The organism is Streptomyces sp. NPDC002403 (assembly GCF_053593015.1).
In genome coordinates this window covers 1-56,055 of record NZ_JBSFBQ010000025.1, presented here as the reverse complement: position 1 = coordinate 56,055, position 56,055 = coordinate 1, and the positions used below count along the sequence as shown (strand labels likewise).

At 71.5% G+C, this 56,055-nt stretch carries 51 protein-coding genes (1 of these 51 only partly in view); 26 read left to right on the top strand and 25 right to left on the bottom strand.

Going from position 1 to position 56,055, the window contains the following annotated elements:
* Positions 1 to 582, top strand: the 3' portion of a protein-coding gene (locus ACWCPY_RS25130; RefSeq protein ID WP_451268552.1) for a helix-turn-helix domain-containing protein. It extends 57 nt beyond the left edge of the window; the window shows 582 of its 639 coding nt (coding positions 58-639); its start codon lies beyond the left edge, outside the window; its stop codon occupies positions 580 to 582.
* 25 nt (positions 583 to 607) lie between these two features.
* Here ACWCPY_RS25130 and ACWCPY_RS25125 read toward each other — a convergent pair whose 3' ends face one another.
* Complete coding sequence (locus tag ACWCPY_RS25125) at positions 608 to 1,615, bottom strand: helix-turn-helix domain-containing protein (RefSeq protein WP_451268455.1); 1,008 nt, start codon at positions 1,613 to 1,615, stop codon at positions 608 to 610.
* Between the two features lie 244 nt (positions 1,616 to 1,859).
* The gene (locus ACWCPY_RS25120; protein ID WP_451268453.1) at positions 1,860 to 2,885 is read right to left on the bottom strand and encodes an ATP-dependent 6-phosphofructokinase; all 1,026 of its coding nucleotides are present in this window, start codon (positions 2,883 to 2,885) and stop codon (positions 1,860 to 1,862) included.
* A 219-nt stretch (positions 2,886 to 3,104) separates the two neighbouring features.
* On the opposite strand from ACWCPY_RS25120, the gene pta reads away from it, so the two are divergent.
* The 3 genes from pta to pyk all read left to right on the top strand — a co-directional run bounded on the left by pta (position 3,105) and on the right by pyk (position 7,958).
* On the top strand, positions 3,105 to 5,177 hold the full coding sequence (gene pta, locus ACWCPY_RS25115) for a phosphate acetyltransferase (RefSeq protein WP_451268451.1): 2,073 nt from the start codon (positions 3,105 to 3,107) through the stop codon (positions 5,175 to 5,177).
* Positions 5,178 to 5,181: 4 nt separating this feature from the next.
* Positions 5,182 to 6,453, top strand: coding sequence for an acetate kinase (locus tag ACWCPY_RS25110; RefSeq protein ID WP_451268449.1), 1,272 nt, complete (start codon positions 5,182 to 5,184; stop codon positions 6,451 to 6,453).
* A 74-nt stretch (positions 6,454 to 6,527) separates the two neighbouring features.
* Positions 6,528 to 7,958, top strand: coding sequence for a pyruvate kinase (gene pyk / locus ACWCPY_RS25105; RefSeq protein WP_451268447.1), 1,431 nt, complete (start codon positions 6,528 to 6,530; stop codon positions 7,956 to 7,958).
* 83 nt (positions 7,959 to 8,041) lie between these two features.
* Here pyk and ACWCPY_RS25100 read toward each other — a convergent pair whose 3' ends face one another.
* The 4 genes from ACWCPY_RS25100 to ACWCPY_RS25085 all read right to left on the bottom strand — a co-directional run bounded on the left by ACWCPY_RS25100 (position 8,042) and on the right by ACWCPY_RS25085 (position 12,170).
* On the bottom strand, positions 8,042 to 9,295 hold the full coding sequence (locus ACWCPY_RS25100) for a hypothetical protein (protein WP_451268445.1): 1,254 nt from the start codon (positions 9,293 to 9,295) through the stop codon (positions 8,042 to 8,044).
* Entirely contained in the window at positions 9,285 to 9,860 is a 576-nt protein-coding gene (locus ACWCPY_RS25095) for a DUF6114 domain-containing protein (protein WP_451268443.1), read from the bottom strand. Before ACWCPY_RS25095 ends, ACWCPY_RS25100 begins: the two co-directional genes overlap by 11 nt.
* A gap of 94 nt (positions 9,861 to 9,954) precedes the next feature.
* A complete protein-coding gene (locus ACWCPY_RS25090; RefSeq protein ID WP_451268441.1) occupies positions 9,955 to 10,596 on the bottom strand; it encodes a DUF6230 family protein in 642 nt (213 codons plus the stop codon).
* A 599-nt stretch (positions 10,597 to 11,195) separates the two neighbouring features.
* A complete protein-coding gene (locus ACWCPY_RS25085; protein ID WP_451268439.1) occupies positions 11,196 to 12,170 on the bottom strand; it encodes a tetratricopeptide repeat protein in 975 nt (324 codons plus the stop codon).
* 317 nt (positions 12,171 to 12,487) lie between these two features.
* On the opposite strand from ACWCPY_RS25085, the gene ACWCPY_RS25080 reads away from it, so the two are divergent.
* Positions 12,488 to 13,117: a TetR/AcrR family transcriptional regulator gene (locus ACWCPY_RS25080; protein WP_451268437.1), complete on the top strand. Its 630-nt coding sequence runs from the start codon at positions 12,488 to 12,490 to the stop codon at positions 13,115 to 13,117.
* 9 nt (positions 13,118 to 13,126) lie between these two features.
* Here the strand turns inward: ACWCPY_RS25080 and ACWCPY_RS25075 are convergent, their stop codons facing one another.
* The 4 genes from ACWCPY_RS25075 to ACWCPY_RS25060 form a co-directional block, all read right to left on the bottom strand.
* On the bottom strand, positions 13,127 to 14,827 hold the full coding sequence (locus tag ACWCPY_RS25075) for an acyl-CoA mutase large subunit family protein (RefSeq protein ID WP_451268435.1): 1,701 nt from the start codon (positions 14,825 to 14,827) through the stop codon (positions 13,127 to 13,129).
* Positions 14,828 to 14,927: 100 nt separating this feature from the next.
* On the bottom strand, positions 14,928 to 15,260 hold the full coding sequence (locus ACWCPY_RS25070; RefSeq protein WP_397805634.1) for a DUF3817 domain-containing protein: 333 nt from the start codon (positions 15,258 to 15,260) through the stop codon (positions 14,928 to 14,930).
* An 85-nt stretch (positions 15,261 to 15,345) separates the two neighbouring features.
* Positions 15,346 to 15,855, bottom strand: coding sequence for a MarR family winged helix-turn-helix transcriptional regulator (locus ACWCPY_RS25065; protein ID WP_072486867.1), 510 nt, complete (start codon positions 15,853 to 15,855; stop codon positions 15,346 to 15,348).
* A 10-nt stretch (positions 15,856 to 15,865) separates the two neighbouring features.
* On the bottom strand, positions 15,866 to 17,194 hold the full coding sequence (locus ACWCPY_RS25060; RefSeq protein WP_451268432.1) for an MFS transporter: 1,329 nt from the start codon (positions 17,192 to 17,194) through the stop codon (positions 15,866 to 15,868).
* A 79-nt stretch (positions 17,195 to 17,273) separates the two neighbouring features.
* Between ACWCPY_RS25060 and ACWCPY_RS25055 the strand changes: the two genes are divergently transcribed.
* Entirely contained in the window at positions 17,274 to 18,272 is a 999-nt protein-coding gene (locus ACWCPY_RS25055) for a DUF5937 family protein (protein ID WP_451268430.1), read from the top strand.
* Positions 18,273 to 18,326: 54 nt separating this feature from the next.
* On the opposite strand, the gene ACWCPY_RS25050 is transcribed toward ACWCPY_RS25055, so the two are convergent.
* Complete coding sequence (locus ACWCPY_RS25050; protein ID WP_030971479.1) at positions 18,327 to 18,620, bottom strand: MTH1187 family thiamine-binding protein; 294 nt, start codon at positions 18,618 to 18,620, stop codon at positions 18,327 to 18,329.
* Positions 18,617 to 18,967, bottom strand: coding sequence for a DUF3817 domain-containing protein (locus ACWCPY_RS25045; RefSeq protein WP_403769131.1), 351 nt, complete (start codon positions 18,965 to 18,967; stop codon positions 18,617 to 18,619). The genes ACWCPY_RS25050 and ACWCPY_RS25045 overlap by 4 nt, the downstream gene beginning before the upstream one ends.
* Before the next feature lie 236 nt (positions 18,968 to 19,203).
* Between ACWCPY_RS25045 and ACWCPY_RS25040 the strand changes: the two genes are divergently transcribed.
* From ACWCPY_RS25040 to ACWCPY_RS25025, 4 genes are all read left to right on the top strand, one after another.
* Positions 19,204 to 19,836: an AIM24 family protein gene (locus ACWCPY_RS25040; protein ID WP_451268550.1), complete on the top strand. Its 633-nt coding sequence runs from the start codon at positions 19,204 to 19,206 to the stop codon at positions 19,834 to 19,836.
* Positions 19,836 to 20,486 (top strand): AIM24 family protein, encoded by a 651-nt coding sequence (locus ACWCPY_RS25035; RefSeq protein WP_451268428.1) that lies wholly within the window; start codon positions 19,836 to 19,838, stop codon positions 20,484 to 20,486. The genes ACWCPY_RS25040 and ACWCPY_RS25035 overlap by 1 nt, the downstream gene beginning before the upstream one ends.
* Complete coding sequence (locus tag ACWCPY_RS25030) at positions 20,483 to 21,247, top strand: AIM24 family protein (RefSeq protein WP_451268426.1); 765 nt, start codon at positions 20,483 to 20,485, stop codon at positions 21,245 to 21,247. The genes ACWCPY_RS25035 and ACWCPY_RS25030 overlap by 4 nt, the downstream gene beginning before the upstream one ends.
* A gap of 126 nt (positions 21,248 to 21,373) precedes the next feature.
* Positions 21,374 to 21,850, top strand: a complete 477-nt coding sequence (locus ACWCPY_RS25025) for a MarR family winged helix-turn-helix transcriptional regulator (RefSeq protein ID WP_451268424.1) — start codon at positions 21,374 to 21,376, stop codon at positions 21,848 to 21,850.
* A gap of 19 nt (positions 21,851 to 21,869) precedes the next feature.
* Here the strand turns inward: ACWCPY_RS25025 and ACWCPY_RS25020 are convergent, their stop codons facing one another.
* Both ACWCPY_RS25020 and ACWCPY_RS25015 read right to left on the bottom strand, forming a co-directional pair.
* On the bottom strand, positions 21,870 to 23,348 hold the full coding sequence (locus ACWCPY_RS25020) for an ATP-binding protein (protein WP_451268422.1): 1,479 nt from the start codon (positions 23,346 to 23,348) through the stop codon (positions 21,870 to 21,872).
* Positions 23,345 to 24,007, bottom strand: a complete 663-nt coding sequence (locus ACWCPY_RS25015) for a response regulator transcription factor (protein ID WP_072486748.1) — start codon at positions 24,005 to 24,007, stop codon at positions 23,345 to 23,347. The genes ACWCPY_RS25020 and ACWCPY_RS25015 overlap by 4 nt, the downstream gene beginning before the upstream one ends.
* A 119-nt stretch (positions 24,008 to 24,126) precedes the next feature.
* Between ACWCPY_RS25015 and ACWCPY_RS25010 the strand changes: the two genes are divergently transcribed.
* Positions 24,127 to 24,732, top strand: coding sequence for a PepSY domain-containing protein (locus ACWCPY_RS25010; RefSeq protein ID WP_451268420.1), 606 nt, complete (start codon positions 24,127 to 24,129; stop codon positions 24,730 to 24,732).
* A gap of 159 nt (positions 24,733 to 24,891) precedes the next feature.
* On the opposite strand, the gene ACWCPY_RS25005 is transcribed toward ACWCPY_RS25010, so the two are convergent.
* From ACWCPY_RS25005 to ACWCPY_RS24990, 4 genes are all read right to left on the bottom strand, one after another.
* Positions 24,892 to 27,177 carry a serine/threonine-protein kinase gene (locus tag ACWCPY_RS25005; RefSeq protein ID WP_451268418.1) on the bottom strand — a complete coding sequence of 762 codons (2,286 nt, stop codon included), beginning with the start codon at positions 27,175 to 27,177 and terminating at the stop codon, positions 24,892 to 24,894.
* A gap of 28 nt (positions 27,178 to 27,205) precedes the next feature.
* Positions 27,206 to 29,701 (bottom strand): protein kinase domain-containing protein, encoded by a 2,496-nt coding sequence (locus tag ACWCPY_RS25000; RefSeq protein ID WP_451268416.1) that lies wholly within the window; start codon positions 29,699 to 29,701, stop codon positions 27,206 to 27,208.
* 179 nt (positions 29,702 to 29,880) lie between these two features.
* On the bottom strand, positions 29,881 to 30,840 hold the full coding sequence (meaB, locus tag ACWCPY_RS24995) for a methylmalonyl Co-A mutase-associated GTPase MeaB (RefSeq protein WP_451268414.1): 960 nt from the start codon (positions 30,838 to 30,840) through the stop codon (positions 29,881 to 29,883).
* Between the two features lie 50 nt (positions 30,841 to 30,890).
* Entirely contained in the window at positions 30,891 to 32,093 is a 1,203-nt protein-coding gene (locus ACWCPY_RS24990) for an acetyl-CoA C-acetyltransferase (protein WP_451268412.1), read from the bottom strand.
* A 134-nt stretch (positions 32,094 to 32,227) separates the two neighbouring features.
* Between ACWCPY_RS24990 and mce the strand changes: the two genes are divergently transcribed.
* The 7 genes from mce (at position 32,228) to ACWCPY_RS24955 (ending at position 41,810) form a co-directional block, all read left to right on the top strand.
* A complete protein-coding gene (gene mce, locus ACWCPY_RS24985) occupies positions 32,228 to 32,656 on the top strand; it encodes a methylmalonyl-CoA epimerase (RefSeq protein ID WP_093544046.1) in 429 nt (142 codons plus the stop codon).
* 164 nt (positions 32,657 to 32,820) lie between these two features.
* A complete protein-coding gene (gene scy / locus ACWCPY_RS24980; protein ID WP_451268410.1) occupies positions 32,821 to 36,681 on the top strand; it encodes a polarized growth protein Scy in 3,861 nt (1,286 codons plus the stop codon).
* 184 nt (positions 36,682 to 36,865) lie between these two features.
* Positions 36,866 to 37,804, top strand: coding sequence for a coiled-coil domain-containing protein (locus tag ACWCPY_RS24975; protein WP_072486740.1), 939 nt, complete (start codon positions 36,866 to 36,868; stop codon positions 37,802 to 37,804).
* Between the two features lie 86 nt (positions 37,805 to 37,890).
* Positions 37,891 to 38,883 carry an ABC transporter ATP-binding protein gene (locus ACWCPY_RS24970; RefSeq protein WP_451268408.1) on the top strand — a complete coding sequence of 331 codons (993 nt, stop codon included), beginning with the start codon at positions 37,891 to 37,893 and terminating at the stop codon, positions 38,881 to 38,883.
* Between the two features lie 5 nt (positions 38,884 to 38,888).
* The gene (locus tag ACWCPY_RS24965) at positions 38,889 to 39,668 is read left to right on the top strand and encodes an ABC transporter permease (protein ID WP_451268406.1); all 780 of its coding nucleotides are present in this window, start codon (positions 38,889 to 38,891) and stop codon (positions 39,666 to 39,668) included.
* Between the two features lie 145 nt (positions 39,669 to 39,813).
* A complete protein-coding gene (locus ACWCPY_RS24960; protein ID WP_451268404.1) occupies positions 39,814 to 40,941 on the top strand; it encodes an ABC transporter ATP-binding protein in 1,128 nt (375 codons plus the stop codon).
* On the top strand, positions 40,938 to 41,810 hold the full coding sequence (locus ACWCPY_RS24955; protein WP_451268402.1) for an ABC transporter permease subunit: 873 nt from the start codon (positions 40,938 to 40,940) through the stop codon (positions 41,808 to 41,810). Before ACWCPY_RS24960 ends, ACWCPY_RS24955 begins: the two co-directional genes overlap by 4 nt.
* 36 nt (positions 41,811 to 41,846) lie before the next feature.
* Here ACWCPY_RS24955 and ACWCPY_RS24950 read toward each other — a convergent pair whose 3' ends face one another.
* Entirely contained in the window at positions 41,847 to 42,176 is a 330-nt protein-coding gene (locus ACWCPY_RS24950) for an ATP/GTP-binding protein (protein ID WP_329814956.1), read from the bottom strand.
* A gap of 210 nt (positions 42,177 to 42,386) precedes the next feature.
* On the opposite strand from ACWCPY_RS24950, the gene ACWCPY_RS24945 reads away from it, so the two are divergent.
* Positions 42,387 to 43,430: an LLM class flavin-dependent oxidoreductase gene (locus ACWCPY_RS24945; protein ID WP_451268400.1), complete on the top strand. Its 1,044-nt coding sequence runs from the start codon at positions 42,387 to 42,389 to the stop codon at positions 43,428 to 43,430.
* Positions 43,431 to 43,531: 101 nt separating this feature from the next.
* Here ACWCPY_RS24945 and ACWCPY_RS24940 read toward each other — a convergent pair whose 3' ends face one another.
* On the bottom strand, positions 43,532 to 43,924 hold the full coding sequence (locus tag ACWCPY_RS24940; protein WP_072486734.1) for an SCO5389 family protein: 393 nt from the start codon (positions 43,922 to 43,924) through the stop codon (positions 43,532 to 43,534).
* 270 nt (positions 43,925 to 44,194) lie between these two features.
* On the opposite strand from ACWCPY_RS24940, the gene nucS reads away from it, so the two are divergent.
* Entirely contained in the window at positions 44,195 to 44,866 is a 672-nt protein-coding gene (gene nucS, locus ACWCPY_RS24935) for an endonuclease NucS (RefSeq protein WP_451268398.1), read from the top strand.
* A gap of 71 nt (positions 44,867 to 44,937) precedes the next feature.
* Here nucS and ACWCPY_RS24930 read toward each other — a convergent pair whose 3' ends face one another.
* From ACWCPY_RS24930 to ACWCPY_RS24915, 4 genes are all read right to left on the bottom strand, one after another.
* Entirely contained in the window at positions 44,938 to 47,421 is a 2,484-nt protein-coding gene (locus tag ACWCPY_RS24930) for an ATP-binding protein (RefSeq protein WP_451268396.1), read from the bottom strand.
* Between the two features lie 214 nt (positions 47,422 to 47,635).
* Positions 47,636 to 47,959 carry an STAS domain-containing protein gene (locus tag ACWCPY_RS24925; RefSeq protein WP_072486732.1) on the bottom strand — a complete coding sequence of 108 codons (324 nt, stop codon included), beginning with the start codon at positions 47,957 to 47,959 and terminating at the stop codon, positions 47,636 to 47,638.
* 237 nt (positions 47,960 to 48,196) lie between these two features.
* Entirely contained in the window at positions 48,197 to 49,045 is an 849-nt protein-coding gene (locus tag ACWCPY_RS24920; protein WP_329814952.1) for a 3-hydroxyacyl-CoA dehydrogenase family protein, read from the bottom strand.
* A gap of 165 nt (positions 49,046 to 49,210) precedes the next feature.
* A complete protein-coding gene (locus ACWCPY_RS24915; RefSeq protein WP_329814951.1) occupies positions 49,211 to 49,852 on the bottom strand; it encodes a TetR/AcrR family transcriptional regulator in 642 nt (213 codons plus the stop codon).
* A gap of 82 nt (positions 49,853 to 49,934) precedes the next feature.
* On the opposite strand from ACWCPY_RS24915, the gene ACWCPY_RS24910 reads away from it, so the two are divergent.
* From ACWCPY_RS24910 to ACWCPY_RS24900, 3 genes are read left to right on the top strand one after another with little or no spacing between them, the layout of a single operon-like run.
* Positions 49,935 to 50,726, top strand: coding sequence for an ABC transporter ATP-binding protein (locus tag ACWCPY_RS24910; RefSeq protein ID WP_451268393.1), 792 nt, complete (start codon positions 49,935 to 49,937; stop codon positions 50,724 to 50,726).
* Complete coding sequence (locus ACWCPY_RS24905; protein ID WP_451268391.1) at positions 50,726 to 51,475, top strand: ABC transporter permease; 750 nt, start codon at positions 50,726 to 50,728, stop codon at positions 51,473 to 51,475. The genes ACWCPY_RS24910 and ACWCPY_RS24905 overlap by 1 nt, the downstream gene beginning before the upstream one ends.
* Positions 51,476 to 51,484: 9 nt before the next feature.
* On the top strand, positions 51,485 to 52,057 hold the full coding sequence (locus ACWCPY_RS24900; protein WP_451268389.1) for a cob(I)yrinic acid a,c-diamide adenosyltransferase: 573 nt from the start codon (positions 51,485 to 51,487) through the stop codon (positions 52,055 to 52,057).
* A gap of 56 nt (positions 52,058 to 52,113) precedes the next feature.
* On the opposite strand, the gene ACWCPY_RS24895 is transcribed toward ACWCPY_RS24900, so the two are convergent.
* A complete protein-coding gene (locus ACWCPY_RS24895; protein WP_451268387.1) occupies positions 52,114 to 52,656 on the bottom strand; it encodes a hypothetical protein in 543 nt (180 codons plus the stop codon).
* A gap of 151 nt (positions 52,657 to 52,807) precedes the next feature.
* Here ACWCPY_RS24895 and ACWCPY_RS24890 point away from each other — a divergent pair, with 151 nt between their 5' ends.
* The 3 genes from ACWCPY_RS24890 to ACWCPY_RS24880 all read left to right on the top strand — a co-directional run.
* Positions 52,808 to 54,004 (top strand): sensor histidine kinase, encoded by a 1,197-nt coding sequence (locus tag ACWCPY_RS24890; RefSeq protein ID WP_451268385.1) that lies wholly within the window; start codon positions 52,808 to 52,810, stop codon positions 54,002 to 54,004.
* Positions 54,001 to 54,651, top strand: a complete 651-nt coding sequence (locus tag ACWCPY_RS24885; protein WP_451268383.1) for a response regulator — start codon at positions 54,001 to 54,003, stop codon at positions 54,649 to 54,651. Before ACWCPY_RS24890 ends, ACWCPY_RS24885 begins: the two co-directional genes overlap by 4 nt.
* 169 nt (positions 54,652 to 54,820) lie before the next feature.
* Positions 54,821 to 56,055 (top strand): cellulose binding domain-containing protein (locus tag ACWCPY_RS24880; protein ID WP_451268381.1); only part of this gene is annotated, 1,235 nt, incomplete at its 3' end.

The following is a 56,055-nucleotide window of genomic DNA, read 5'->3' as shown; positions in this document are numbered from 1 at the left end:
ACCGAGACGGTGGTCGCCTGGGAGCGCGGGCTCGCCTGCCCGAGCGAGTACGAACTCACGGCGCTGGCCGGGGTGTTGTGGTGTTCGCCGGGCGAACTGCTCACCGCCGCGCGGACGCTCAGGGAGCACCGGGTGGCCAGGGAGCTGGCCGTGGAGGAGCTGGCGCGGCTGCTCGGGCTGAGCCCCTCCGCCTATCTGCGGATGGAGGAGTCGGGGCGCTGGCGCGGCAATGAGCGCCAGTCCGCGGCGCTCGCAGAGGTGCTGGGGCTGACGCCCGCCGGGTTCGTGACGGTCTCCGGCCGGGACGAGGAGCTGGCGGAGCTGCTGCGGAGTGCGGTGACGACGCGCTGGCAGGCCCAGCTGCGGGCGGTGGCGAAGCTGGTGCCGCTGGAGCGCGGGTTCCTCCAGGACGTACTGGAGCAGTTGCACGCCGACTACCAGTCGCTGATGGTGTCGACGCTGAGCTGGAGCAGCACGGGTACGGAGCGGGCCGGCTCGACGGGGGATGCGGGGCGGGTGTTCCTGGCGGAGGTCCTGGAGCGGTTCTGGCGGGCGGCGGGGGTGCCGGGGCCGGACGGCTGAGCCGCCCGGCCTCCCCCGTACGCGCTCAGCCGCCGGCCGATTTTGTGGCCACCGGGTCGAAGGAGAACAGGCTTCCCCGATCCGCCCCGTCGCAGCTCGTCTGCACCACCGTGGCGCCCTGCTCCTTGCTGTTCCCCTCGGCACCCGCACACAGACGGGTGTGGGAGGGGCGGATGCGGTACCCCTCGACGGGACGGCCCACCGGCTCGATCAAGAACTTCTCCGCGTCGCCACGCTTGCCGCATTCCTGGTCCTGCAACGGGGCTCCGGCATCCCGTATCCCGTCCCACACGCCGGTGCAGCCCTTCGAGTAGACCGGGTGATCGGTCACGATCCGCCAGGCGGAGCCGTCCAGCGGCTCCAGGGAGAAACTCGGGATCGTCTCCTGTTCGCACGGCACCTGGTACAGCCGCCCGGACTCGCTGCCCTGCTCCTCGGAGAGGCAGAACCCGGAGTGCACGGACCGGATCTGCACCGTCCGCCCCGCCACGGGGCCGGTCGCCGGGCGCGATGCGGGCCGGTCCTCATCGTCCCGTACGAGAAGGACGACGGTCACCGCGGCGGCGGCGAGCACCACCAGCGAAACGGCGGCCGCCAGAAGGATCCGGGACCGGCGGTGCCGAACGGCGGAGGGTTCGGAGAACGGAACGGTGGGCGGCTCGGCCGCGCTGCCCGGGGACTGCTCCGGGAGCCCGGCGCTCGCGTCCACCGCCGTACCGGACGCCCCCTCTCCCCCGGCCCGCCGCCCGTGCACGGCGAGCTCCTTGCGCACGGCGAGCCAGGCGTCCACCTCCGCGGGTCCGCAGCCGCAGGCCCGTACGAAGGCGGCGAGGAGCTCCTCGCGCGGGACCGACGTACGCGCCAGCATGTTGGCGATGGTGGAGCGCGGCAGCACGTCCCCCACCGCGTCGGCCCGCTGGGCCAGTTCCCGGAAGGTCAGACCCGACGCGTCCTTGAGCGCGCGCAACAGGGCGACGTACTCGGACGCACCGCGCGCCTCACGAGGATCCGGAGCCCTGTCCTCGACGACCATGCGCTGTGCCCCTCCCCTGGATTCCACGCCCGGACAAGGCTGGGACATGTCCCGGACAGGGGCAAGCCTTGTTGATCGGCCCGGCGGACTCAAGAGTGGTTTCCGGCACCGCGGCCCGTTCCGGATCCGACCATCCAAGACGGCCCCGGGCGCCGGGGGAACGGCAAGCGGCCCTGACCTTCCACGGGGGGACGGTCAGGGCCGCAAGGTCCCTCTTCCGCTGGGCAGCGCCGCGCGGGCCGGGTCAGAAGACCGACTCGGCCTCGTCCATCCGGTCCTTCGGCACCGTCTTGAGCTGTGTGATCGCGTCGGCGAGCGGAACCATCACGATGTCCGTGCCGCGCAGCGCCGTCATCCGGCCGAAGTCGCCCCGGTGCGCCGCCTCGACCGCGTGCCAGCCGAAGCGGGTGGCGAGCACCCGGTCGTACGCGGTCGGCGTGCCGCCCCGCTGCACATGGCCGAGAATGACCGGCCGCGCCTCCTTGCCGAGCCTGGTCTCCAGCTCGATGGCCAGCCGGTTGCCGATGCCCTGGAAGCGCTCGTGGCCGAACTGGTCGATCTCGCCCTTGGCGTACGGCATGGAGCCCTCGGCCGGGTGCGCGCCCTCGGCCACGCAGATGACCGCGAACTTCTTGCCGCGCGCGAAGCGTTCCTCGACCATCTTCACCAGGTCCTTGACCTGGAAACGGCGCTCGGGCAGGCAGATGCCGTGCGCGCCGCCCGCCATGCCGGACTCCAGCGCGATCCAGCCCGCGTGCCGGCCCATCACCTCCACGACCATGACCCGCTGGTGCGATTCGGCGGTGGTCTTGAGGCGGTCTATGGCATCGGTGGCGACGCCCACCGCGGTGTCGAAGCCGAAGGTCCGGTCGGTGGCGGAGATGTCGTTGTCGATGGTCTTGGGGACGCCGACGACCGGCATCCCGGCGTCCGCCAGCATCCGGGCCGCGGTGAGGGTGCCCTCGCCGCCGATCGGGATGAGGGCGTCCATGCCGTAACGGCGGCTCAGCTCGGCGCAGTTCTCGGCGGCCTCGCGCAGCCGGTCGCGCTCCAGCCGGGCCGAGCCGAGGATGGTGCCGCCCCGGGCGAGAATGCCGCTGACCGCGTTGAGGTCGAGGGGGCGGAAGTGGCCGTCGAGGAGTCCCTTGAACCCGTCCTCGAAGCCGATGACTTCATCGCCGTGCCCCACGACGGCGCGGTGCACGACCGACCGGATCACTGCGTTCAGGCCCGGACAGTCGCCGCCTGCGGTGAGAATTCCGATGCGCATCGTGCTGTGTCTCCTGCTCGCTAGTGCCGTGCATTTCGGGGGATGTCAACTGATTCCCCCTTACCGTGAGCCACCTCGATTGTGGCACGTCAGGTCTGGACCTCGCGCTCCCCTCCGTCCCGGTACGGAGGCCACGCCCGGCGGGCGGCGTCTCGACCCCCGCGGGTATCGTCAACATGGCAATACCATCCCAAACCGAAAGTGGACGGGAGAGCACGCGTGACGCGGAGCGTGTACGTGACCGGGATCGACCGGGGAGACGGCCGCCAGGTCGTCGATCTGGGAGTCATGGAGCTCCTGACGCGTCAGGTGGACCGGGTCGGGGTGTTCCGGCCGCTCGTCCACGACGGACCCGATCGTCTGTTCGAACTGCTGCGGGCCCGATACCGGCTCCCCCAGGATCCCGATTCGGCCTACGGGCTGGACTACCACGAGGCGTCCGCGCTCCAGGCGGAGCAGGGCACGGACGAGCTGGTCTCCCGGCTCGTCGACCGGTTCCACCAGGTGGCACAGAAGTACGAGGTGGTGCTGGTCCTCGGCACCGACTTCGCCGCCACCCAGCTGCCCGACGAGCTGGCGCTCAACGCCCGCCTGGCCAATGAGTTCGGCGCCTCGGTGATCGCGGTGGTCGGCGGGAAGGGCCAGACCGCGGAGTCGGTGCGGGCCGAGGCCCGCAACGCCTACCGCGCGTACGCCGGACTGGGCTGCGACGTCGTCTCGGTGATCGTGAACCGGGTGGCGTCCGAGGACCGCGACGTCATCGCGGAGCGGCTGACGGCCACGCTTCCCGTCCCCTGTTCGGTTCTGCCCGACGACGCGGCGCTCTCCGCGCCGACCGTCGCCCAGATCACCTCGGCGCTCGGCGGCACGGTCCTGCTCGGTGACGACTCCGGGCTGGCGCGGGACGCCCTGGACTTCGTCTTCGGCGGCGCGATGCTGCCGAACATGCTGAACGCGCTGACGCCGGGCTGCCTGGTGGTCACGCCCGGGGACCGGGCGGACCTGGTGGTCGGCTCGCTGGCCGCGCACAGTGCCGGCACCCCGCCCATCGCGGGGGTGCTGCTGACCCTGGACGAGCGCCCCGGCGAGGAGATACTCAGGCTGGCCGCGCGACTCGCACCGGGCACCCCGGTCGTGTCGGTGGCCGGCGGATCCTTCCCCACCGCGGCCCGGCTCTTCGCCCTGGAAGGCAAGTTGAACGCCGCGACCCCCCGCAAGGCGGAGACCGCGCTGGGCCTCTTCGAGCGCCATGTGGACACCGGCGCCCTGCTGGAGCGGATCTCGGTCGCCCGCAGCGGCCGGGTCACCCCGATGATGTTCGAGCACGAGCTGCTGGAGCAGGCCCGCGCCGACCGGCGCCGGGTCGTCCTGCCGGAGGGCACCGAGGAGCGGGTGCTGCGCGCAGCCGACGTACTGCTGCGCCGCGACGTCTGCGACCTCACCCTGCTCGGCGACCCCGACGTCATCCGCAAGAAGGCCGCCGACCTCGGCATCGATCTCGCCGGCACCCAGCTGATCGACCCGCAGAGCTCCGAACTGCGCCAGACCTTCGCCGAGCGGTACGCGCAGGTGCGGGCGCACCGCGGGGTCACGGTGGAGCTGGCCTACGACGTCGTCGCGGACGTCAACTACTTCGGCACACTGATGGTCCAGGAGGGCCTCGCGGACGGCATGGTCTCCGGAGCCGTGCACTCGACCGCGGCGACGATCCGCCCGGCGTTCGAGATCATCAAGACCAAGCCGGACGCCTCGATCGTCTCCTCCGTCTTCTTCATGTGCCTCGCCGACAAGGTGCTGGTGTACGGCGACTGCGCGGTCAATCCGGACCCGGACGCGGAGCAGCTCGCCGACATCGCGGTGCAGTCGGCCGCCACCGCCGCCCGTTTCGGGGTGGAGCCGCGGATCGCGATGCTGTCGTACTCGACGGGCACCTCCGGCTCGGGCGCGGACGTCGACAAGGTGCGCGAGGCGACGGACCGGGTCCGGGCGGGCCGGCCGGACCTCAGGATCGAGGGCCCGATCCAGTACGACGCCGCGGTGGAGCCGAGCGTCGCCGCGACGAAGCTGCCCGGCTCCGAGGTGGCGGGCCAGGCGACGGTGCTGGTCTTCCCGGACCTGAACACCGGCAACAACACCTACAAGGCCGTGCAGCGCTCGGCGGGCGCGGTGGCCGTCGGGCCGGTGCTCCAGGGGCTGCGGAAGCCCGTCAACGACCTGTCCCGCGGCGCGCTCGTCCAGGACATCGTCAATACCGTGGCCATCACGGCGATCCAGGCCCAGGGCAAGGAGTGAACGGATGAGCGACCCGACCACCGAGGGCTCCGCCGGGACGGGCGCGCACCGCGTGCTGGTCCTCAACTCCGGTTCCTCGTCGGTGAAGTACCAGCTGCTGGACATGAGCGACCGCACCCGGCTCGCGGTGGGACTGGTCGAGCGGATCGGCGAGGAGACCTCCCGGCTGGTGCACACCCCGCTGGTCGGCGGGGGCGCCGAGCGGCGCGAGCGCACCGGCCCGATCGCCGACCACGAGGCGGCGCTGAAGGCGGCGGCGGAGGAACTGGCGGCCGACGGGCTCGGCCTGGACTCCCCGCAGCTCGCGGCGATCGGCCACCGGGTGGTGCACGGCGGGCTGCGGTTCACCGAGCCCGTGGTGATCGACGACGAGGTGCTGAAGGAGATCGAGCGCCTGGTCCCGGTCGCCCCGCTGCACAATCCGGCGAACATCACCGGCATCCGTACCGCCCGGGCCCTGCGGCCGGACCTTCCGCAGGTGGCGGTCTTCGACACGGCCTTCCACACGACGATGCCGGAGTACGCGGCGCGGTACGCGATCGACACGGAGACCGCCGACGCGCACCGCATCCGGCGCTACGGATTCCACGGCACCTCGCACGCGTACGTCTCCCGCAAGGCCGCCGAGCTCCTCGGGCGCACCCCCGAGGAGGTCAATGTCATCGTGCTGCACCTGGGCAACGGCGCCTCGGCCTCGGCGGTGGCCGGCGGCCGGTGCGTGGAGACCTCGATGGGCCTGACGCCCCTGGAGGGGCTGGTGATGGGCACCCGCTCCGGGGACATCGACCCGGCCGTCACCTTCCACCTCATGCGGGTCGCGGGGATGTCGGCGGACGAGGTCGACGCGCTGCTCAACAAGAAGTCCGGTCTGGTCGGCCTCTGCGGCGACAACGACATGCGGGAGATCCGGCGCCGGATCGACGAGGGCGACGAGCGCGCGGCGCTGGCCTTCGACATCTACGTGCACCGGCTGAAGAAGTACATCGGCGCCTATTCGGCGGTCCTCGGCCGGGTGGACGCCGTGGTGTTCACGGCGGGGGTCGGGGAGAACTCGGCACCGGTGCGGGAGGCTGCCGTCGCCGGTCTCGAAGAGCTCGGCCTGGCGGTGGACGCGGACCTGAACGGTGTGCGGTCCCACGAGCCCCGGCTGATCTCGCCCGACTACGCGCGGGTCGCGGTCGCCGTGGTGCCGACGGACGAGGAGCTGGAGATCGCCGTCCAGACCTTCGCGCTCGTCGGGCAGGCCCGCGGCACCCTGGGACAAGACCACAACTGAGCACCCCCGCGCCCCTTTGTACCTTCCACCAGACGGAATATTCCGTAGCGAAACAAACCGATAGGATCCGCCTCATGCGCCGTTCCAAAATCGTCTGCACACTCGGTCCCGCCGTCGACTCCCACGAGCAGCTCGTCGCTCTGATCGAGGCCGGCATGAGCGTGGCCCGCTTCAACTTCAGTCATGGCAGCCACGAGGAGCACCAGGGTCGTTACGACCGGGTCCGCAAGGCCGCCGCCGAGACCGGCCGTGCGATCGGTGTGCTCGCCGACCTCCAGGGCCCGAAGATCCGCCTGGCCAAGTTCGCCGAGGGCCCGGTCGAGCTGGTCCGCGGGGACGAGTTCACGATCACCGCGGAGGACGTCCCCGGTGACAAGTCGATCTGCGGCACGACCTACAAGGGCCTGCCCGGCGACGTCACCAAGGGCGACCCGATCCTGATCAACGACGGCAACGTCGAGCTGAAGGTCGTCGCGGTCGAGGGCCCCCGGGTGAAGACCATCGTCATCGAGGGCGGTGTCATCTCCGACCACAAGGGCATCAACCTGCCCGGCGCGGCGGTCAACGTCCCGGCCCTGTCCGAGAAGGACGTCGACGACCTGCGGTTCGCCCTGCGGATGGGCTGCGACCTGGTGGCGCTCTCCTTCGTGCGGGACGCCGACGACGTCAAGGACGTCCACAGGGTGATGGACGAGGAGGGCCGCCGGGTCCCCGTCATCGCCAAGGTCGAGAAGCCGCAGGCCGTCGAGCACATGGAGGGCGTCGTCATGGCGTTCGACGGTGTGATGGTCGCCCGTGGCGACCTGGCCGTCGAGTATCCCCTGGAGAAGGTCCCGATGGTGCAGAAGCGCCTGGTGGAGCTCTGCCGGCGGAACGCCAAGCCGGTGATCGTCGCGACCCAGATGATGGAGTCGATGATCACCAACTCGCGCCCGACGCGCGCCGAGGCGTCCGACGTCGCCAACGCGATCCTGGACGGCGCGGACGCGGTCATGCTGTCGGCCGAGTCCAGCGTGGGTGCGTACCCGATCGAGACGGTCAAGACGATGTCGAAGATCGTCGTGGCCGCCGAGGAGGAGCTGCTCTCCAAGGGCCTGCAGCCGCTGGTGCCGGGCAAGAAGCCGCGCACCCAGGGCGGTTCGGTGGCCCGCGCGGCCTGCGAGATCGCGGACTTCCTGAACGGCAGGGCGCTGGTCGCCTTCACCAAGTCCGGTGACACGGCCCGCCGGCTCTCGCGCTACCGCGCGGCGCAGCCCATCCTCGCCTTCACCACGGACGAGTCCACCCGCAACCAGCTCGCGCTGAGCTGGGGCGTCGAGGCCCATGTCGTGCCGCACGTGGACAACACGGACGCCATGGTCGACCTGGTCGACGGCGAGCTGCTGAAGCTGGGCCGCTACAACGAGGGCGACACCATGGTCATCACGGCCGGCTCGCCCCCCGGCATCCCCGGCACGACCAACATGGTCCGGGTGCACCACGTCGGCGGCGGCGCGCGCGACTGACGCCTCCCGCACCCGCGAGCACGACTGTGGGCCGCACTCCCGAGGAGTGCGGCCCACAGTCCTGTGCGGCTCCCGGACCGGCTCTAGCTGTTGCCGCCGGTGAAGTAGTTGTGCAGCCCGGGGACCTTGAGCGAGCCGCCGAACTGGCCGGCCTGGGTCACCTTGACCTTGGTGAAGAAGGCGAAGGGCACGTTCAGCGGAGGCGGTGTCTCCGGGCTGAACGTCACCGGGATGAGGCCGAAGAGGTTGCCCTTCAGCTCCTCCGTGTACATCGTCACCGTGCCGTTGCGGATGGTGGACTTGGAGCCCTTCCGCGCCTCGACATGGGCCGTCGTACCGGCCGGGCCGACGGTCTTCTGGTGGAGGTTGTCGATGTCGATGGAGCTCGCGGTGAACTTCAGCGCCTTCTTGACGGTGCCGTCGTACGTCTTCACCTCGACGATGCCCTTGTAGTCGAGCCCGTTGAGGGTGAGCATCGAGCTCTCCAGGATCCACGGGTCGTCCGGGAGCAGCGGGACACCCGTCTCCAGATCGGCCGCGGCCAGCGCCTCCGGGTCGGCGGTCGGACACGGGAAGCGCTCCTTGGCGCCGTCCGGGATGTCCTCGTCCTTCTTGGCGTCGAGTCCCTTGACGCTGTCGTCGAGTTCCTCGACCGACTTGCCGGCCCTGCCCGCGGCCTCGCGGATCGCGGAGGCGGTCTTGTCGGCCGTCTCCTTCGCCGCGTCCGTGGTCTTCTCCGCGGGCTTCTCGGCCGCGTCGGTCGCCGAAGGCTTCGGGGCCGCGGTGCTCGCGCCCGGGGACGGGCTCGCCGTCTCCTTGTCCGGTCCGTCGAAGAGGTCCCTGAGCGCGTCGCCCACACCCAGCGGGTCGAGCGGGTTCCTGGTCTTCGTGGGAGTGGGCGAGGCACTCGGCGTGGCGGCGGGGGCCTCGTCGGCAGCGGCGGCCTTCGTCTCCGGCTCGGCCGTGTCGCTCGCGGACGGGGTCGCCGAGGGCTTCGGGGTCGCCGTGTCGCCCTTGTCACCGGAGTCGGTGGCGGACGGGGACGGGCTCGGCGACTTCGACGCGGACGGCGAGGGCTCCTCGCTCGGCTCGTCGGAGCGGGTCACGCAGGGGCCGGGCGCGAAGGGGATGTCCGAACTGTCGTCGGCCAGCGCGAGCTTGGGGGTGAGTCCCATGCCCACGAAGACGGCCGTCGGCATCGCGGCGAGCGCGAACGCCTTGCCCGCGGGAATGTGCAGCTTCGTCAGCAACGACTTCCTGGGAGCCGCGTGGCGCGGCCCGCTTCTCGTACCGAGGCCCTCCCCGGCCGAGTTCCGCTCCGTCTCGTCACCCCGCACGATGCCTCCCGCCGTCGACCTCAACTGTCGTGTCGTACTGCTCCGGCTGCTGTTGAGGCACGGCTGCCGTGCTGTGGAACTCGGGTCCGGGCTCCTGCGTCCCGGGGCCGGTCTGCGCGAACTTCTCCCCCGCCGCGCCGGACGGCACGGGCTCGGACCCGGACGCCGGCTCGCCCGGGGCCCAGGAGACGGAGAGCGCTCCGCCCAGCAGGGCGAACAGGAAGCCGACCAGGAATCCGCCGATGTTGGCGACCGGTATCGAGATCAGCGCCAGCAGGATCGCGGCGACTCCGGCGAACACTCTCACGATGTGGTGGAACCACATGGTGAGGCCCAGCGTGACGAGCAGGATCCCGATGATCAGGGAACCGGCACCGGCGGTCGTGGACATCGCCAGCGTGACGTTGCCGAGGTGCATGTTGGCGTACGGAAAATACGCGATGGGTAGACCACCCACCATGGTGAACAGGCCCGCCCAGAACGGCCGGTTACCCCGCCAGGTGCGGAATCTCCGCCGGAAGACGCGGAGGTAGTGCTCGTTCTGCCCTGTGGACTCGGGGCTCATGGAAAACAGCTCCCTGGAACCGGTACTGCTGTGAGAAGAGAAAAGGTGGGCGGCCGGAGTCCCCTCGGGAGCGCTCCGGCCACCCGGCGGGTGCTTAGTAGCACTCCTTGACGCCACTGTGCAGCCGCAGGCTCAGGTTGCTGAGCTTGAAGGTGCCGGCGGTGGTCGCCCATGCCGTCTGCTTCACGTTGGTCAGCGTCGCCGTCTGGGCGCGCTGCGCGAAGCCGTTGGGGTTGACGGCCTTCTCGGTACCGGCCTGGATACCGGGCTTGCCGATGGCTCCTGCGGCAACACCGATGTCGATGTGCTCGAAGTACGCGTCGGCGTCGAGCTCGGCGACATCGAGGTACAGGTTGGTCGCCTCGACCGGCTTGTCCGGGTCCGTACCCGCCTTCAGCTGCAGCGTGACGTTGCCCAGACCGAACGGAAGGTTCGGAGTGACCACCGACTGGCACATGTTGGTGATCGTGGCATCGCTGAAGCCGGACACGGCAACGGCGTGAGCCCCGTTCTTGCCCTCGGGGTCCATACCGGTGGCGACGGAGCCGTACTGGACGAAGTCATGGCCGACGAGCTTGTCCGCACGCACCTTGAAGCTCTGGCCGGACACGCTGAAGGACGCCGCGAGGGCACCCTGCGCGAGACCGACACCCACCGCCGCGGTCGCGACGACGCTCGGCACCATGACCAGAGCGAAACGCTTCCATCTGGTGCCACCACGAACCTGGGAACTCATATTTTTCCTCCTTCTCGGACGTACATCTCCGGTCCGGGCCTGGGCCCGTCCTGGGATGGGAGAAGTGCTACGTCCTCGGCAAGGAGAGCGCCTGTGGATGGAGGCATGTACCGCGTCCGAATCACCGGCGATCACCCCCGAGCGACAACCACTGGCCCCGCGTGCGCGCGGCCTGTTCGGACAGGCCCTGCCGGACGGCAGGAACCCCCCTGTCCGGAACCGGCGCCACTGCCGCCGGCCCACTCGGTGGGGACCCAACGGGGCCGCCGCACCGACTGGCGGCCGGGCTGGCGTTATTGGACCGAGCGTGGCCGATCGTGGTGCATTCCCGCCCGTGGCACAAGGGGGTTCGTTACTCGCTAGTAACGGCCCGATAACCGATGCGCGACCGGCTGGTACCGCCCGGCCACACAGGGTGGTGCCGAGTCGAAGGACGAATGGGCGGATCAGGTTGTCAATACGGACAGATCCCAGTGCGTGATTTACTGCGAGTAACAGGCCTCTGCTTTATCAAGATTTGGTAAAGCAGAGGCGTCTCTTATCGTCTGATCGCGAAAACGGCCGCGTTCCCCCGAAGGACACCGCGGCCGCTTGTCATATCAGAACAAGACTCGCGCCAGGGCCGTACGCGCGGCGCCGACCCGCGGATCGTCGGGGCCGATCACCTCGAACAGCTCCAGCAGCCGCATCCGCGCGGTGTCCCGGTCGTCGCCGAAGTTGCGCCGCACCGTCTCGACGAGCCGGCCGAAGGCGTCCTCGGCATGACCGCCCACCAGATCCAGATCGGCGGCGGCGAGCTGCGCGGTGACATCGGCCGGGTTCGCGGCGGCGTCCTCGCGGACCCGCTGCGCGTCCATCTCCTTGACGCGGGAGAGGAGTTCGGCCTGGGCGAGGCCGAGCTTGGCCTCCGTGTTGGCCGGGTCGTCGGACAGGACGTTCTTGTAGGCCTGGACGGCACCGGCGAAGTCGTCGGCGTCCAGCGCCCGGACGGCCGATTCGAGCAGGGCGTCGTACGGCCCCGCGGGCGCCTCGGCCGGAGCCCGGTCGGCCTCCTCTGCCGCATCCTGGTCGACCACGATCCCGGTGAGCCCGAACCGCTCCTCGCCGACCTGGATCAGCTGGTCCAGCGTCTGACGGATCTGGGCCTCGGGGGCCGCGCCCTGGAAGAGCGGGAGGGCCTGCCCGGCGACGACGGCGAAGACCGCCGGGATGCCCTGGATGCCGAACTGCTGCATCAGCATCTGGTTGGCGTCGACATCGACCTTGGCCAGCACGAAGCGGCCCTTGTACTCCAGGGCCAGACGCTCCAGGAGCGGGCCCAGCTGCTTGCACGGCTCGCACCACTCGGCCCAGAAGTCGATGACGACCGGGACCTCGGCGGAGCGCTGGAGGACCTCGTTCTCGAAGCCCGCCTCATCGACATCGATCACCAGGGCGGAGGGCGGTACGGCACCGCCGCCACCCTGCCGGGCGGCCTCGGCACGGGCCTGCTCCGCCTTCACCTTGGCCTCGCCGGCCGCCTTCACCGCGGCGAGGTCGACGACGCCGCTCATGGACATGTTCCTAGGCTGCATACGTACATCCTCCCCCCTCGGTGCGCCGATCCGGAAAGCGATACGGGAACCGCGCCCGTCCGCCGCCCCCGCCGGAGTGCGAGGTGCACGGACAGACACGGTCCGAGGGCCCCTGAAAGACCCGTTTCGGCGCCGGGTCCCCACCCGGTGCCTGTGGCTGTCAATCGGTTGCGGCGTCACGACGGCACGGCCGTCGTCCTTACGCTACGACCCGTAGCGTAACTGCCCGGCACCCCTTGCGCACAGGTGCGTTCGGTGATCTGTCTCACGGCGATCGGGACCGGTCCGTTCTACTTACTGACCGGTATGGTCACGGCATGCTGAGCCGCAGCCACCCCAAACCCCTTCGAACGGGACGCCCGCGCAGTGCCGCGGCCGATGAAGCGATCCTGGAGGCGACCAGGGCCTCCCTGGTCGACCTCGGCTGGTCGAAGCTGACGATGGGCGATGTGGCGACACGGGCCGGGGTGGCCAAGACGACCCTGTACCGGCGGTGGGCGGGCAAGAACGAGCTGGTCGTGGACGCCGTCGCGGTTCTCTTCGACGAGCTGGAGATGCCCGATCTGGGCAGCCTGTCGGCCGATGTGCAGGCGGTGGTGCTGCAGTTCGCCGCGCTGCTGGAACGGCCGGAGACCCGGACGGCGCTGATGGCGGTGGTCGCGGAGTCGACGCGCGACGAGGCGCTGCGGGCCCGGATCCGCGACTCGATCGTGGACCGGCAGAAGCGGCTGGTGCTCCAGGGCCGCCGACGGGCCCAGGAGCGCGGGGAGTTGCCCGTCGAGGAGGACGAGGAGGCGGCGTCGGCGACCGCCGATCTGATCTTCGACGTGATCGCCGGCGCGGTCGTGCACCGGGTGCTGGTGAGCGCCGAGCCCGTCGATGCCGACTGGGCCCGGCGCTTCACCGCCCTGCTGCTCGCGGGGCTGGAGGCGGCGGCCTGCGCGTAGGAGCTTCCGTCAGAAGCCGGGCGGCTCCGTGTAGGTGCCCCACTCCTCGCGCAGAACGCCGCAGATCTCACCGAGGGTCGCCTCGGCCCGCACCGCGTCGAGCATCGGCGCGATCATGTTGGAGCCGTCGCGGGCGGCGGCCAGCATCGCGTCCAGCGACGACTTCACCCGGGCGTCGTCCCGGGCGTCCTTGCGGCCGCCGAGCACCCGGACCTGCTCGCGCTCGACCTCGTGGCTGACCCGCAGGATCTCCAGGTCGCCGGTGACCGAGCCGTGGTGGACGTTGACGCCGACGACCCGCTTGTCGCCCTTCTCCAGCGACTGCTGGTACCGGAACGCGGACTCGGCGATCTCGCCGGTGAACCAGCCGTCCTCGATGCCGCGCAGGATGCCGGAGGTGATGGGCCCGATGGGGTGCTTCCCGTCCGGGTGGGCCCGGGTGCCGCGCTCCTTGATCTGCTCGAAGATCTTCTCGGCGTCGGCCTCGATCCGGTCGGTGAGCTGCTCGACGTACCAGGAACCGCCCAGCGGGTCGGCCACGTTGGCGACGCCGGTCTCCTCCATCAGCACCTGCTGGGTGCGCAGCGCGATCTCGGCGGCCTGCTCGGAGGGGAGCGCGAGGGTCTCGTCGAGGGCGTTGGTGTGCAGCGAGTTGGTGCCGCCGAGGACCGCGGAGAGTGCCTCGACCGCGGTGCGTACGACGTTGTTGTACGGCTGCTGGGCGGTGAGCGAGACACCGGCGGTCTGGGTGTGGAAGCGGAGCCACTGCGCCTTGTCGGTCTTCGCGCCGTAGGTCTCCTTCATCCAGCGGGCCCAGATCCGGCGGGCCGCGCGGAACTTGGCGATCTCCTCGAAGAAGTCGAGGTGCGCGTCGAAGAAGAAGGAGAGGCCGGGCGCGAAGGTGTCGACGTCCAGACCGCGGGAGAGGCCGAGCTCCACGTAGCCGAAGCCGTCGGCGAGGGTGTACGCGAGCTCCTGCGCGGCCGTCGCCCCGGCTTCGCGGATGTGGTAGCCGGAGACGGAGAGCGGCTTGTAGGCGGGGATGTCGCGGGCGCAGTGCTCCATCAGGTCGCCGATGAGGCGCAGATGGGGCTCGGGCTGGAAGAGCCACTCCTTCTGCGCGATGTACTCCTTGAAGATGTCGGTCTGGAGCGTGCCGTTGAGCACGCCCGGGTCGACGCCCTGGCGCTCGGCGGCGACCAGGTACATGCAGAAGACCGGGACGGCGGGACCGCTGATCGTCATGGACGTCGTGACGTCGCCGAGCGGGATGTCCTTGAAGAGGACCTCCATGTCGGCGGCGGAGTCGATGGCCACGCCGCAGTGCCCGACCTCGCCGAGCGAACGGGGGTCGTCGGAGTCGCGGCCCATCAGCGTCGGCATGTCGAAGGCGACACTGAGCCCGCCGCCGCCCGCGGCGAGGATCATCTTGTAGCGCTCGTTGGTCTGCTCGGCGTTGCCGAAGCCGGCGAACTGGCGGATGGTCCAGGTCCGGCCGCGGTAGCCGGTGGGGTGCAGCCCCCGGGTGAAGGGGTACTCGCCGGGCCAGCCGATCCGCTCGAATCCCTCGTACGTGTCCCCGGGGCGGGGGCCGTACACGGGCTCCACCGGATCCCCGGAGAGTGTGGTGAAGTCCGCGTCACGCTTGCGGGCCTTGTCGTAACGGGCCTGCCAGCGGCGGCGGCCTTCCTCGATCGCGTCAGCGTCCATACCATCGAATTTACTAGGACGTCCTAGTAAATGTCGATGGGAAACCGCCCGGTGCTTCGCACGGGGCGGTTCGGGCGGCGCGGACCGGGGTCCGGCCGGGTCAGGCCTCGGCGGTCGCGGGGGCGCCGTCGGCGATCAGCGGCTCGACCTCGCGGACGACCTTGCGCTCGACGAAGAACGCGGCCGTCGGGATGGTGCCGGAGACCAGCACCCAGAGCAGCTTGCCCATCGGCCACTTCGCCTTGGAGCCGAGGTCGAAGGCGAAGATCAGGTAGATGATGTAGAGCACACCGTGGATCTGGGAGACGACGAGCGTCAGGCCCTCGCCCTTGTCGAAGCCGTACTTGAAGACCATGCAGGTGCAGAGCACCAGCAACATGACGGCGGTGACGTAGGCCATCACCCGGTACCGGGTCAGCACACTGCGTTTCATGGCATCGAGCGTAACCGGACGGCCGGGGCGATCTTGCAGCGGGCCGGACTCTCGAAACGCCGTTCTACGCCCCGTGCGCCCTCCGTCACGCCTCTTCGAAATCCTGGGCGGCGATCCGCAGCGGGCGCAGCATGGCGAAGATCTCCGCACACTCCTCGGCGTCGTACACACCGAGCCCGAACTCCATGTCGACCAGGTCCTTGGTCGCCGCCTCGACGACCTCGCGGCCCTTCTCGGTGATGGAGGCGAGGGTGCCGCGGCCGTCGTTGGGGTTGGGGCGCTTGGCGACCAGGCCGGAGCGCACCAGCCGGTCCACGGTGTTGGTGACGGAGGTGGGGTGGACCATGAGCCGCTCGCCGATCTTGGACATCGGCAGCTCACCGGCCTTGGAGAAGGTGAGCAGCACCAGCGCCTCGTACCGCGCGAAGGTCAGTCCGTACGGTTTGACGACCGCGTCGACCTCGGCGAGCAGGATCTGCTGGGCGCGCATGATCGAGGTGATCGCCCCCATCGAGGGCACGGGGCCCCAGCGCTGCTGCCAGAGTTCGTCGGCGCGGGCGATGGGATCGAAGGGGAGACTGAGCGGCTTCGGCACGGCACCGACCTTACCCACTGGTCATATGCTGGTCAGCCCCGTCTCGAACTTCGGTCCGAATACGGTGGGCGGGGGCGGTCCTCCTGACCTCCAGGACGAGCGGCAGCAGGCAGAGGGCGCCGACCGCACCGGCTCCGGCGACCACCTGGTGCACGGGGAGGAACTCGGCGGCGAGCCCGGCGAGGGCCATGCCGACCCCTTGGAGCGTCATCAGTCCGGCGGTGAGCAGGGTCATGGCCCTGCCGCGCAGTTCCTCCGGGACGGCTTCGACGAACCACTGGTCGAGGCCGATGACGTACGCCCCGCCCGCCCCGGCGAGCACCAGCGCGAGCGCGGTGGCGACCGCGCCGGGGCGCAGGCCGTACACCAGCAGGGGCAGCGGTCCCGCGACGGCGGCCGGCAGCACGACCAGGGCGCGCAGCCGGGAACCGAGCGCCGTGCCGACGTAGAGCTCGGCGACGATCTGGCCGACGGGCATCGCGCACATCAGCAGTCCGAGCACGACGGGGCCGGCCCCGATCTCGTCCGCGTACGGGGCGGCCAGCGCCTCCGGTGCGACGACGAACAACGGGGGCACCCAGAAGAGCAGCATCAGCGCGCGGATCCTGCGGTTCCCGAGCAGGTCGCGGGCTCCGGCGAGCGATTCCCCGAGCAGGGCGCCACGACGGTCCCCGCCGGACCTGGCGGGCCGGTCCCGGGTGCCGAAGCGGAGCAGGGCCGCCGAGCAGAGGAAGGTCACCGCGGTGACCGTGATCGCACCCCGGGGCGAGAACACGGCGAGCAGCACCCCGCCCGCCCCGAAGCCCGCGAGCAGCGCGCTCTGCGAGACGATCCGCAGCAGCGAACGGCCGAGGATGTAGCGCTCGCCCTCGCCCAGGATGTCGGTGAGGGCCGCCATCCGCGTCCCGGTGAAGACCGGCGAGACGGCGGCGATCAGGCAGCGCAGCGCGAGCAGTCCGCCGACCGGGGTGCCCGGCAGCACCATCACGGTGACGCAGCCGGCACAGATCAGATCGCAGGTGACGAGGACCCGGCGGGCGGGGTACCGGTCGGCGACCCCGGCGAAGAGGGTGCCTCCCACCAGGTACGGGAGAAGGCCGAGCGCGAAGGTGAGCGCGCTGAGCAGGGGCGAGCCGGTGAGCCCGTACACCAGGACGGTGAGGGCGAGCTCGCTGACGACGACGCCGAGGAGGGAGAGCAGATGCGCGGCGAAGACCGCCCGGAACTCCCGGACGGCGAAGACGGCGCGGTAGCCGCCGGAGGTACCGGTGCCGGTCGTGTCGGTGGCGGTCGTCTCGATGGCAGGAGGGAGCGCTGGGTTTTCGGTGTCTGACGGCATGGTCGCAGCCTGGGGGCCTGCGGCGGCTCTCCGTAGACTTTCGGCCCACACCGAAAGTTACAGCGGGGGAGGTCCGCACGTGTCGTTCCGGCTGCACCTCGACGAGAGCGATCTGCTGCGCTGCCGGTTCGCGCTGTCACCGCTCGGCGAGACCCAGGCAGCCGTGCGTGTCCTGGCCCAGCCCGAGCGGCACGGGTACCACCTGCCATGGCTCCGGCTGATCCGCGACGCGGCCGACGGCCTCGAACTCGGTCCGCTGTGGCAGCTGATGGCACGGCGCGGGCACAACCCGGACTTCTTCAGCCCGCCGCCGCCCGGTCCGGTCACCACTTTCGAGGAGGAGATCGCCGGGGTGCGGTCCGTCGATCCGGAGGTCGCCCGCCGGGACATCGCGCTGTCGCTGGCCAATCGGCCAGAACTGCTGCGCTCCCCCACCGGACAGGCGATGCTCGCCGATCCGGTCGGGACCGCCCGGTACCTGGCCGACCTGCTGGAACAGGCCTGGCGGGTGCTGATCGAGCCGCACTGGCCACGGCTGCGCGCACTCCTGGAGGCGGACATCGCCTACCACTCGCGGCGGCTCGCCGCGGTCGGCTTCGAGCGGCTGCTGGGTGAGCTGAGTCCCCAGCTGAGGTGGTCGGATTCGACGCTCACCATCATCGGGACGCGCGGCAGGCACACCCGGGTGCTGGGCGGGCAGGGGCTGGTCCTGATCCCCAGCGTCTTCTGCTGGCCGGACGCGGTCAGCGGCTTCGAACCGCCGTGGCAGCCCGCGATCGTCTACCCGGCGCGCGGCATCGGCGGGCTGTGGACGGAACCCGCCGACCGCACCCCGCAGGCGCTCGCCCGGCTGCTGGGGCGCGGCCGGGCCGATGTCCTGTGCGCGCTCGACGAACCGGCCGGCCCGAGCGCGCTCGCGCACCGTCTGGGCCTCGCGGTGTCCTCCGTGTCGGAGCATCTGTCGGTGCTGCGTGCGGCGGGGCTGCTCACGTCGCGCCGGTACGGGCATCAGGTGCTGTACGAGCGGACTCCGCTCGGGATCGCCCTGGCCGTGCCGGAGCGCGGCCGGGGGGAATGAGGCGAGCCCCCGGCCGGGGCCGGGGGCTCGCCATCGGGAATCGCGGGCGGGGCGTCAGTCCGCGAGGTACCGCTCGACCGTCTCGACCTTGGAGGTCAGTCCGTCGGTGACACCGGGGCGGATGTCGGCCTTCAGTACGAGGGAGACGCGTCCGGCGCGGGCCTCGACGGCGGCGACGGCCCGCTTGACGACGTCCATGACCTCGTCCCATTCACCTTCGATGGAGGTGAACATGGCGTCCGTGCGGTTGGGCAGGCCGGACTCGCGGACGACCCGGACGGCGTCGGCGACGTACTCGCCGACGTCCTCGCCGACTCCCAGCGGACTGACCGAGAACGCGACGATCATGCGCTCACCACGCCCTCGCGGCGGGCGCGGGCGGCGATGACGCCGTCGGCCTCGTAGCGCTTGAGCAGCTTGTCGCCGTACAGACCGCCGAAGGGCAGCAGCGCGAGCAGGAAGAAGAACGCCACGCGCTTCAGCGGCCACTTGGTCTTGGACCAGACATCGAGCAGCAGGACGGCGTAGATCACGAAGAGCACGCCGTGCAGGATGCCGAGCGGCATCATCAGGAAGTCGATGTCGGAGACCCGGCTGAGGACCGAGCCGAAGATGATCAGCGCGGGGAAGGAGAGCGCCTCGGGAATCGAGATGAGGCGCAGCCGGTGCAGGGCGGTAGCGGTCTTGATGTCCACGGGGGCACCTTCGGTGGGAGGACGGTGACAGCTTGTGAATACAGGCACAAGCTCGCCCCATTGTGGCATCGGTGCGTGCGGCTCCCGGCGCCGGGGGCCGGATGGACCGCCGGGGATACGTCCCGGTTGCGTACGCATCCGGTACCGGATGCGTATCAGGGGCGGTTCAGGGGGCCGGATCCTCCCTCGGGCCCTGTCCCGGCCGGGGGGCCTGCCGTTAACGTCGCTCCGTGGCAATGTTCCGACTCCAAGGCAGCAGGACGCTCGCCGTCGATCTGGCCGGCGACGCCGTCAGGGCGAAGAACGGCTCGATGGTCGCCTACGACGGCCGGATGACGTTCAAGAAGATGACCGGCGGCGGTGACGGGCTGCGCGGCATGGTGACCCGGCGCCTGACCGGCGAGCACATGTCCGTGATGGAGGTGACCGGCCAGGGCACCTGCTATTTCGCGGACCGCGCGAGCGAGATCAACCTCGTCCCGCTGCACGGCGACAAGCTCTACGTCGAGGCGAGCAACCTGCTGTGCACCGACGCCGGGCTGCGCACCGGCACCACCTTCACCGGCCTGCGCGGCGGGGCGAGCGGCAACGGGCTGTTCACCACCACCGTCGAGGGAACCGGCCAGGTGGCGATCATGTCGGACGGCTCGGCGGTGGCGCTGCGGGTCTCGCCCCAGTACCCGCTGTTCGTCGACCCCGGCGCCTACATCGCCCACCAGGGCAAGCTCCAGCAGCACCTCCAGTCCGGGGTGAACTTCCGGACGCTGATCGGCGAAGGTTCCGGGGAGTCCTTCCAGATCCGGTTCGAGGGCGAGGGCATCGTCTACGTCCAGCCGAGCGAGCGGAACACCATCGGGGGTGATGTCTGATGCCGTTCCGCGAGATCAACTCGAAGATGGTCGAGGCGACGGTGGTTCCCGGCCAGAAGATGTACAGCCAGCGGGGCGCGATGCTCGCCTACCGCGGCGAGGTGTCGTTCACGCCGAACATCCAGGGCGGCCAGGGCGGCGTGATGTCGATGATCGGCCGGCGGGTGGCGAACGAGGCGACCCCGCTGATGACGGTCGAGGGCAGCGGAACGGTGATGTTCGGCCACGGTGGCCATCACATCCAGGTGATCGAGCTGAGCGGCGACACCCTGTACGTGGAGGCCGACCGGCTGCTCGCCTTCGACGGGACGCTCCAGCAGGGCACGATGTTCATGGGCTCGCAGGGCGGCGTGATGGGCATGGTGCGCGGCCAGGTGACCGGGCAGGGTCTGTTCACCACCACGCTCAAGGGCCACGGCGCGGTCGCGGTGATGGCCCACGGCGGGGTGATCGAGCTGCCGATCACCCCGGGCCGCGACGTGCATGTGGACCCGCAGGCGTACGTCGCGCACCACGGCGACGTACGGAACAAGCTCTCGACCGCGCTCGGCTGGCGCGACATGGTGGGGCGCGGCTCCGGCGAGGCGTTCCAGCTGGAGCTGAGCGGAAACGGCGCGGTGTACGTCCAGGCCTCGGAGGAGAAGCTGTGAGCACGCCCGTGGTCTTCGACCCGATGACGCTGCCGTCGGACGACAACGTCAACGCGTACACCTTCTGCGTGGAGCTCAAGGGGAGCCAGTGGTTCCTGCAGAAGGGCAAGATGATCGCCTACTACGGGCGGATCGATTTCAACGGCGTCGGTCACGGCCGCTTCGAGCGGCTGATCCGCACGAGCTTCCACTCACCGCTGCACGCCGGCGACTGGGTGGTGGCCGAGGGCAGCGGCAAGATGCTGCTCGCGGACCGGGCCTTCGATGTGAACTCCTACGACCTGGACGACGGGAATCTGACGATCCGGTCGGGCAACCTCCTCGCGTACCAGCCGTCGCTGGCACTCAAGCAGTCGATCGTGCCGGGTTTTCTGACTCTGATCGGTACGGGGAAGTTCGTGGCCGCCTCCAACGGGCCGGTGGTCTTCATGGAGCCGCCGCTGCGGGTCGACCCGCAGGCCCTGGTGGGCTGGGCGGACTGCCCCTCGCCGTGCCACCACTACGACCACGGCTACATGACGGGCGTACTGGGCGGGCTGCGGTCACTGACGGGGATCGGGGGCACCTCGGGCGAGGAGCACCAGTTCGAGTTCGTCGGCGCGGGCACGGTGCTGCTCCAGTCGACGGAGATCCTGATGGCCGAACAGCCGACGGGTGCGGTGCCGGGCCAGGCCGGGGTCCCGGGCGGCGGGAGTCAACCTGGCGCCACACCCCGTATGCCCGGTCAGCTCGGGGACCTCCAACGTCGCTTCGGTTTGTGAACGGTAGTCTGCGGAGTGTGACGTCGAACGTCCGCACCCCGCTCCCGGACCCGTCTGACGGACGGGTGCCGACCGTCACACCCATCTACTTCGTCCGGCTTTCAACTTCTTAGGTAGAATCCATATATGGAGACCGAGACGGCCACGCGCTGGCTGAACGACGCGGAGCAGTGCGCCTGGCGCACCCACCTGGACGTCAGCAGGCTGCTGATGCACCAGCTGGAGAAGGATCTCCAGCCGTTCGGCCTGACCAACAACGACTACGAGATCCTGGTCAACCTCTCGGAGTCGGACGACCAGCGCATGCGGATGAGCGACCTCGCCGCCGCGACGCTGCAGTCCAAGAGCAGGCTCTCGCACCAGATCACCCGTATGGAGACCGCGGGCCTGGTCCGCAGGGAGAACTGCGAGTCCGACCGGCGGGGTCTGTACGCGGTCCTCACCGAGGACGGAGCGGAGACGATGCGCAAGGTGGCACCGCACCACGTGGCCTCGGTCCGCAAGCACTTCATTGACCTGCTGACACCCCAGGCGCTGGCGGACCTGCACGCGGCGCTGACCCCGGTCGCGGAACACCTCCGGGGACGACGCGGCAAGGTGTGACCCCGGCGCCGGGCGGCGTTCAGCGGGCTCCGGGCAGCCAGAGCTCGAACCGGGCGCCGCCCTCCCGCGCACCGTCCACCGTCAGCCGCCCGCCGTGCCGGACGGCCACGTCCCGGGCGATGGCCAGGCCCAGGCCCGCGCCGCCGTCGTCCCGGGTGCGGGCGTCGTCGAGCCGTACGAAGCGCTCGAAGATCCGCTCCCGCTCCTGGGGCGGCACTCCCGCCCCGTCGTCGCTGACGGCGACGACCACACCGCCCCGTTCCGCCGCGCGCACCGAGACCGTCACCGTGCTGCGCGCGTGACGCTCGGCGTTGTCCAGCAGATTGCCGATCACCCGCGCCAACTGCCCGCGCGAACCGGCCACTTCGAGCCGCCCGGGGTCCGGCACCGAGACCGCCACGGCGATCCGGTCCCCGGTGCGCTGCGAGACCTCCTCGCGGACCAGCGCGCCCAGGTCCAGCGCCGCGAGCCCCGGCCGCTCCCCCGCGTCCAGCCTGGCCAGCAGCAGGAGATCGGCGGCCAGCGTTTGGAGCCGTACGGTGTCGGCGACCGCGCCCGGCACGTCCAGCAGCTCCGGGTGGGCCGCGCCCACCTCCAGCTGCGTGCGCAGCGAGGCGATCGGGCTGCGCAGTTCGTGCGAGGCGTCCGCGACGAACCGCCGCTGCCGCTCGACGGAGGCCTCCAGGGCGGTGAGCGTCTCGTTGGTCGTACGGGCCAGCCGGGCGATCTCGTCGCGCGAGCCGGGCTCCGGCACCCGCCGGCTCAGGTCCTCCGAGGCGGTGATCGCGGCCATCTCGCGCCGGATGCCCTCGACCGGGCGCAGCGCCCGCCGGGTCACCAGCCAGGTCACCCCGGCGACGACGAGCAGCAGCACCGGCAGCCCGATCAGCATCGCGCCGCGCACCGTGCCCACGGCCTCCTGTTCGGCGGCCAGCGGGGCGCCCGCGTGGACGGTCAGGGTCACCCCGGCGGGGGTGGTCGCCTGCACGGACGCGAAACGGTAGTCGGCCGTCTCGCCGTCGACGGTGGCGGTGCCGTTGCCGAAGTCCGGTTCGTCGGAGTCGACTTCACCGCGGCCGGGGGCGGGGGTGGCGCGGTCGTCGTCATCGCCGCCGTCGTCGCGCCCGTTGTCGTCGCCCCCGTTGTCGTCGTCGCTCCCGCCGCCGGATGCCCCGGCGGTCGGTGACGGGAGCGGTGTGACCCGGTCGGTGCCGGTGCCGGAGATCGCCTGGAGGTCCTTGGAGACGGCGACGACCCGCCCGTCCTCGTCGGTCACCTGGACCGGATGGTCCTCCTCGTCGCGCATCTCCAGCCGGTCGTACGGCACGTCGAGGGCCAGCTGACCGGCCACCTCCCGGGCCACCACCTCGGCCTGCAGCCCTGCCTGGCCGGTGAGGTTGGCGCGCAGGACGAGGAGCACGGAGAGCCCGGCGCCGATCAGCGCGAGGGCGACCACCACGGTGGCGCCGAGCGCGGCCCTGGCCCGTACCGATCTCACAGCGCCTCCAGCCGGTATCCGGCGCCGCGCACCGTGCGGATGGCGGCCGCGCCGAGCTTGCGGCGCAGCGCGCTCACGTACACCTCGACGATGTTCGGGTCGCCGTCGTAGGCGAAGTCCCAGACGTGTTCGAGGATGTCCGCCTTGCTCACCACCTGGCCGGACCGCAGCGCGAGCTGCTCCAGCACCGCGAACTCCTTGGTGGTGAGGGTGATTTCGGCTTCGCCGAGGTGGACGCGGCGGGCGGCGGTGTCCATGCGCAGGGCGCCGACGGTGACCACCGGCGAACCGGAGCCGCCGCCCCGGCGCCGCAGCAGCGCCCGGATCCTGGCCACCAGCACGACGTACGAGAAGGGCTTGGTCAGGTAGTCGTCGGCCCCGGTGTCGAGGCCCTCCGCCTCGTCGTACTCCCCGTCCTTCGCCGTCAGCATCAGGATCGGCGTCTCGTGCCCGGCGGCGCGCAGGGCGGCGCAGACGCGGTAGCCGTTCATCCCGGGCAGCATGATGTCGAGGACGACGAGGTCGTACGCGCCCTCGGCGGCCCGGTGCAGCCCTTCGAGGCCGTCGTGGACCACGTCCACGGCGAAGCCCTCGGCGGTGAGCCCCGCGGCCAGGGCCGTCGCGAGCCGCTTCTCGTCCTCCACGATCAACAGGCGCATGCGCACAGGGTCGCAAACCGAACCTGAAGACGCCTTCAGGTGGCTTCAGGCTGCGTTCAGCATCACCCCGGCAATGTGGTCCTCGTCGAAACCGGCCACCCGATCGGGGAGGAACCCTCATGAAGCGCAAGATCGTCATCGCCGCCGTCACCGCGGCCGTGCTCGCCGGCGGCGGGGCAGCCACGGCGGTCGCCTTCGCGGGCGACGACGGCCACGACCACGGGTCCCGGTCCAGTGCGAAGAGCGGTGACACCGCCCGGGTCGGCGTGCAGGAAGCGATCGCGGCCGCCGTCGAGGCCGTCCCCGGCACGGTCACCGAGGCCGAGCTGGACGACGAGGACGGCGGGCTCGTCTGGGAGCTCGACGTGTACGGCTCCGACAAGGCCTGGCACGACGTGACGGTGGACGCGGGCAACGGCAAGGTGCTCGGCAAGCACGTCTCCGACGATGACGACGACCGCGACCGGCACGCGCCCCGCTCGGCCCGGGTGTCGCCGGACGCGGCGGTCGACGCCGCGCTGAAGGCGAACCCGGGGACGGTCACCTCGGTCGACCTGGAGGACGACCACGACGACCGGAGCGGCGCGGCGCCGCACTGGGAGGTCGACGTCCGGGGCAAGGACGGCAAGCGGCACGAGCTGAACGTCGACGCGGGCACGGGCAAGGTGACGGTGGACCGGTCGGACGACGGCCACGACGACGACCGTGACGGGGACGACGACTAGGGTCTTTCGTCTGGGATCGGGCCGGATCGGGGAGCGGGACCCGGTGCGTGCGCTCGCAAGGCGGAGGAGGGAGTCGGGGCGGAGCCCCGGCGACTGACGACAACGCGGCGAGTGCGCGTGCCGGGCCCCGCGAGCCCGGCACGATCCGAACGAATGCCCCTAGGGCACGTAGACGGAGATGACCGTCCCGTCGCCGAAGCCCAGGAACATCGCGTCGCCCCGGGCGAGGTACGAGATCGACGCGGGGTCCTGTTTCCCGGCGGGCCAGTTCGTGGGAAGGCGCGAGCCCGCGTTCTCCGCCTCTCCCTCGGAGTCCATGGCGAACGCGACGATGTTCTGCTCCTTCACGACAACGGCCTTGTCGCCGGCCACGGCAGGCACGCCCCCGTCGTGCAGCGTCTCGCCGCCGTCGTACGTCGCCCAGTACTGCCTCCCGTCGGCCAGGCCGAACGCGTACGCCCGCGTCCGGCTGCTCACCACGACCCTGCCGTCCCGCGACACGACGGGCCGGTAGGCGATGTCCACGCCGTCGGCGAGCATGCGGCGGTTCTGCGGGGCCGTCACATCGACGACCGTCAGGCCGTTCGAGCCCGCGCAGAGGAGTTCCTTGCCCTTCAGGACCGGCGTACGGCAGGCGATGTCACCGGCACCGATGGCTGCCAGCCGTGCGCCGTCCGCGCCCTTGAGGACGGTGACACCGTCTCCGACCGCGACGAGCCGACCGTCCGCGAACGACAGTTCCGCCTCGGCTGCCGGGTCGTCCCACGGCTTGTCCCACTTGTGGGTCTGCCCGCCGGTGAGCTGGTGGGCGAGGATCCTGGCCGCGCCCGTGCCGGTGGCCCTCGTGGCGTAGTACAGGACTCCGCCGGACTGGACGGAGCCGGTCACCCGGGTGCCTTCGGGCAGCGGCTCCCGCCACTTCCGCGTACCGTCGTCCAGGCCGAGCGCCACCAGCGCACCTTCGTGGAAGGCGTAGACGGTGGTGCCGATGACGGCGGCCACCGAGGCCGGTCCACTGCCCGGCCTGCCCGGCTCGGTCCGCCAGCGCTGCTTGCCGTTCGCGGCGTCCAGCACGGTGATGCGCTGCGGGCCGCCGCAGACCAGGGAGGTATCCGCGAGTACGCACTCCACCGATCCGTTCTCGACCCTGGTCTTCCACGCCTTCCAGCCCGCCGGCTTACTGGAGACATCGGTGCCGGCCGCCCCGAAGTCCCCGGTGTGGCCCGCGTCCGCGCCCGGAATGACTGCCGGTCCCGCCTTCGCCCGCGCGGCGTCCGAGGCGGAAGCGGTCGGCCGCGCACCGCCGCCCGCGTCGTCACCGCCTCCGCCGTCCCCCTCGAAGAGCCCCGGCAGCAGCACCGCGCCCAGCACCACGCACACCACCGTGGCCGCTGCCGCCGACGCGATCCACAGCCCCTTGTTGCCCCGCCGGTCACCCGGTACGGCCACCGGCACGACGGGCGTCGGGGCGAGGGCGGGACCGCCGGGGTGCGGTGCGGCGAGCGGGGCGGGCGGTGCGGCGGCGGCCGGCGCGACTGCCGCCGCGACGGCGCGCGCCGCCGCCGCGTGCGCGGCGAGCTGCCCCCGTACCGCCTGTGTCCAGGGGAAGGCTCCTCGGGGCGCGGGGACCGGCAGCAGCAGCTCGGCCAGCTGCTGGGGCGTCGGGCGGGCCTCGGCCTCACTGCGCAGGCACTCCTCGATCACCGCGCGCAACTGCGGTGGCACGCGGGAGAGTTCGGCCTCGCCCTGGGCGATCCGGAAGATCACGGCGGCCATGTCGGAGTCGTCGAACGGGCCCCGGCCGGTCGCCGCGAAGGCGAGCACCGCACCGAGGCAGAAGACGTCCGACGCGGGTACGAGCGCCCGTGAGCCGTTGACGTGCTCGGGCGAGATGTAGCCGGGGCTGCCGACCACCACCCCGGTCCGGGTGAGCTGGGTGGCGTCGAAGGCCTGGGCGATCCCGAAGTCGATCACCTTCGGCCCGTCGGCGCCGAGCAGTACGTTGCCCGGCTTGAGGTCGCGGTGGAGTACGCGTACGGCGTGCATGTCGGCGAGCGCGCGGGCGAGACCGGCGCCCATCTCACGGACCACCGGCTCGGGCATCGGACCGCCGTGGATCACCGCCTCGGCGAGCGAGGGGCCGGGGACGTACTCGGTCGCCAGCCAGGGCAGCCGGCTGCCCGCGTCGCCGCCGACAAGGGACGCGGAGTGCGGGCTGCGCACGGCGCCCGCCGCGTCGATCTCACGCCGGAAGCGGATGCGGAAGCCGTCGTCCAGGTCGAGATCGGCACGGACGGTCTTCAGCGCGACCAGCCCGTCGTACGGGTCCGGGGCACCGGCGGGGCGGGCCAGGTACACCTCGCCCATGCCGCCCGCGCCCAGCAGTCCGAGAAGCTGGTACGGGCCGATCAGCCGGGCTCTGCCGGGTGGAAGCGGCTCGATCACTGCGCGGTCCCCTCGGGCGGTCCGTCGTTCACTCGGGCAGCGGTACGGAGAGCGTGGTGCCGTCGTCGTACACGACATGGACGACGCCGCCGACCGGCAGCACCTGCGGGTCGTTCAGCTCCTTGTCCAGCTGGATGCCGTCCGCCATGTCGTAGTCGGGCGTGCGGCTCGGGCCCGGGGCGCCCACGAGGCGGGTCCTGACCAGGGCGCCGAGGGTGCCGTCGGGGCGGACCGGGACGGTGCAGAGCGTCGTGCTGTCCGCCCACACGATGGTGTCCGCGACGATCAGGGCGTCGGAGGACGGGTCGCTCATGCCCTCGCCCGCCTTCACGGCCAGCGGGAAGCGACCGAGGGTCCGGCCGTTCTCGCGGCCGACGACGACCAGCTCGTCGGGCACCTCCGGCACGTACTTGTTGCCGCGGCGGATGACCACCACCCGGTCGTCGAGCGCGTTGACGTCCGCCCCGGCGACGAACGCGGGGTCCACCGGGACCTTGCCCTGTTCCTTGAGCGTGCCCGCCGACATCCGGCGCACGGTCATGTCGGTGCCGACGCCGGAGGAGTCGCCGTTGCGGGCGTAGGTGGTGCAGTAGGCGTACGGGCCCCGCAGCCGCACGTCCCCGCACGACGCACTCCCGCCCTCCGCCGTGCCGAGCCGCGCGCCGTCCTTGGGACGGAACGCCTTCGGGCCGTCCAGACCGATCGCGTAGACCACCTCGCCGTCGGTGGCGACCGGCCAGAAATTGCCCCGCTGGGCCTTGGCGATGTCCTTGGCGGAGAGGGACTCGTGCCACTTCTGCCTGCCGTTGCCCAGGTCGTAGGCGGCGAGCTCGGCCCCCTCGGAGGACCAGGTGGTGGAGGCGAGGACCAGGCCGCCGACGACCAGCGGCGCGCTCTCCAGGCTCTGCGCGCCGCCCGACCGGGTCTCCCAGCGGACCTTCCCCGTGCGCGCGTCCAGCGCCTGCAGACGGTAACCGGCGGCGAGCAGCACGGCGTCGTCGTACACGGCGGGACGGGTGGCGCTGGCCGGCATGAAGAACTGGCCGGTCGGCCCCCAGCCCGCGGCACGGGACGTCTCCCCCGTGTCCAGCGTCCACATCCGGTGCCCGTCCGCCGCCGACAGGGCTTCGTACGTGCCGTCGGCCTTCCGGCAGACCACCACGTCGCGCCCCGCGGCGCAGCCGATCGGCGATCCGGCGAACTTCCCCTTCCAGGGTTTCTTCCACCCCGCCGGACGGACATCGCGGCCGTACGGGACCGTGCCCGAGGCGTCCGGGCCGCCGTTCTCGTCCACGCCCGCCACGATGCGGACGGCGGGTGCCCCGCCCCCGCGCGCGGTCCCTCCGGGGGCCTTCTGGTTGTTGCGCCAGGCCAGGATCCCTCCGGTCGCCGCGCCCAGCACGATCAGCGCGGCCAGGGAGAGGGCCAGGGCACGACGGGAGCGGCGGGATGGCGGTGCCTGGGTGGTGCCCAAGGCGGGCGGGGCGAGACCGGGCCCCTGGGTGGGTGTGCTGTGCGGGTCGGGGGCGGCGGGCGGGGCCTGGACGGGACCGGGGCCCTGGGTGGGCAGCTGGTGGAGCGCGGGCCGGCTGTCGGCGGTCACCTCGGTCGGGGTGTACCCCGGCAGCAGCGGGCCGCCCAGCGCGACGACCCGGGCCAGTTCGCGCCCGTGCTCGGCGATGTGCTGCGTCACCGGGTCCGGCCACCGGTCCGCCGCTCCGGCGTCGAGCAGCTCCGCGAGTTCGGCGGCGGCCGGGCGGGCGGCCGGGTCGGCGACCAGGCAGCGGTCCAGTACGGCCCGCAGCACGTCCGGAACGTCGTCGAGATCGGCCTCGACGTACTTGACCCGGTAGAGCACGGCGGCGACCGGCCCGTCGCCGAAGGGGTCGCGTCCGGTGACGGCGTGGCAGAGCACGGAGGCGAGACAGAAGACGTCCGAGGCGGGGACGACGCGTCCGCTGCCCGCCACGTGTTCCGGGGACATGAAGGACGGGCTGCCGACCATGCGGCTGGTGGTGGTGAGCGGGGTCGCGCCGAAGTCGCGGGCGATCCCGAAGTCGATCAGGCGGGGGCCGTCCGCCGCGAGCATCACATTGCCGGGCTTCACGTCGCGGTGGACGATCCCGGCCGCGTGCACGGCCGACAGGGCGCGGGCGAGTCCGGCGCCGAGCATCCGTACCTCGGCCTCGTCCATCGCCCCCGCCCGGCGGACGGCGGCGGACAGGTCGGGCCCGGCCACGTATCCGGTGGCGAGCCAGGGCACCTCGGCGTCGGCGTCCCCGTCGAGCAGCGGGGCGAGATGGGGTCCGGCGACGGACCGGGCGACGGTGATCTCGCGGCGGAATCGGCTGCGGAATCCGGGGTCCTTGGCCACGTCGCGGCGGACGGTCTTGACGGCGACCGGTTCACCGCCGCCGTCCCTGACACCGAGGAAGACCTCCCCCATGCCGCCCGCGCCGAGCCTGGCCCGTATCCCGTACGGACCGATCCGTCTCGGCGAGTCCTCCCGCAGCGGACCCAGCATGCGCCACTCCCCCCGTCGGTACGCATGAATCGGCGGACACCCCCGTGCGCATCCGGCGGCAATCCTGCCACGGACACGTCATGCCCGGCAGCGCCGGGCGGAACGGCCGGAACGCACGGCCGGGCGGGTCCGGAAGCGGCCCGCACGCCGCTCCGGACCCGCCCGGCCGTCCCTTCGGATCACACCTCGCCGGTGAGTCCCGCCACCAGTTCGTCCGCCGCCGCGTACGGGTCGAGGCCGCCCGCCACGATGCGTTCGGCCAGCGCGCCGAGGTGGCGGTCGCCGTGGAGGTCGCCGATCCGCTCGCGCAGCCGGGTCACGGCGATGGTCTCGACCTCGTGGGCCGCACGCGCCGTGCGCCGCTCGGCGAGCACCCCGTGCTCCTCCATCCACGCCCGGTGCTTCTCCAGCGCCTCGACGACCTCGTCGATGCCCTCGCCCCGGGCGGCGACCGTCTTCACGATCGGCGGCCGCCAGTCGCCCGGGCCCCTCGATTCGCCGAGGCCCAGCATGTGGTTGAGCTCGCGCGCGGTGGCGTCCGCGCCGTCCCGGTCGGCCTTGTTGACGACGTACACGTCGCCGATCTCCAGGATTCCGGCCTTCGCCGCCTGGATGCCGTCGCCCATGCCGGGGGCCAGCAGGACGACGGAGGTGTCGGCCTGGGAGGCGATCTCCACCTCCGACTGACCGACGCCGACCGTCTCCACGAGGATCACCTCGCAGCCCGCCGCGTCCAGCACCCGGATCGCCTGCGGTGCCGACCAGGCGAGGCCGCCCAGATGGCCGCGGGTGGCCATGGACCGGATGTAGACGCCCGGGTCGGAGGCGTGCTCCGACATCCGGACCCGGTCACCGAGGAGCGCCCCGCCGGAGAACGGCGAGGACGGGTCGACGGCCAGGACGCCGACCCGCTTGCCGGCCCGCCGGTACGCCGAGACCAGCGCCGACGTCGATGTCGACTTGCCGACACCTGGTGAGCCGGTCAGGCCGACGACGTACGCGTTGCCGGTCAGCGGCGCCAGGGCCGCCATCACCTCGCGCAGCTGCGGCGACGCCCCCTCCACCAGGGAGATGAGCCGGGCCACGGCCCGCGGCCGGCCCGCACGTGCCTGCTCGACCAGGGTGGGGACGTCCACCATCACCGCTCCGTTCACTCGCTGGGTGCTCTACGTGTACCGCGTACTGCCTGTTACTTGCCCGGAACGCGGATGATCAGTGCGTCGCCCTGGCCGCCGCCGCCGCACAGCGCCGCCGCACCGGTGCCGCCGCCGCGCCGCTTCAGCTCCAGCGCCAGGTGCAGCACCACGCGGGCGCCGGACATGCCGATGGGGTGACCCAGCGCGATGGCGCCGCCGTTGACGTTCACCTTCTCCGGGGTGACGCCGAGGTCCTTCATCGACTGGACGGCGACCGCGGCGAAGGCCTCGTTGATCTCGATGAGGTCGAGGTCCGCCACTTCCAGGCCCTCCTTCTTGAGGGCGTGCTTGATGGCGTTGGACGGCTGCGACTGGAGCGAGTTGTCCGGGCCCGCCACATTGCCGTGGGCGCCGATCTCGGCGATCCAGTCCAGGCCCAGCTCCTCGGCCTTGGCCTTGCTCATGACGACGACCGCGGCGGCGCCGTCGGAGATCTGCGAGGAGGTGCCCGCGGTGATCGTGCCGTCCTTGGCGAACGCCGGGCGCAGCTTGCCGAGGGACTCCACGGTCGTCTCCGGGCGGATGCCCTCGTCCTTGGCGAAGAGGACCGGGTCGCCCTTGCGCTGCGGGATCTCGACCGGGGTGATCTCGGCCTCGAAGAGGCCGTTCTTCTGGGCCGCGGCGGCGCGCTGGTGCGAGAGGGCGCCGATCTCGTCCTGGTCGGCGCGGCTCAGCCCGAGACGGGAGTTGTGCTTCTCGGTGGACTCGCCCATCGGGATGTTCTCGTAGGCGTCGGTCAGACCGTCGTACGCCATGGAGTCGAGCATCTCGATCGCGCCGTACTTGTGGCCCTCGCGGGACTTGGGGAGCAGGTGCGGGGCGTTGGTCATGGACTCCTGGCCGCCGGCGACGACGACGTCGAACTCACCGGCGCGGATCAGCTGGTCGGCGAGGGCGATCGCGTCGAGCCCGGAGAGGCACACCTTGTTCACGGTGAGCGCGGGGACGTTCATCGGGATGCCCGCCTTGACGGCGGCCTGGCGCGCCGGGATCTGCCCCGCGCCGGCCTGCAGCACCTGGCCCATGATCACGTACTCGACCTGGTCGCCGCCGATGCCGGCCCGGTCCAGCGCGGCCTTGATGGCGAAGCCGCCGAGGTCGGCGCCGGAGAAGCTCTTCAGCGAGCCGAGGAGGCGGCCCATGGGCGTACGCGCGCCCGCGACGATCACTGAGGTGGTACCGGTCGTTCCAGACATGAGGGGCGCCCCTTGGGATGAGGAGTGAACGAGGGTTTACTTGAATGTACTGAGCGGTACCTCGCCCGTCATCCGGCAGCGGGTGTGACGGCGCGCACGTTGCGTAACCATCCGTGTGGCGTTGCACTGGTTCCATGCTGACGCGAATCGACCACATCGGGATCGCCTGTTTCGACCTCGACAGGACCGTCGAGTTCTACCGCTCGACCTACGGGTTCGAGGTGTTCCATTCCGAGATCAACGAGGAGCAGGGCGTACGGGAGGCCATGCTCAAGATCAACGATACGTCCGACGGTGGCGCTTCCTACCTCCAGCTCCTGGAGCCGACCCGGGAGGACTCGGCCGTCGGCAAGTGGCTGGCGAAGAACGGGGAGGGCGTCCACCACATCGCCTTCGGCACCGCGGATGTCGACGCCGATTCCGCGGACATCCGGGAGAAGGGGGTCAGGGTGCTGTACGAGGAGCCCAGGACGGGTTCCATGGGGTCCCGGATCACCTTCCTGCACCCCAAGGACTGCCACGGAGTCCTCACCGAACTGGTCACGTCCGCAGCGGAGCACTGACCTCCGGATACCTGGCCCGGTAGAGTGGGCTGTTCCGGGCCGGGGCCGGGTCGGGGCCGCGCCGCGTCCCCAGCCGTTGATCTGTCACCATTCCCCGGGGGACCGTTCACCGGTGAACGGTACTCGTTGGAGAGTTGCGACCAGGGGACGGATGGGACCGCGCAGTGCGGGGCTACGAACGCCAGGAGAGCCACCGAGCTGAAGACGACCATCTCTCGCGGTTCGAAGCCGAGATGGACCGGCTGAAGACCGACCGGGAGAAGGCCGTCCAGCACGCCGAGGACCTCGGTTACCAGGTCGAGGTCTTGCGCGCCAAGCTGCACGAGGCTCGGCGCAATCTCGCGACCCGTCCCGCGTACGACAGCGCGGACATCGGCTACCAGGCCGAGCAGTTGCTCCGTAACGCCCAGATCCAGGCGGAACAGCTGCGCACCGACGCCGAGCGGGAGCTCCGCGACGCCCGCGCGCAGACGCAGCGGATCCTCCAGGAGCACGCCGAGCACCAGGCCCGGCTCCAGGCCGAGCTGCACAACGAGGCGGTGCAGCGGCGCCAGCGGCTCGACCAGGAGCTGGCGGAGCGCCGCCAGACCGTCGAGTCCCATGTCAACGAGAACGTCGCCTGGGCCGAGCAGCTCAGGGCCAGGACGGAGTCCCAGGCCCGCCGGCTGCTGGAGGAGTCGCGGGCCGAGGCCGAACAGTCCCTGACGGCCGCGCGCGCCGAGGCGAACCGGCTGGCGGAGGAGACCCGGCAGCGGCTGGGTTCCGAGGCGGAGTCGGCCCGGAGCGAGGCCGAGGCGATCCTGCTGCGCGCCCGCAAGGACGCCGAGCGGCTGCTGGACGCCGCCTCCAGCCAGGCGCAGGAGGCCACCAGCCACGCCGAGCAGCTGCGTACGTCGACGACGGCCGAGACCGAGCAGACCCGGCAGCGTACCGCCGAGCTGAACCGGACCGCCGAGCAGCGCATGCAGGAGGCCGAGACCCAGCTGCGCGAGGCCCGGCTGGAGGCCGAGAAGGTCACCGCCGAGGCGAAGGAGGCCGCGGTCAAGCGGCTGGCCGCCGCCGAGTCGCAGAACGAGCAGCGCACCCGTACGGCCAAGTCGGAGATCGCCCGGCTGGTCGGCGAGGCGACCAAGGACGCCGAGACGCTCAAGGCGGAGGCCGAGCAGGCGCTCGCCGACGCGCGGGCCGAGGCGGACCGGCTGAAGTCCGAGGCGTCCGAGAAGGCCCGCACGGCCGCCGCCGAGGACACCGCGGCCCAGCTCGCCAAGGCCGCCAGGAGCGCCGAGGAGGTGCTGACCAAGGCGTCCGAGGACGCCAGGTCCACCACCAGGGCGGCGAGCGAGGAGGCCGACCGGATCCGCCGCGAGGCGGAGGCCGAGGCGGACCGGCTGCGCGGCGAGGCCGCCGAGCAGGCCGATCAGCTCAAGGGCGCGGCCAAGGACGACACCAAGGAGTACCGGGCCAAGACGGTCGAGCTGCAGGAGGAGGCGCGCAGGCTGCGCGGCGAGGCCGAGCAGCTGCGCTCCGAGGCGGTCGCCGAGGGCGAGCGGATCCGCGGTGAGGCCCGCCGCGAGGCCGTCCAGCAGATCGAGGAGGGCGCGAAGACCGCCGAGGAGCTGCTGGCCAAGGCAAAGGCGGACGCGGAGGAGCTGCGCGGCGCCGCGGGCACCGAGAGCGAGCGGGTCCGCACCGAGGCGGCCGAGCGGGCCGGTGCGCTGCGCAAGCAGGCCGAGGAGGCCCTGGAACGCGCCCGTGCCGAGGCCGAGCAGCTGCGTACCGACTCCGAGGAGCTGGCCGGCGCGACCACCGCCGCGGCCGAGCAGGCGGCGTCCGGGCTGCGCGAGGAGACCGAGCGCGCGGTCGCGGCCCGGCAGGCGGAGGCGGCCGAGGAGCTGACCCGGCTGCACACCGAGGCGGAGACCAAGGTCGCCACCTCCGAGCAGGAACTCACGGATGCGCGCGCCGAGGCCGAGCGCATCCGGCGCGAGACGAACGAGGAGTCCGAGCGGCTGCGTGCGGAGGCCGCCGAGCGGATCCGGACGCTGCGCGAGCAGGCGGAGACCGAGGCGGAGCGGCTGCGTGACGAGGCCGCTGCGGACGCGTCGCAGTCGCGTGCGGAGGGCGAGTCCGTCGCCGTACGGCTGCGCTCCGAGGCCGCGGCCGAGGCCGAGCGGCTGAAGTCCGAGGCGCAGGAGAGCGCCGACCGGGTGCGGTCCGAGGCCGCCGCCGCCGCGGACCGGGTCGCCACGGAGGCCGCCGAGGCGCTGGCCGCCGCCCAGGAGGAGGCCTCACGGCGCCGCCGGGAGGCCGAGGAGACCCTCGACGCGGCACGCACCGAGGCGAACCAGGAGCGCGAGCGGGCCCGGGAGCAGAGCGAGGAGCTGCTCGCCTCCGCCCGCAAGCGGGTCGAGCAGGCGCAGGCCGAGGCACAGCGGCTGGTCGAGGAGGCGGACAGCCGGGCGGCCGAGCTGGTCTCCGCGGCCGAGCAGACCGCCCAGCAGGTGCGGGATTCGGTCAGCGGGCTGCAGGAGCAGGCCGAGGAGGAGATCGCCGGGCTGCGCTCGACCGCCGAGCACGTCGCGGAGCGGACGAAGTCCGAGGCGCAGGAGGAGGCGGACCGGGTCCGCGCCGACGCGCACGCGGAGCGGGAGCGGGCCGGCGAGGACGCGGCCCGGATCCGCCGGGAGGCGCAGGAGGAGTCCGAGGCCGCGAAGGCGATGGCCGAGCGGACCGTCGCGGACGCGATCACGGAGTCGGAGCGGCTGCGGGCGGACACCGCCGAGTACAGCCAGCGGATGCGTACCGAGGCCTCCGACGCGCTGGCCTCGGCCGAGCAGGACGCGTCGCGCAGCCGCGCCGAGGCCCGCGAGGACGCCAACCGGATGCGTTCCGACGCCGCGGCCCAGGCCGACCGGCTGGTGGGCGAGGCGACGAGCGAGGCCGAGCGGATCGGCACGGAGTCGACGCAGCAGGCCACCCAGCGCGTGGAGGAGGCGACGCAGCAGGCCACCGCGCTGGTCGACGAGGCGAAGCAGCAGGCGGCCCGGCTCTCGGGCGAGGCCGTGGACGAGGCCGAGCGGCTGCGCGCGGAGGCGGCGGCCACCGTCGGCTCGGCGCAGGAGCACGCGGCCCGTACCCGCGAGGAGGCGGAGCGGGTGCGCGCCGAGGCGGAGGCCGCGGCCGAGCAGCTGCGCACGGAGGCCCGCCAGGAGGCGGACCGGCTGCTCGACGAGGCGCGGGAGGCGGCGGCCAAGCGCCGGGCCGATGCCGCGGAGCAGGCCGATCAACTGGTCGGCAAGGCACAGGAGGAGGCGTTGCGCGCCGCCACCGAGGCCGAGGAACAGGCCGACACGATGGTCGGCGTGGCCCGCAAGGAGGCCGTGCGGATCACCTCGGAGGCGACCGTCGAGGGCAACTCCCTGGTGGAGCAGGCCCGTACGGACGCGGACGAGCTGCTGGTCGGCGCGCGCCGGGACGCCACGGCGATCCGGGAACGGGCCGAGGAGCTGCGGGCCCGGATCGAGGGCGAGATCGAGGAACTGCACGACCGGGCCCGGCGGGAGACCTCCGAGCAGATGAAGACGGCGGGCGAGCGCGTCGACAACCTGATGAAGGCGGCGACGGAGCAGCGCGACGAGGCGGCGGCCAAGGCCAAGGAGCTGCTGGCGGACGCCAATTCGGAGGCGAGCAAGGTCCGGATCGCCGCGGTGAAGCGGGCCGAGTCGCTGCTGAAGGAGGCCGAGCAGAAGAAGGCCACGCTGGTCCGCGAGGCCGAGAAGCTGCGGGCCGACGCCGAGGCCGAGGCGAAGCACACGGTCGACGAGGGCAAGCGCGAGCTCGATCTGCTGGTGCGCCGGCGCGAGGACATCAACACCGAGATCTCCCGCGTCCAGGACGTGTTGGAGGCGTTGGAGTCCTTCGAGACGCCGGCGGCCGGCGGCAAGGGCTCGGGCGGTTCCTCCGGTAACGTCAAGGCCGGGGCCGCGGCGGGCACTCGATCGAGTGGCAAGTCGTCCGAGGGGTAGTCACCTTGTCAGTTCCCGTGCTTCGACAGGAACGTTCAACCCTCCGAGTGGCAAGACCTGCGGGGGTTAGCCACTCAAAAGAGGTGTCATTCTCCAGATCAAAAGGGCATCCGCTCGATGACACGCCGTTCCGGCCCCTAGGATTCCCCCTAACACCTCACCGGTCTCATTCGACAGGAACCCCATGAGCGACCCTTCCTCCCCCTTCGGCTTCGAGCTCGTGCGACGTGGATACGACCGCGGTCAGGTGGATGACCGCATTACCAAGCTCGTCGCCGACCGTGATAGTGCCCTGACCCGCATCACGTCTCTGGAAAAGCGCATCGAGGAGCTCCACCTCGAGACGCAGAACGCCCAGGCCCAGGTCAACGACGCGGAGCCGTCGTACGCCGGTCTCGGCGCGCGTGTGGAGAAGATCCTCCGCCTGGCCGAGGAGGAGGCGAAGGACCTGCGCGAGGAGGCCCGTCGCGCCGCCGAGCAGCACCGCGAGCTCGCCGAGTCGGCCGCCCAGCAGGTGCGCAACGACGCCGAGACGTTCGCCGCCGAGCGCAAGGCGAAGGCCGAGGACGAGGGCGTCCGGATCGTCGAGAAGGCCAAGGGTGAGGCCGGCTCGCTGCGCACGGAGGCTCAGAAGGACGCCGCGCAGAAGCGCGAGGAGGCGGATGCCCTCTTCGAGGAGACCCGCGCCAAGGCCGCCCAGGCCGCCGCGGACTTCGAGACCAACCTCGCCAAGCGCCGCGACCAGTCGGAGCGCGACCTCGCGTCCCGTCAGGCCAAGGCCGAGAAGCGTCTCGCCGAGATCGAGCACCGCGCCGAGCAGCTCCGCCTGGAGGCCGAGAAGCTCCGTACGGACGCCGAGCGCCGGGCCCGCCAGACGGTGGAGACCGCACAGCGCCAGTCCGAGGACATCGTGGCCGACGCGAACGCCAAGGCCGACCGGATCCGCAGCGAATCGGAGCGCGAGCTGGCGGCGCTCACCAACCGCCGCGACTCGATCAACGCCCAGCTGACCAACGTCCGCGAGATGCTGGCCACGCTGACCGGTGCCGCGGTCGCCGCCGCCGGCACCCCCGCCGACGACGAGCCGGTCACCCGTGGCGTCCCGGCTCAGCAGGGCCGCTGACCCCGAGTACGCCAGCTGTACCCCTTGCGCGCCCGGTTCCACCCCTTGTGGTGGCGCCGGGCGCGCGGCCGTTCTAGCGTGAACGCATGATCGAGCTCGATGGCCTCACCAAGCGCTTCGGCAACAAGGTTGCCGTCGACCGGCTCTCCTGCCGGGTCAGACCAGGAATGGTGACGGGCTTTCTGGGGCCCAACGGGGCGGGCAAATCCACGACGATGCGGATGATGCTCGATCTCGACAACCCGACCAGCGGCTCGGTGCGCATCGACGGCAAGCACTACCGCGACCTCGAGGAACCCCTGAAGTACATCGGGGCGCTGCTGGACGCCAAGTCGATGCACGGCGGGCGCAGCGCGTACAACAACCTGCTCTGCCTCGCGCAGAGCAATCGCATCCCGGAGACCCGGGTCGCCGAGGTCCTGGACACCGTGGGTCTGACCGCGGTGGCGAAGAAGAAGTCGAAGGGGTTCTCGCTCGGCATGGGCCAGCGGCTCGGGATCGCGGCGGCGCTGCTCGGCGACCCGCAGGTGCTGCTCTTCGACGAGCCGGTCAACGGCCTGGACCCCGAAGGCATCCACTGGATCCGCAATCTGATGAAGTCGCTCGCCGCGGAGGGCCGGACGATCTTCGTCTCCAGCCATCTGATGAGCGAAATGGCCCTCACCGCCGACCATTTGATCGTGATCGGCCAGGGCCGGCTGCTCGCCGACACCTCGATGGCCGATTTCATCCACCAGAACTCCCGCAGTTACGTACGGCTGCGCTCGCCGCAGCAGGAACGGCTGCGCGACGTGCTGCACGAGGCGGGCCTGATCGTGATCGAGACGGGAAGCGGCACGCTGGAGATCGACGGCGCCACGACCGAGGCACTGGGCGAGCTCGCCGCGCGGCACCAGATCGTGCTGCATGAGCTGAGTGCCCAGCGGGCCTCCCTGGAGGAAGCGTTCATGCAGATGACGGCGGACTCCGTGGAGTACCACGCGCACTCGGACCATGCCGCGGCGCCACCGCCCGCGGGCCCGCAGTGGGGCGAACAGTGGAACCAGCGGACCGGTGACAGCGCCGGCAGGGAGGTGTGACGACGATGGCATCGGTACCCGCGGTCCTGACCTCCGAGTGGACCAAGATCCGTACGGTCTCCTCGACCGTCTGGACGCTGATCTCCGCGTTCGTCGTCACCGTCGCGATGAGCGCGGCGCTCTGCGCCCTGATGAACGCCCAGTTCGACGACCTCCCGATGGCGCAGCGGGCCACCTTCGACCCGACCCTCATCAGCTTCTCCGGCATGGTCCTCGGCCAGCTGGCCATGGTCGTCTTCGGTGTACTGGTGGTCGGTACGGAGTACAGCTCCGGCATGATCCGCACCTCGCTGGCGGCCGTGCCCCAGCGTGGTTCCTTCCTGTTCAGCAAGGTCACGGTGGCCGGTCTGCTGGCCCTGGTGGTCGGCATCGCGACCAGCTTCGTCTCGTTCTTCCTCGGGCAGGCGCTGCTCGGCGAGCACCGCACGGGCATCGGCGCGGAGAACGTCCTGCGCGCCGTCGTCGGCGGTGGCATCTACATGGGCCTGATCGGGATCTTCTCGATGGGCGTGGCGACGATGCTGCGCAGCTCCATGCTGTCGCTCGGCATCCTGATGCCGTTCTTCTTCCTGGTCTCCCAGATCCTGTCGGCGGTCCCGGGGGCGAAGAAGGTCGCCCGCTACTTCCCCGACCAGGCGGGCTCCAAGATCATGCAGGTGGTGCCCGACGCCATGAACAGCAACCCGGCTCCGTACGGGCCGTGGGGAGGGCTCGGGATCCTGGTCGCCTGGGTGGCGGCCGCGCTGATCGGCGGCTATCTCGTGCTCAAGAAGCGGGACGCGTGACCGCTCGCCCGGTCCGGGGGACGACGCGCGCCCGCAACGGCTTGGCCGGAACCGTCAAGGCCTGGATATCCTCCTAAGTCTTACGGGGGCGTGCGGCCGCTCGGCCTGGGCCCCGACGACAGCAGTGAGTCGATGGGGCTGAAGCATGATCGAGGCAGTCGGCCTGACAAAGCGCTACGGCGCACAGACGGCCGTTTCCAACCTTTCCTTCCAGGTACGGCCGGGCACCGTCACCGGATTCCTCGGTCCCAACGGGTCGGGCAAGTCCACCACCATGCGCATGATCCTGGGCCTGGACCAGCCGACCTCCGGTCATGTGACGATCGGCGGCCACCCCTTCCGCAGCCTGCCGAACGCCCCGCGCCAGGTGGGCGCCCTGCTGGACGCCAAGGCGGTGCACGGCGGGCGCAGCGCCCGTAACCACCTCCTCTCGCTCGCCCAGCTCGCGGGCATCCCGGCCGCCCGGGTCGACGAGGTGCTCGGCGTCGTCGGTCTCCAGGACGTCGCGCGGAAGCGGTCCAAGGGCTTCTCGCTCGGCATGGGCCAGCGGCTCGGGATCGCGGCGGCGCTGCTCGGCGACCCGCAGGTGCTGCTCTTCGACGAGCCGGTCAACGGCCTGGACCCCGAGGGCATCCTCTGGGTCCGCAATCTGATGAAGATGCTGGCGTCCGAGGGCCGTACGGTCTTCGTCTCCAGCCATCTGATGAGCGAGATGGCGCTCACCGCCGACCATCTGATCGTGATCGGCCGGGGGCAGCTGCTCGCCGACATGAACGTCAAGGAGTTCATCTCCGCCAACTCGGCGGACTTCGCCCGGGTCCGGGTCGCCGACGGCCTCGCGGAGCGGCGCGAGAAGCTGACCGCCTCGCTCACCGAGGCGGGCGGCCGGATCATGTCCGAGCCGGACGGGGCCCTGCGGGTCACCGGGCTGCCGCTGCCGCGGATCAGCGAGGTGGCGCACGACTCGGACGTCCGGCTGTGGGAGCTCTCGCCGCACCAGGCCTCGCTGGAGGAGGCGTACATGCGGATGACCCAGTCCGTCGTGGACTACCGCTCGACGGCGGACCAGAAGGCCGGTCTCCAGCAGCCGGCGGACCACGGATACGGGCAGCCGGGGTACGAGCCGCCGCAGCCACCGGTACCGCAGACGCCGCAGCAGAACTGGTACGCCCCGCCGCCGCCCGGACAGAACCCGGCCGCTACGGCCCCGGCCGGGCCCGTAGCGGCCACCGCAGACCTGACCGAGCGCGACACCAGCGAGGACGCCCGATGACAACGCCGCCGACCCCGCAGGCACCGTCCCAGCGGCAGGCCCCGGCCCCGCAGCACAGCCCGCGGACCGCGCCGGCCGGTCCGTACACCTCGCCGATCCCGGTGCGCCGGGCCACCCTCGGCGACGCGATCGCCTCCGAGTGGACCAAGATCCGCTCGGTGCGCTCCACGATGTGGACGCTCGGCGTCATGATCGTGCTGCTGCTCGGGATCGGGCTGCTGGCCACGCTCGCGGTCAATGCCGTCGATACCGATCTCGGCTCGACGCCGGTGCTCAGCCTCGGCTTCTTCGGGGTGCTGCTGGGCTCGATCTGTGTGATCACGCTCGGCGTGATGACCATCGCGTCGGAGTACGGCACGGGCATGATCCGTACGACGCTGACCGCCTGCCCCAGCCGGGCCCGGGTGCTGGGCGCGAAGGCGATCGTCTTCTTCCTGCTCACCTTCGTGATCACGACCGTGACGACCGCGCTGGTCGCGGTGATGCAGGCGGCGTTCATCGACGGCGCGGCGCCCAGTGGCGCCGAGTGGCTGCGCGCGACGGTCGGGGTCGGCCTCTACATCGCGTTGCTGGGTCTGCTCGCCCTCGCGGTCGGCGCGCTCATCCGGCACTCCGCCGGTGCGATCACGATCATGATCGGGGTGGTGCTGCTGCCGCTGGTGCTGGCCATGTTCATGTTCGCGGAGTCGCTCTCCGACCTGCGGCTGGCGCTCTTCCAGTACTCGATCCCGAGCCAGCTCAGCGCGCTGTACTCCACCTCGGTCGCCGATTCGGGGCCGTCCGGCTGGGACCCGCTGTGGATCATGCTCGGCGTCACGGCCGCGGCCATGATCTGCGCGTTCGTCGCTCTGGACCGCCGGGACGTCTGAACCGTCCCCGTCCGGACGGGCCCCGCCCGGACGCTCTCAGTAGCGAGGCGCGTTCCTGGACCGCTGCACCTGTGTGGTGCGGCGGTCCTTCGCGTTCCAGCAGGCCTTGTGCCAGTGCCTGCGGTCGTCGATCCCGCCGTACTCGGACCAGGCCACCAGGTGGGGGACGCCGGACGGGATCTCCTGGTCGCAGCCGGGGCAGCGGTACCGCTTGCCCGCCGCGCTCGCCCCGCTGACCGGGCGGACGGACCACTGCTCGCCCTGCCACTCCTCGGCGCGTCCGCCGCCCCCGTACCGGCCCCCCGGCTCCTCTGCGCTGTCGTGGGGACTCTCGCCGCCTCGGGGGCGGTTGCGGCGCGGGGACACGTGACACCTCACAGGGCGGTCTGGGCAGGTCCTGTCCAGCGTAGGGCCATTTGGCCGACCCGGGCGTCCGGCGCCTCGCGGGCGAGGTCCCGGAAGGGGGTGAGTTACCGGAAAATCGCAACAACCTGCCGATGGACCGTGCCTTTGGCACGTGTCAGACGTTGTTGCTCACAGGGGAGAGCCGCGTCGGCCGCAAGGAGGCAATTGGCGATGCGTGTGGGAACGTTCGTACTGGCAGCCCAGTTCCCGGGGCAGGGGCCGGGGGAAGCGCTGCACCGCGCGATCCGGTCCACCGAGGTCGCGGAGGAATCCGGGCTCGACTCGGTCTGGCTGGCAGAGCATCATTTCGTGCCGTACGGAGTCTGCCCGTCCGCCGTCACGCTGGCGGCGCTGCTGCTCGGCCGCACCCGCAGGATCCGGGTCGGCACGGCGGTGAGCGTGCTGCCGACCCAGCACCCGGTGGCGCTCGGCGAACAGGCCGCGCTGCTCCACCTCACCAGCGGCGGCCGGTTCACCCTCGGCGTCGGCCGGGGCGGCCCCTGGGTGGACCTGGAGGTGTTCGGAGCGGGCCTGGAGGCGTACGAGAAGGGCTTCCCGGACTCCCTGGAGCTGCTGCTCGACTGGCTGGGCAAGCCGCGGGTGGCCGGACGCGGGGAGCGGTACGGCTTCCGCGAGGTCGCCGTGGTCCCCCGGACCGACGAACTCCTCGCCGGGGAGGGCGGCGAAAGCCCGGGCGGCCCCGAGGTGGTCGTCGCGTGCACCTCTCCGAAGACGGTCGAGCTCGCCGCGGAGAAGGGGCTGCCGATGCTGCTCGGGATGCACTGCGGGGACCAGGAGAAGGCGGACATGGTCGCCCTGTGGCGCTCCGCCGCGCTCGCCGCGGGCCGCTCCCCCGAGAGCGTCCACGGGGCCGGGCACGTGTCCGCCGGGGTGGTCCAGATCGCCGACCGCCCCGAGGAGGCGGTGGAGACACTCGTGAAGGCGATGCCGGGCTGGCTGCGGCAGGGGCTGGACGCGCATGTGACGATCGACGGCAGGCACCGGGTGATGCGCGATCCGGTCGCGTACACGGAACTGCTGTGCGGCCTTCATCCGGTGGGCCCGCCCCGGCTCGCCGCCGACCGGCTCGCCGCCACCGCCGAGCGGACAGGCATCACCCGCTTCGCGCTCCTGGCGGAGGGGTCGGGGGATCTGGCGGCCACGGAGGAGAACGTAGCGCGGCTGGGCACCGAAGTGCTCCCGCTGCTCACCTGACAAGTCGTACGAGGTACGGGGGCTGCCGCCCCGGAGCGAGTTGCACGATCCCGGCCCGGAACGGCAGCAGAGGCGCGAAGGGCCTCTCCGGCGGACAGGCCCTAGCAGTCCCGGAGTTCGGGCGACTGGTTGAGCAACTGGCCCCTCACCGAGGTGAAGCGGGCCAGGCGCTCGTCGACCGAGGCATCCAGCGGGAACACCGCGACACGGTGGCAGTTCTGGAACGCCAGGCGCACCCCGAAGTGCCGCTGCAGCGCACCGCGAATCGCATCACTCGCGAGCGCGCGCAGCAGTTGACCACGCGCCTGCTCGTTGGGCGGCGGCGTCTGGTTGTCGGCGAACTCCCCACCGTCGACCTTCAGCTGAGCCACCAACGAGCTGATCATCTCCCATGCGTAGGGCAGGGAGGTCCGGACGCAGTCGACGAAGTCGGCTTCGTCGACCTCGCCTCGCTCGGCCTGTTCCAACAGCGCCGGTGAGACGTCGAGCGACATGGGTTCTCCTCTCGCGACCCCGACGCCGGGCCGGGGCCTTACGGGCTGGGAAGGAGGGCGGCGACGCAGCGTACACGGACGGCGACCTCCTGATTACACGGTAAGGGCGCAGTCCTGGCCGCACCAGGAGATTGGGAACACAACCGGCCAATAACGAAGGGGCGCAAAGAGGGGCAAGCCCGATCGGCACCCCCCGGAGTCAACCCGGGTGACGGGTGCGACAGGGGGAGAATCGCGTGGAGCGCCCCTCGTCGAGTAGCGTTGCCGACCATGCGTCTCGTCATCGCCCGCTGCTCCGTGGACTACGCCGGCCGGCTCACGGCCCACCTGCCCTCCGCTCCCCGTCTGATCCTGGTGAAGGCGGACGGGAGCGTGTCGATCCACGCCGACGACAGGGCGTACAAACCCCTCAACTGGATGTCACCGCCCTGCACTCTCAAGGAGGGCGCCGACGACACCGCCGGTATCTGGACCGTGGTGAACAAAGCGGGCGAGAAACTGATCATCACGATGGAGGAGATCCTCCATGACTCGTCCCATGAGCTGGGTGTCGACCCGGGTCTCATCAAGGACGGCGTCGAAGCGCATCTCCAGGAGCTGCTCGCCGACCGGATCGAGACACTCGGCGAGGGCTACACCCTGATCCGCCGCGAGTACTTCACCGCCATCGGGCCGGTCGACATCCTGTGCCGGGACGCCGACGGCCGGACGGTCGCCGTGGAGCTGAAGCGGCGCGGCGACATCGACGGTGTGGAGCAGCTGACCCGCTATCTGGAGCTGCTCAACCGCGATCCCCATCTCGCCCCGGTGAAGGGCATCTTCGCGGCCCAGGAGATCAAGCCGCAGGCGCGGGTGCTGGCGACGGACCGCGGGATCGACTGTGTCGTTCTCGACTACGACGCGATGCGCGGGATCGAGGACGACAAGCTGCGGCTGTTCTGACCCTTCCCGCTCCCCGACCCCGAACGCCGGACGTGTGTGTCACGTCCGGCGTTCGCAGGTTCCGGGGCGGCTCAGGCCACCGTCGGGCTGCTCTCCGCACTCGCCTCGGCCGATGACGACGAGGAGGACGGCCCGCTCGCCGAGTCGGAGGTGTCGGGCGAGGACGGCTCGGGTTCGGTGGCCGTGTCCGTCGGACTCGGGGAGCCGGTGTCCGTCGGACTCCCGGTCGGACCGGTCGGCTTCGGCGTCGTGGGCGACTGGGACGGCTTGTGCGACGTGGACGGCTTGTGCGACGACGGCTTGTTGTCGGCCGGGGTGTCCGACGACGGGCTGCCGCTCGGTCCCGAGGGGTCCGGGGACGGCGTGCCGCTGCCGGACGGCGTGATCTCGCTGCTTGACGGGCCCGGCGTCGACGCGCTGCCACCGGTTTCCGTGTCGCCGGGCGTCGAACCGTCCGCCGGGCTGTCGGCCGGGACCTCGTCCTCGCCGTCGTCCTGGCTCTGCGACTGCTCGGTGGTGACGTCCTGGTTCCCCTGGACGTCGTCGTCGCCGGAGGTCAGCCCCAGCGCCACCACCGTGCCGAGTACACCGGTCAGGAGTACGCCCGCGGCCGTGGCGACCAGGTTGCGCCGGGCCCCGGCGAGCAACGCGAAGCGCCCCTTCCCGGCGGCCCCGGGGGTGCCCTGCGGCGAGATCACCGTGGCGGCGGCCTCGTACGGTACCGACAGCGTCTGCGTCACCGACGCCGTCGCGCGGATGGGCGATGTCGGCGGCTCCTCGGTCCGCGGAACGGGAAGCTCGTCCCCCGGCGGGGTGAGGACCACGGGCAGCGGGCCACCGGTGCGGTCCGCGACCAGCGCCAGGGCGCGCCGTCCGGCCACCGCGCCGGACTTGTCGGCGAGCGCCCCGCGCATGCCGATCGAGGTCTCCAGCTCGGCCCTGGCCCGGTCCGGATTGCCGGCCAGCAGCGCCAGGATGCCCAGCTCGTGGTGGAAGTACGCCTCTTCGGCGACCTCTCCGGCGAGCCTGGCCGCCTCCTGGCCGATCCGCAGCGCCCGCTCCCAGGCCCCCCAGTGCAGCCCCGCCGCGAAGGCCGGAGAGGCGCTGCGGGCCAGCAGCACGGCCACGCTGGTCTGCCCCGCCCCGTCGCCGGGCACCAGCTGCGCCATCGCCGCGACGACCGCGTCGCCCTCGGCCGTGACCCGCTCGGGAGTGACCGAGGGGTGACCGGCCCACCAGGCGTAGTGCTGGGCCGCGGTCCGCGCCCGGTCGGTGGCGTCCTCGCCGTATCCGGCGGCCTCCAGCTGGGTCACCACACCGGCGGCCAGCCGGTAGCGGGAGCCGGCCGGGGAGAGCAGCCCGCAGCCCGCCAGCTCGCCGAGCGCGGCGTCCGCGTGGGTGTCGCCGATGAGCGCCGGCAGATGCGCCTGGTGCGGCACCTCGCCGCCGAGCGCCACCGCGAAGCGCAGGGTGTCGCGGGCGGACGCGCTCAGCCGTGAGGCGAGCAGCGGGGCGGGGGCCGCGCCCTCCCCGAGGCTGGGCAGCGGGATGTGGACGCCGTCGACGTCCTGGTCGTGCCCGAAGGGGACCTCCGCGGGCCGGCCGTCGCCGCCGCCGAAGACGCCGTACGCCTCGGGGTCGGTACGCAGGATGTCGCGCTGGCGCAGCAGGGCGCCCGCCTGCACGAAGCGCAGCGGCAGCCCCTCGGACTCGAACCAGAGGTCCCCCGCCCAGTTCGACTCCTCCTCGGTGAGCGGGCGCTCGACGGCCCGTTCCAGCAGCTCGGCCGCGGCGCTGCGGCCGAGGCCCGCGAGGAAGACCTCTTCGAGGTGCGAGTCGGTGGTGGGTGCGGCGACATCCGGAACCGTCGCGAACAGGAAGGCGCACTCCGGTGTCGCGTCGAGCAGCTCCTCCAGCGCGGTGCCGCCGAACTCCAGGTCGTCGATGAGGACGACGGCGCCGACGCTCCGGACCTTTTCGAGCAGCCCGGCGCGGTCGGGGCGGTGCAGCGGCGAGTCGTGGACGGCCTCGAAGAGCCCGTACAGCAGGTCGGTTGCGGTGCGCTTGTAGCCGTTGAGCCGTACGACTCCGTCCGGTGCGAGGTCCGCGCAGTCGGCCGCGACGGCGTCCAGCAGCGCCGTGCGGCCGGATCCGGCCGGTCCGGTGAGCCGCACCGAGCGGCCCTGGGCCAGCAGGCGCACCAGCCGTTCGCGTTCCTGCGCGCGCTCCAGGAGCGGAAGTTGGGGGGCGGGCGGGCCCGGCGGGACGGGCGGCGCGGTGGCGCGTTCGCGGTCGGCGCGCCCGGCCGCGGTGCGCCGGGCCGGGGAGCCCGGCTGCTCCCCCGGCGGGCACAGCTCGACCTCGCTGCCGTCGACCGGGTTGACGGTGAGGAGGTACTCGCCCGATATGAGCCGGACGACGCGTGCCTGCGGCGGCGTCGGGTGGCCGGGGTCCGGGGTCAGCTGGTCGCGGGCAGGCCGTCTGCGGCCCGGCCCCTCGCCGAAGCCGTCGTTGTCCCGGCCGTACTGTTCCGGTCCCCGGTGTGTCGGGTCCATCGCCAAAGCCCCCAGACGCGTCGCGCACGATTGCCCCTCCGGCCTCGCACGCCCCGCTGTCGCTTCTGGTCCGGTGTCCGCCCGGTGGGTTCGTCAATCGGCGGACGGCCGAACCCTAGACCGTCGGCCGGTGTCCGCGCACAGTCGGGGGGTCACGCCGCCCGAAGCGCACGTTCTCGTGCGGATTGCGCGCTTTCGACCGCGGCGCACGCCGCTACACGCGCGGCAGCGAGTCCGCGGCGATTCCACCCTCGATGGCCAGGATGCGGTGCAGCCGGGTCGCCACCAGCAGGCGCTGCATCTGCGGCGGCACGCCGCGGAGCACCAGCCGCCTCCCGGCCCGCCCGGCCCGGCGGTGCGCGCCCATGATGACGCCGAGTCCGGTGGCGTCCCAGGAATCCAGCTCGGTCAGGTCGAGCACCAGGTCGCCGACGCCGTCGTCGAGGGCCGAGTGCAGGGCCGTACGGGCGTCCGCCGCGCTTCGGACGTCGAGGCGGCCCCCGACGACCAGCTCGGCGTGGTCGCCCCTGATGTGCATATGCGCTCCCCTGGAATGCTCCGTAGCAAGGTTCGTCTGTCTGTTCTGTCTCTCCCACAACTGACTGCGGTGGAGACAGGGAAGTTTCCGTCTGTAAGCGAACCGATACCGAATTCACTCCGCGGAGTGACTGAGGCACGGCGAGGGCCCACTCGGAACCACTGCTTCCGGGAGACTCCCCCGGTCCTCCGGGCCCCGACCGACAGGCAGATCAGACAACCGGAGGACCGAAAACGATCAGTACGTGTAGAAGCCCTGCCCGCTCTTGCGGCCGATGTCACCTGCATCCACCATCCGGCGCATCAGCTCCGGTGCGGCGAACTTCTCGTCCTGCGACTCGGTGTAGATGTTGCTCGTGGCGTGCAGCAGGATGTCGACGCCGGTCAGGTCGGCCGTGGCGAGCGGGCCCATGGCGTGGCCGAAGCCGAGCTTGCAGGCGATGTCGATGTCCTCGGCCGAGGCGACGCCCGACTCGTACAGCTTGGCGGCCTCGACGACGAGCGCCGAGATCAGCCGGGTGGTGACGAAGCCGGCCACGTCACGGTTGACGACGATGCAGGTCTTGCCTACGGACTCGGCGAACTCCCGTGCGGTGGCGAGGGTTTCGTCGCTGGTCTTGTAGCCGCGGACGAGTTCGCAGAGCTGCATCATCGGGACCGGCGAGAAGAAGTGCACACCGACGACGCGCTCGGGGCGCTCCGTCACGGCCGCGATCTTGGTGATCGGGATGGCGGAGGTGTTGGAGGCGAGGACGGTGTCGTCCCGGACGATCTTGTCGAGGGCCCGGAAGATCTCGTGCTTGACCTCCAGCTTCTCGAAGACGGCCTCGACGACGACATCCGCGTCGGCGACCGCGTCGAGGTCGGTGGTGGTCGTGATGCGGGCCAGCGCGGCCTCGGCGTCGGCCGCGTCCAGCTTGCCCTTGGAGACGAACTTGTCGTACGAGGCCTTGATGCCGTCGCGCCCACGGGTCAGGGCCTCGTCGGTGACGTCGCGCAGCACCACGTCCCAGCCCGCCTGGGCGGAGACCTGCGCGATGCCCGACCCCATGAGTCCGGCTCCGATGACGGCGAGCTTCCTGGCCACGTCTGCACCCCTTGGTTTGTGTTCGCCTCTGCAGCTGGTCCCTGCACGGCCGGTCCTAACGGTTGTTCACATGCTCTCCGGCGGAGATTAGTACCCGCGAGGGGCGCTGGGGCCGGGAAGAGATGCGCGTCACGTCTCACATGACGGACATCACACCGGCACAGCTCATTCGGCGGCGCGTCGGGCGTAGTTGAGGACCTTTTCGCCGAGGAGTTCCTCGATCTCGTCGAGCACGACGAGTGCGTCGCGCGAGACCTCGGCCGCCTTGCGCCCGGCCAGCATCTCCCGGCCGATGTGGCCGACGAGGGCTCCCTCGATCCAGGCGAGCTGACCGCCGACCAGGTCCGGCAGCGGGTCGTCGGCCGGTGCGCCGGTCTCCTCGCGCAGGGTGGCGACGACGGCCTCCAGGACCTCCTGCTGGAGGCGGGAGAGCCGGGCCTGGAGCGTGGGCGCCTCCTCGATGACGCGCATGAAGTCGGCGAAGCCGTCCATCAGTCCGAGCTCCGGCGACACCGCGACGACCAGGGCCCGCAGCTCCCGCAGCACCGCCTCGGCCGCCGACTCGCCCTTGTCGCGGGCGCGGACGAAGCGGGCCACCCGCTGGGTGACGCCCTTCATCCGGTCGAGGAAGAGGTCCTCCTTGGCGGGGAAGTAGTTGTAGACCGTGTTGACGGAGACGTCCGCCAGCTCGGCGATCTCGGCGACGGTCACCGTCACGAAACCGTGCTCCAGGAACAGCCCGGTCGCGAGGTCCGAGATGTGCTGCCTCGCCTGGCGCTTCTTGCGTTCCCTGAGTCCCTCGGCCATCCACCCATCGTAGGCCCGTGCCTGAGCCGATGAAACTTTGGTGTCATTGCATTTTTCAAGCGACTCTGTTTTTGTGGTCGCTATGCCAATCATCAGTACGGCCGGGCTCGCCCGGACCTTCGACAGCGGGAGCGGGCCGGTGCACGCCGTGCGGTCCGTCGACCTGACGGTCTCGGCGGGCGAGATCGTCTGCCTCCTCGGCCCCAACGGGGCGGGCAAGACCACCACTCTCCGGATGCTGACCACCCTGCTCGCCCCCACCGGCGGCGCGGCCACCGTCGCCGGGCACGATCTGGCCGGCGACCCGGCCGGGGTACGGGCGAAGTGCGGATACGTCGCCCAGTCGGGCGGGGTCGACCCGCACCTCACCGTGCGGGAGGAGCTGGTCACCCAGGGGCGGCTGTACCGGCTGAGCAGGGCGGAGGCGGACGGGCGGGCCGCGGAGCTGGCCCGTCTGCTCGGCCTCGACGATCTGCTCGACCGGAAGGCGGCCACCCTCTCGGGCGGTCAGCGCCGGCGCCTGGACATCGCGATGGGCATCGTCCACCGCCCGCCCGTCCTCCTCCTCGACGAGCCCACCACCGGCCTGGACCCGGGCAGCCGTTCCGACCTGTGGGACCTGGTGCGCGGGCTGCGCGACGTCCACGGCACGACGGTCGTCCTCACCACCCACTACCTCGACGAGGCGGACGCGCTCGCCGACCGGCTGATCGTGATCGACCGGGGCGCGGTCGTGGCCGAGGGCACCCCGGCCGCACTCAAGGCCGAATACGCCGGCTCCCCCACCGCCTCCCTCCAGGAAGCCTTCCTCGCGATCACCGGCCGCGCCGCCGCGCCCGCCGACGCCGCACCTCTCTCCGTACAGGGGCTCTGATGCTGGTCCACGACACCGCGCTCGTCTTCGGGCGGTACGCCCGCCAGACCCTGCGCTCCCGCTTCCAGATGCTCTTCGGCGTACTGATGCCGCTGCTGTACCTGCTCTTCTTCGGCCCGCTCCTGGACGGTCTGCCGCTCGGCGCGCCCGGTGACTCCTGGCAGGTCCTGATCCCCGGCCTGCTGCTCCAACTGGTGCTGTTCGGGGCCTCGTTCGCCGGATTCTCGATCATCGTCGAGAAGTCCACCGGGGTGGTGGAGCGGATGCGGGTGACCCCGGTCAGCCGACTGGCGCTGCTGCTGGGCCGGGTCCTGCGGGACGCCCTGCTCTTCGTGGTCCAGTCGGTGCTGCTGGTCCTGGCCGCCCTGGCGATGGGCCTGCGCGCGCCGCTGCCGGGGGTGCTGATCGGCTTCGTGTTCGTCGGTCTGCTCACCGTCGCGCTGGCCTCGTTGTCGTACGCGCTGGCCATGAAGGTCACGACACCGCAGGAGTTCGGGCCCGTCATCAACGCGGTGGTGATGCCGGCCATGCTGCTCTCCGGCCTGATGCTGCCGATGACACTGGGGCCGGCGTGGCTGGACATCACGTCGCACTTCACACCGCTGCGCTACCTGGTGGACGCGGTGCGGGACGCGTACGTGGGCTCGTACGCCACCACGCACATGCTGTACGGGGCACTGGTGGCGGTCGCCTTCGCGGTGGCGGCCACGGCGGTGGGCGCCCGGGTCTTCCGCGGGGTGGGGCACTAGCCTGGCGGCATGGTCAATCTGACACGCATCTACACGCGCACCGGCGATCAGGGCACCACCGCCCTCGGCGACATGAGCCGCACCGCCAAGACCGATCTGCGGATCTCCGCGTACGCCGACACCAATGAGGCCAACGCCGTCATCGGTACCGCGATCGCGCTCGGGCAGCTCTCCGAGGACGTCGTGAAGGTCCTCGTCCGTGTGCAGAACGACCTGTTCGACGTGGGCGCCGATCTGTCGACCCCGGTCGTCGAGGACCCGGAGTACCCGCCGCTGCGGGTGGAGCAGAGCTACGTCGACAAGCTGGAGGCGGACTGCGACCACTTCCTGGAGCAGTTGGAGAAGCTGCGCAGCTTCATCCTGCCCGGCGGTACGCCCGGGGCGGCGCTGCTGCACCAGGCGTGCACGGTGGTCCGGCGCGCGGAGCGGTCCACCTGGGCGGCGCTGGAGGTGCACGGCGACGTGATGAACGCGCTGACCGCCACGTACCTCAACCGCCTCTCCGACCTGCTGTTCATCCTCGCCAGGACGGCGAACAAGGAGGTCGGCGACGTGCTGTGGGTGCCGGGCGGGGAGCGGTGACCACCGCGGGCCAAAGCGGCCGGACGGGTGCGGGCCACGCCCGTCCGTCCGGCCGCTCAGCCCCCGGCCGGCTCGCGTTTCGGGAACAGCGTGTAGCTCCCCGCGATGACCACGTTGAGCCCGATCACGAACAGCATCTTCTGCTGCCACGCCCGGAGCGAGGAGACGTCGCCGTCCCCGCCCACGTACCAGGCGGCCGCCTGGAGCAGCGCCAGCGCGGTCACCGCCGCGACCGTCCAGCGCGCCGCGACCTTCCACTCGTGCACCGCGCGCGCCGTACCGTACTTCGGCGGGCGCACCGGCGGCGGCCCGCCCGCGAAGCGGTGGGCGACCCGGGCGTCGACCCAGCGGATCGTGGAGTGGCCGAGCCCCACCGTGAAGCCGATGTAGACCGCGGCGAGCCCGTGCTTCCAGTCGGGCTGCGCCCCGTTCTTCAGGTCGATGGCCGTCACCACCAGCAGCACGACCTCCAGCAGCGGCTCGCACAGCAGCACACCCGCACCCAGTCGCGGCTTCTTCGCCAGGTACCGCAGCGCGAGCCCCGCGGCCAGCAACACCCAGAACGCGACCTCGCAGAGCACGATCAGCGTGACGATCACGGCACTTCCCCTTTCCGTCGCCTCCAGCCTCCCGGCCCGGCTGCGAGGATTCGTCGTCGGCAGTGACGAACCACGACTGCATCCTTCGATGTACTGGCCCCTCACCCCCGGTAGGGAGGTCCGGGCGCGGGCAGCCGTGTTGGATGGGAGGGTGTTCTCCATCGCCCGGCCGCACCGCCACGACGTGCTCATGGCCGCCATCGGACTCCTCGGCGGCCTCGTCCTGTGGGCGTTCGGCCTGCGCCTGCAGGGAGACCGGGCCTTCGTCGCCCCCTGGGTCTCGCTGCTGCCGCTCGCCGTCGTCTCGGTGCTCGAACTGGTCCGCAGGACCGCCCCGCAGCCCGCCCTGGTCATCGGCACGCTCGCGCTGGTCGCGGACCAGTTCACGGTCGGGAACCTCGCGACGGTCCTGATGTTCACGGACCTCATGTACGCGGCCGTGCTGTACGGGAAACCGTCCGCCGCCCGCCGCATCCCGGTGACCACGTTCCTGATCACGGTCGGGATCACCATCGGGTTCCTGGCCTGGTTCCGCAACCCCCAGGCGCTGCTCATCGGCGTCGTCACCGGCATGGTCTCGTTCCTGCCCGCCATCACCGGGGTCAGCGTCCGCAACCACCGGGACGCCGCCGAGGCCGCCCGGCTGCGCGCCGACCAGACAGCGCTGCTGGCCGAGATGGACCGGACCCAGGCGGTGACCGCCGAACGCACCAGGATGGCCCGCGAACTGCACGACATGGTGGCCAACCACCTCTCGGCGATCGCCATCCACTCCACCGCCGCGCTCTCCATCGACGACCCCGGCACCTCGCGCGAGGCGCTCGGCGTGATCCGGGAGAACAGCGTCGACGGCCTCGCCGAGATGCGCCGGCTGATCGGGCTGCTGCGTACCGGCGCCGGGGCCCTGGAACCGGCCGCCTCACCCACCCTCGCCTCACTGGACGCACTGGTCGAGCAGACCCGTACCAGCGCCGCGCCGAGTGGCCTGACCTGCGCCTTCGAGGACACCCGGGAGGAGCGGCGGCCGCTTGCCGCGCCGGTCGAGCTGGCCGCGTACCGGATCGTCCAGGAGTCCCTGACGAACGCCCTCAAGCACGCCGCGCCCGGCCCGGTCGCGGTGCGGCTCGGGCAGTCCGGGCGGCTGCTCACGGTGGAGGTCCGCAGTGTGCTCGGGGACCGCCCCGGACCGCGCGCACCGGGTTCGGGGGCCGGCCTGGTCGGGATGCGGGAGCGGGTGGCGCTGCTGGGCGGCGCGATCGAGGCCGGTCAGTCGACCACCGGCGACGGTACGAGGATCTGGCGGGTACGGGCCGAACTGCCCGTGGAGGAAGGGGTATCGAGGACATGACGATCCGGGTTGTGGTCGCCGAGGACCAGTCGGCCGTCCGGGCGGGACTGGTGCTCATTCTGCGCAGCGCGCCCGACATCGAGGTCGTGGGCGAGGCCGGGGACGGCGAGGAGGCGGTGCGCCTGGCCCGCGAACTCCGCCCGGATCTGGTGCTGATGGATATTCAGATGCCGCGGCTGGACGGGGTGTCGGCGACCGGGCTGGTGGTGGCCGGACAACTCGCGGACGTACTGGTGCTGACGACCTTCGATCTCGACGAGTACGTCTTCGGGGCGCTGCGGGCGGGGGCCGCGGGCTTCCTGCTGAAGAACGCCGAAGCGCGTGAACTGCTGGACGCGGTACGCACGGTGGCGCGCGGCGAGGGTCTGATCGCCCCGGCCGTGACGCGCCGCCTGATCGCCGAGTTCGCCGGGACCGCTCCCGTACGGCCGGCGAAGGCGCCCGACCTCTCGGTGCTCGATGTTCTCACCCGGCGGGAGCGGGAGGTTCTGGGCTGCCTCGGCGACGGCCTGTCGAACGCCGAGATCGCGGTCCGGCTCTCCATGGCGGAGGCGACGGTGAAGACCCATGTGAGCAGGTTGCTGGGCAAGCTGGAGCTGCGCAGCCGGGTCCAGGCAGCCGTACTCGCACAGGAGTTGGGCATCTGACGTTTAGCGGCGAACTTTGGTCCAGACCTCTTGACGATTGGTCCAGACCTTCCTAATCTCACCGAACACACTGCGGTGAGCACGCCATGACAAGGCGCGCTCAGGGCGGCGCAGGGTTTGCAGTCCACGGACCACCCCCGATTGTCCGGACCTCACCCGAGGAGCACCGTTGAGCACTGAAACCCCCCTACGCCGGACCCGATTCAGACTCGGGACCGGAAGAGCCACCAGATCCAGAGCGGTCGCCGGTATCACCGCGCTGCTGCTTCCACTCGCCGCGATGGTCGGCCTCGCCTCCCCCGCCGAGGCCGCCACCTCCGCGACCGCGTCCTTCGTCAAGAAGTCCGACTGGGGCTCCGGCTTCGAGGGCCAGTGGACGGTGAAGAACACCGGCACCACCGCCCTGTCCTCCTGGACCATCGAGTGGGACTTCCCCTCCGGCACCGCGGTCGGCTCCGCCTGGGACGCCACCGTCACCAGCTCCGGCACCCACTGGACCGCCAAGAACCTCGGCTGGAACGGTTCGGTCGCCCCCGGCGCCTCCGTCAGCTTCGGCTTCAACGGCAGCGGCCCCGGCGCCCCCACCGGCTGCAAGCTGAACGGCGCCTCCTGCGACGGCGGCAGCGTCCCGGGCGACAACGCCCCCTCGGCGCCGGGCACCCCCACCGCGAGCGCCGTCACCGACACCTCGGCCAAGCTGAGCTGGACCGCCGCGACCGACGACAACGGCATCAAGAACTACGACGTACTGCGCGACGGCACGGTCGTCTCGACGGTCACCGGTACGACGTACACCGACTCCGGCCTCAAGGCCGGCACCGACTACTCGTACACCGTGCAGGCCCGTGACACCGCCGGCCAGACCGGCCCGGTCAGCGGCGCCGTCAAGGTCCGCACCACCGGCGGTGGCGGCAACCCCGACCCCGGCACCGGCGGCAAGGTCAACCTCGGTTACTTCACCGACTGGGGCGTCTACGGCCGGAACTACCACGTCAAGAACCTGGACACCTCGGGTTCCGCCGCGAAGATCACGCACATCAACTACGCCTTCGGCAACGTCCAGGGCGGCAAGTGCACCATCGGTGACTCCTACGCCGACTACGACATGGCGTACACCGCCGACAAGTCCGTCGACGGCGTCGCCGACACCTGGGACCAGCCGCTGCGCGGCAGCTTCAACCAGCTGCGCAAGCTCAAGGCCAAGTACCCCCACATCAAGGTCCTGTGGTCGTTCGGCGGCTGGACCTGGTCCGGCGGCTTCGGCGAGGCCGCGAAGAACCCCGCCGCCTTCGCCGACTCCTGCTACAAGCTGGTGGAGGACCCGCGCTGGGCCGATGTCTTCGACGGCATCGACATCGACTGGGAGTACCCCAACGCCTGTGGCCTGACCTGCGACACCAGCGG

Bases quoted from the DNA above. Each gene is read 5' to 3' on its own strand.
- ACWCPY_RS25125 (WP_451268455.1), bottom strand. From the start codon at position 1,615: ATGGTCGTCGAGGACAGGGCTCCGGATCCTCGTGAGGCGCGCGGTGCG.
- ACWCPY_RS25120 (WP_451268453.1), bottom strand. From the start codon at position 2,885: ATGCGCATCGGAATTCTCACCGCAGGCGGCGACTGTCCGGGCCTGAAC.
- ACWCPY_RS25110 (WP_451268449.1), top strand. From the start codon at position 5,182: ATGAGCGACCCGACCACCGAGGGCTCCGCCGGGACGGGCGCGCACCGC.
- pyk (WP_451268447.1), top strand. From the start codon at position 6,528: ATGCGCCGTTCCAAAATCGTCTGCACACTCGGTCCCGCCGTCGACTCC.
- ACWCPY_RS25095 (WP_451268443.1), bottom strand. From the start codon at position 9,860: ATGAGCCCCGAGTCCACAGGGCAGAACGAGCACTACCTCCGCGTCTTC.
- ACWCPY_RS25090 (WP_451268441.1), bottom strand. From the start codon at position 10,596: ATGAGTTCCCAGGTTCGTGGTGGCACCAGATGGAAGCGTTTCGCTCTG.
- ACWCPY_RS25085 (WP_451268439.1), bottom strand. From the start codon at position 12,170: ATGCAGCCTAGGAACATGTCCATGAGCGGCGTCGTCGACCTCGCCGCG.
- ACWCPY_RS25080 (WP_451268437.1), top strand. From the start codon at position 12,488: ATGCTGAGCCGCAGCCACCCCAAACCCCTTCGAACGGGACGCCCGCGC.
- ACWCPY_RS25075 (WP_451268435.1), bottom strand. From the start codon at position 14,827: ATGGACGCTGACGCGATCGAGGAAGGCCGCCGCCGCTGGCAGGCCCGT.
- ACWCPY_RS25070 (WP_397805634.1), bottom strand. From the start codon at position 15,260: ATGAAACGCAGTGTGCTGACCCGGTACCGGGTGATGGCCTACGTCACC.
- ACWCPY_RS25060 (WP_451268432.1), bottom strand. From the start codon at position 17,194: ATGCCGTCAGACACCGAAAACCCAGCGCTCCCTCCTGCCATCGAGACG.
- ACWCPY_RS25050 (WP_030971479.1), bottom strand. From the start codon at position 18,620: ATGATCGTCGCGTTCTCGGTCAGTCCGCTGGGAGTCGGCGAGGACGTC.
- ACWCPY_RS25040 (WP_451268550.1), top strand. From the start codon at position 19,204: ATGTTCCGACTCCAAGGCAGCAGGACGCTCGCCGTCGATCTGGCCGGC.
- ACWCPY_RS25035 (WP_451268428.1), top strand. From the start codon at position 19,836: ATGCCGTTCCGCGAGATCAACTCGAAGATGGTCGAGGCGACGGTGGTT.
- ACWCPY_RS25025 (WP_451268424.1), top strand. From the start codon at position 21,374: ATGGAGACCGAGACGGCCACGCGCTGGCTGAACGACGCGGAGCAGTGC.
- ACWCPY_RS25015 (WP_072486748.1), bottom strand. From the start codon at position 24,007: ATGCGCCTGTTGATCGTGGAGGACGAGAAGCGGCTCGCGACGGCCCTG.
- ACWCPY_RS25010 (WP_451268420.1), top strand. From the start codon at position 24,127: ATGAAGCGCAAGATCGTCATCGCCGCCGTCACCGCGGCCGTGCTCGCC.
- ACWCPY_RS25000 (WP_451268416.1), bottom strand. From the start codon at position 29,701: ATGCTGGGTCCGCTGCGGGAGGACTCGCCGAGACGGATCGGTCCGTAC.
- meaB (WP_451268414.1), bottom strand. From the start codon at position 30,840: ATGGTGGACGTCCCCACCCTGGTCGAGCAGGCACGTGCGGGCCGGCCG.
- ACWCPY_RS24990 (WP_451268412.1), bottom strand. From the start codon at position 32,093: ATGTCTGGAACGACCGGTACCACCTCAGTGATCGTCGCGGGCGCGCGT.
- mce (WP_093544046.1), top strand. From the start codon at position 32,228: ATGCTGACGCGAATCGACCACATCGGGATCGCCTGTTTCGACCTCGAC.
- ACWCPY_RS24975 (WP_072486740.1), top strand. From the start codon at position 36,866: ATGAGCGACCCTTCCTCCCCCTTCGGCTTCGAGCTCGTGCGACGTGGA.
- ACWCPY_RS24970 (WP_451268408.1), top strand. From the start codon at position 37,891: ATGATCGAGCTCGATGGCCTCACCAAGCGCTTCGGCAACAAGGTTGCC.
- ACWCPY_RS24965 (WP_451268406.1), top strand. From the start codon at position 38,889: ATGGCATCGGTACCCGCGGTCCTGACCTCCGAGTGGACCAAGATCCGT.
- ACWCPY_RS24960 (WP_451268404.1), top strand. From the start codon at position 39,814: ATGATCGAGGCAGTCGGCCTGACAAAGCGCTACGGCGCACAGACGGCC.
- ACWCPY_RS24955 (WP_451268402.1), top strand. From the start codon at position 40,938: ATGACAACGCCGCCGACCCCGCAGGCACCGTCCCAGCGGCAGGCCCCG.
- ACWCPY_RS24945 (WP_451268400.1), top strand. From the start codon at position 42,387: ATGCGTGTGGGAACGTTCGTACTGGCAGCCCAGTTCCCGGGGCAGGGG.
- ACWCPY_RS24940 (WP_072486734.1), bottom strand. From the start codon at position 43,924: ATGTCGCTCGACGTCTCACCGGCGCTGTTGGAACAGGCCGAGCGAGGC.
- nucS (WP_451268398.1), top strand. From the start codon at position 44,195: ATGCGTCTCGTCATCGCCCGCTGCTCCGTGGACTACGCCGGCCGGCTC.
- ACWCPY_RS24930 (WP_451268396.1), bottom strand. From the start codon at position 47,421: ATGGACCCGACACACCGGGGACCGGAACAGTACGGCCGGGACAACGAC.
- ACWCPY_RS24925 (WP_072486732.1), bottom strand. From the start codon at position 47,959: ATGCACATCAGGGGCGACCACGCCGAGCTGGTCGTCGGGGGCCGCCTC.
- ACWCPY_RS24915 (WP_329814951.1), bottom strand. From the start codon at position 49,852: ATGGCCGAGGGACTCAGGGAACGCAAGAAGCGCCAGGCGAGGCAGCAC.
- ACWCPY_RS24910 (WP_451268393.1), top strand. From the start codon at position 49,935: ATGCCAATCATCAGTACGGCCGGGCTCGCCCGGACCTTCGACAGCGGG.
- ACWCPY_RS24905 (WP_451268391.1), top strand. From the start codon at position 50,726: ATGCTGGTCCACGACACCGCGCTCGTCTTCGGGCGGTACGCCCGCCAG.
- ACWCPY_RS24900 (WP_451268389.1), top strand. From the start codon at position 51,485: ATGGTCAATCTGACACGCATCTACACGCGCACCGGCGATCAGGGCACC.
- ACWCPY_RS24885 (WP_451268383.1), top strand. From the start codon at position 54,001: ATGACGATCCGGGTTGTGGTCGCCGAGGACCAGTCGGCCGTCCGGGCG.